This window comes from Bradyrhizobium elkanii USDA 76 (genome assembly GCF_023278185.1).
Lineage (GTDB): Bacteria > Pseudomonadota > Alphaproteobacteria > Rhizobiales > Xanthobacteraceae > Bradyrhizobium > Bradyrhizobium elkanii.
In genome coordinates this window covers 5,631,770-5,687,865 of sequence record NZ_CP066356.1, presented here as the reverse complement: position 1 = coordinate 5,687,865, position 56,096 = coordinate 5,631,770, and the positions used below count along the sequence as shown (strand labels likewise).

General features: G+C 64.2%; 55 protein-coding genes and 2 pseudogenes (1 of these 57 cut by a window edge). 34 read left to right on the top strand and 23 right to left on the bottom strand.

The window, feature by feature from the left end; genetic code table 11:
• Nucleotides 1–38: 38 nt before the first annotated feature.
• The 3 genes from JEY66_RS27705 (at nucleotide 39) to JEY66_RS27695 (ending at nucleotide 2,256) form a co-directional block, all read left to right on the top strand.
• Nucleotides 39–563, top strand: a complete 525-nt coding sequence (locus JEY66_RS27705; RefSeq protein WP_210290927.1) for a hypothetical protein — start codon at nucleotides 39–41, stop codon at nucleotides 561–563.
• Nucleotides 564–751: 188 nt separating this feature from the next.
• Nucleotides 752–934 carry a hypothetical protein gene (locus tag JEY66_RS27700; RefSeq protein ID WP_016840642.1) on the top strand — a complete coding sequence of 61 codons (183 nt, stop codon included), beginning with the start codon at nucleotides 752–754 and terminating at the stop codon, nucleotides 932–934.
• Nucleotides 935–1,212: 278 nt separating this feature from the next.
• Nucleotides 1,213–2,256: a DUF3363 domain-containing protein gene (locus tag JEY66_RS27695; RefSeq protein WP_259171329.1), complete on the top strand. Its 1,044-nt coding sequence runs from the start codon at nucleotides 1,213–1,215 to the stop codon at nucleotides 2,254–2,256.
• Between the two features lie 26 nt (nucleotides 2,257–2,282).
• On the opposite strand, the gene JEY66_RS27690 is transcribed toward JEY66_RS27695, so the two are convergent.
• Nucleotides 2,283–2,873: an RES family NAD+ phosphorylase gene (locus tag JEY66_RS27690; protein ID WP_016840641.1), complete on the bottom strand. Its 591-nt coding sequence runs from the start codon at nucleotides 2,871–2,873 to the stop codon at nucleotides 2,283–2,285.
• Nucleotides 2,870–3,535: a hypothetical protein gene (locus tag JEY66_RS27685; protein ID WP_018271046.1), complete on the bottom strand. Its 666-nt coding sequence runs from the start codon at nucleotides 3,533–3,535 to the stop codon at nucleotides 2,870–2,872. The genes JEY66_RS27690 and JEY66_RS27685 overlap by 4 nt, the downstream gene beginning before the upstream one ends.
• Before the next feature lie 471 nt (nucleotides 3,536–4,006).
• On the opposite strand from JEY66_RS27685, the pseudogene traG reads away from it, so the two are divergent.
• From traG to JEY66_RS27665, 4 genes and pseudogenes are all read left to right on the top strand, one after another.
• Nucleotides 4,007–5,323, top strand: a pseudogene (gene traG / locus JEY66_RS27680) (IncP-type conjugal transfer protein TraG); the annotation flags it as partial.
• 101 nt (nucleotides 5,324–5,424) lie between these two features.
• On the top strand, nucleotides 5,425–5,997 hold the full coding sequence (locus JEY66_RS27675; protein ID WP_016840638.1) for a TraB/TrbI/VirB10 family type IV secretion system protein: 573 nt from the start codon (nucleotides 5,425–5,427) through the stop codon (nucleotides 5,995–5,997).
• A gap of 3 nt (nucleotides 5,998–6,000) precedes the next feature.
• A complete protein-coding gene (locus JEY66_RS27670) occupies nucleotides 6,001–6,228 on the top strand; it encodes a DUF2274 domain-containing protein (protein WP_016840637.1) in 228 nt (75 codons plus the stop codon).
• Between the two features lie 286 nt (nucleotides 6,229–6,514).
• Entirely contained in the window at nucleotides 6,515–6,730 is a 216-nt protein-coding gene (locus JEY66_RS27665) for a hypothetical protein (protein ID WP_016840636.1), read from the top strand.
• A 528-nt stretch (nucleotides 6,731–7,258) separates the two neighbouring features.
• On the opposite strand, the pseudogene JEY66_RS27660 reads toward JEY66_RS27665, so the two are convergent.
• A pseudogene (locus JEY66_RS27660) lies at nucleotides 7,259–7,966 on the bottom strand (site-specific integrase); the annotation flags it as partial.
• Between the two features lie 403 nt (nucleotides 7,967–8,369).
• Between JEY66_RS27660 and dusA the strand changes: the two are divergent.
• Nucleotides 8,370–9,365 carry a tRNA dihydrouridine(20/20a) synthase DusA gene (gene dusA, locus JEY66_RS27655; protein ID WP_080650355.1) on the top strand — a complete coding sequence of 332 codons (996 nt, stop codon included), beginning with the start codon at nucleotides 8,370–8,372 and terminating at the stop codon, nucleotides 9,363–9,365.
• Nucleotides 9,366–9,436: 71 nt separating this feature from the next.
• On the opposite strand, the gene JEY66_RS27650 is transcribed toward dusA, so the two are convergent.
• The 5 genes from JEY66_RS27650 to JEY66_RS27630 all read right to left on the bottom strand — a co-directional run bounded on the left by JEY66_RS27650 (nucleotide 9,437) and on the right by JEY66_RS27630 (nucleotide 13,855).
• On the bottom strand, nucleotides 9,437–10,354 hold the full coding sequence (locus tag JEY66_RS27650; RefSeq protein WP_307724550.1) for a LysR family transcriptional regulator: 918 nt from the start codon (nucleotides 10,352–10,354) through the stop codon (nucleotides 9,437–9,439).
• A gap of 162 nt (nucleotides 10,355–10,516) precedes the next feature.
• A complete protein-coding gene (locus tag JEY66_RS27645; protein WP_018271049.1) occupies nucleotides 10,517–11,695 on the bottom strand; it encodes a muconate/chloromuconate family cycloisomerase in 1,179 nt (392 codons plus the stop codon).
• A 68-nt stretch (nucleotides 11,696–11,763) separates the two neighbouring features.
• Nucleotides 11,764–12,633, bottom strand: a complete 870-nt coding sequence (locus JEY66_RS27640) for an intradiol ring-cleavage dioxygenase (RefSeq protein WP_026192615.1) — start codon at nucleotides 12,631–12,633, stop codon at nucleotides 11,764–11,766.
• Nucleotides 12,634–12,704: 71 nt separating this feature from the next.
• Nucleotides 12,705–13,229 carry a flavin reductase family protein gene (locus tag JEY66_RS27635; protein WP_018271051.1) on the bottom strand — a complete coding sequence of 175 codons (525 nt, stop codon included), beginning with the start codon at nucleotides 13,227–13,229 and terminating at the stop codon, nucleotides 12,705–12,707.
• A complete protein-coding gene (locus JEY66_RS27630; protein WP_125459134.1) occupies nucleotides 13,226–13,855 on the bottom strand; it encodes an FAD synthetase in 630 nt (209 codons plus the stop codon). The genes JEY66_RS27635 and JEY66_RS27630 overlap by 4 nt, the downstream gene beginning before the upstream one ends.
• Before the next feature lie 272 nt (nucleotides 13,856–14,127).
• On the opposite strand from JEY66_RS27630, the gene JEY66_RS27625 reads away from it, so the two are divergent.
• Nucleotides 14,128–15,705, top strand: coding sequence for a 4-hydroxyphenylacetate 3-hydroxylase N-terminal domain-containing protein (locus JEY66_RS27625; RefSeq protein WP_026192616.1), 1,578 nt, complete (start codon nucleotides 14,128–14,130; stop codon nucleotides 15,703–15,705).
• Nucleotides 15,706–15,803: 98 nt separating this feature from the next.
• A complete protein-coding gene (gene catC / locus JEY66_RS27620) occupies nucleotides 15,804–16,094 on the top strand; it encodes a muconolactone Delta-isomerase (RefSeq protein ID WP_026192617.1) in 291 nt (96 codons plus the stop codon).
• A gap of 21 nt (nucleotides 16,095–16,115) precedes the next feature.
• Here catC and JEY66_RS27615 read toward each other — a convergent pair whose 3' ends face one another.
• The 4 genes from JEY66_RS27615 to JEY66_RS27600 all read right to left on the bottom strand — a co-directional run bounded on the left by JEY66_RS27615 (nucleotide 16,116) and on the right by JEY66_RS27600 (nucleotide 20,227).
• Entirely contained in the window at nucleotides 16,116–16,706 is a 591-nt protein-coding gene (locus JEY66_RS27615) for a TIGR02281 family clan AA aspartic protease (RefSeq protein ID WP_018271055.1), read from the bottom strand.
• A gap of 25 nt (nucleotides 16,707–16,731) precedes the next feature.
• Nucleotides 16,732–16,935 (bottom strand): DUF1289 domain-containing protein, encoded by a 204-nt coding sequence (locus JEY66_RS27610; protein WP_026192618.1) that lies wholly within the window; start codon nucleotides 16,933–16,935, stop codon nucleotides 16,732–16,734.
• A gap of 244 nt (nucleotides 16,936–17,179) precedes the next feature.
• The gene (locus tag JEY66_RS27605; RefSeq protein WP_026192619.1) at nucleotides 17,180–18,787 is read right to left on the bottom strand and encodes a sensor histidine kinase; all 1,608 of its coding nucleotides are present in this window, start codon (nucleotides 18,785–18,787) and stop codon (nucleotides 17,180–17,182) included.
• A gap of 567 nt (nucleotides 18,788–19,354) precedes the next feature.
• Nucleotides 19,355–20,227: an NAD(P)-dependent oxidoreductase gene (locus tag JEY66_RS27600; RefSeq protein WP_026192620.1), complete on the bottom strand. Its 873-nt coding sequence runs from the start codon at nucleotides 20,225–20,227 to the stop codon at nucleotides 19,355–19,357.
• 200 nt (nucleotides 20,228–20,427) lie between these two features.
• Between JEY66_RS27600 and JEY66_RS27595 the strand changes: the two genes are divergently transcribed.
• The 7 genes from JEY66_RS27595 (at nucleotide 20,428) to JEY66_RS27565 (ending at nucleotide 27,498) form a co-directional block, all read left to right on the top strand.
• Nucleotides 20,428–20,865, top strand: coding sequence for a VOC family protein (locus tag JEY66_RS27595; RefSeq protein ID WP_016843272.1), 438 nt, complete (start codon nucleotides 20,428–20,430; stop codon nucleotides 20,863–20,865).
• Nucleotides 20,866–20,922: 57 nt separating this feature from the next.
• Nucleotides 20,923–22,053 (top strand): Mrp/NBP35 family ATP-binding protein, encoded by a 1,131-nt coding sequence (locus JEY66_RS27590; RefSeq protein WP_026192621.1) that lies wholly within the window; start codon nucleotides 20,923–20,925, stop codon nucleotides 22,051–22,053.
• A gap of 224 nt (nucleotides 22,054–22,277) precedes the next feature.
• Entirely contained in the window at nucleotides 22,278–22,514 is a 237-nt protein-coding gene (locus JEY66_RS27585) for a hypothetical protein (protein WP_016844383.1), read from the top strand.
• Between the two features lie 308 nt (nucleotides 22,515–22,822).
• Nucleotides 22,823–23,911, top strand: a complete 1,089-nt coding sequence (locus JEY66_RS27580; RefSeq protein WP_026192622.1) for a TRAP transporter substrate-binding protein — start codon at nucleotides 22,823–22,825, stop codon at nucleotides 23,909–23,911.
• Between the two features lie 297 nt (nucleotides 23,912–24,208).
• Entirely contained in the window at nucleotides 24,209–25,297 is a 1,089-nt protein-coding gene (locus tag JEY66_RS27575; protein WP_026192623.1) for a TRAP transporter substrate-binding protein, read from the top strand.
• Nucleotides 25,298–25,489: 192 nt separating this feature from the next.
• Nucleotides 25,490–26,164 (top strand): response regulator transcription factor, encoded by a 675-nt coding sequence (locus JEY66_RS27570; RefSeq protein ID WP_018271059.1) that lies wholly within the window; start codon nucleotides 25,490–25,492, stop codon nucleotides 26,162–26,164.
• Nucleotides 26,165–26,166: 2 nt separating this feature from the next.
• Entirely contained in the window at nucleotides 26,167–27,498 is a 1,332-nt protein-coding gene (locus tag JEY66_RS27565) for a sensor histidine kinase (protein ID WP_016844389.1), read from the top strand.
• A gap of 75 nt (nucleotides 27,499–27,573) precedes the next feature.
• Here the strand turns inward: JEY66_RS27565 and nhaD are convergent, their stop codons facing one another.
• The 6 genes from nhaD to JEY66_RS27535 all read right to left on the bottom strand — a co-directional run bounded on the left by nhaD (nucleotide 27,574) and on the right by JEY66_RS27535 (nucleotide 33,982).
• Nucleotides 27,574–28,851 carry a sodium:proton antiporter NhaD gene (gene nhaD / locus JEY66_RS27560; protein WP_026192624.1) on the bottom strand — a complete coding sequence of 426 codons (1,278 nt, stop codon included), beginning with the start codon at nucleotides 28,849–28,851 and terminating at the stop codon, nucleotides 27,574–27,576.
• Nucleotides 28,852–28,920: 69 nt separating this feature from the next.
• Nucleotides 28,921–30,576, bottom strand: coding sequence for a TRAP transporter large permease (locus tag JEY66_RS27555; protein ID WP_026192625.1), 1,656 nt, complete (start codon nucleotides 30,574–30,576; stop codon nucleotides 28,921–28,923).
• Nucleotides 30,577–30,606: 30 nt separating this feature from the next.
• The gene (locus tag JEY66_RS27550) at nucleotides 30,607–31,188 is read right to left on the bottom strand and encodes a TRAP transporter small permease subunit (protein ID WP_026192626.1); all 582 of its coding nucleotides are present in this window, start codon (nucleotides 31,186–31,188) and stop codon (nucleotides 30,607–30,609) included.
• 176 nt (nucleotides 31,189–31,364) lie between these two features.
• Nucleotides 31,365–32,399: a GTP 3',8-cyclase MoaA gene (gene moaA / locus JEY66_RS27545; protein WP_016844402.1), complete on the bottom strand. Its 1,035-nt coding sequence runs from the start codon at nucleotides 32,397–32,399 to the stop codon at nucleotides 31,365–31,367.
• Nucleotides 32,400–32,654: 255 nt separating this feature from the next.
• Entirely contained in the window at nucleotides 32,655–33,140 is a 486-nt protein-coding gene (locus JEY66_RS27540; RefSeq protein WP_018271062.1) for a PEGA domain-containing protein, read from the bottom strand.
• A 161-nt stretch (nucleotides 33,141–33,301) separates the two neighbouring features.
• Nucleotides 33,302–33,982, bottom strand: coding sequence for an HAD hydrolase-like protein (locus JEY66_RS27535; protein WP_041482638.1), 681 nt, complete (start codon nucleotides 33,980–33,982; stop codon nucleotides 33,302–33,304).
• 76 nt (nucleotides 33,983–34,058) lie between these two features.
• On the opposite strand from JEY66_RS27535, the gene JEY66_RS27530 reads away from it, so the two are divergent.
• From JEY66_RS27530 to JEY66_RS27505, 6 genes are all read left to right on the top strand, one after another.
• Nucleotides 34,059–34,892 carry an SDR family NAD(P)-dependent oxidoreductase gene (locus JEY66_RS27530; RefSeq protein WP_018271064.1) on the top strand — a complete coding sequence of 278 codons (834 nt, stop codon included), beginning with the start codon at nucleotides 34,059–34,061 and terminating at the stop codon, nucleotides 34,890–34,892.
• Between the two features lie 114 nt (nucleotides 34,893–35,006).
• A complete protein-coding gene (gene rpiA, locus JEY66_RS27525) occupies nucleotides 35,007–35,699 on the top strand; it encodes a ribose-5-phosphate isomerase RpiA (protein WP_018271065.1) in 693 nt (230 codons plus the stop codon).
• 23 nt (nucleotides 35,700–35,722) lie between these two features.
• Nucleotides 35,723–36,256 (top strand): DUF2059 domain-containing protein, encoded by a 534-nt coding sequence (locus JEY66_RS27520; protein ID WP_016848262.1) that lies wholly within the window; start codon nucleotides 35,723–35,725, stop codon nucleotides 36,254–36,256.
• A 171-nt stretch (nucleotides 36,257–36,427) separates the two neighbouring features.
• Entirely contained in the window at nucleotides 36,428–37,813 is a 1,386-nt protein-coding gene (gene gor, locus JEY66_RS27515) for a glutathione-disulfide reductase (protein WP_018271067.1), read from the top strand.
• 457 nt (nucleotides 37,814–38,270) lie between these two features.
• Nucleotides 38,271–38,480: a DUF2934 domain-containing protein gene (locus JEY66_RS27510; protein WP_018271068.1), complete on the top strand. Its 210-nt coding sequence runs from the start codon at nucleotides 38,271–38,273 to the stop codon at nucleotides 38,478–38,480.
• A gap of 57 nt (nucleotides 38,481–38,537) precedes the next feature.
• Nucleotides 38,538–38,891 (top strand): cupin domain-containing protein, encoded by a 354-nt coding sequence (locus JEY66_RS27505; RefSeq protein WP_018271069.1) that lies wholly within the window; start codon nucleotides 38,538–38,540, stop codon nucleotides 38,889–38,891.
• Nucleotides 38,892–39,374: 483 nt separating this feature from the next.
• On the opposite strand, the gene JEY66_RS27500 is transcribed toward JEY66_RS27505, so the two are convergent.
• Nucleotides 39,375–40,301, bottom strand: coding sequence for an alpha/beta hydrolase family protein (locus tag JEY66_RS27500; protein ID WP_018271070.1), 927 nt, complete (start codon nucleotides 40,299–40,301; stop codon nucleotides 39,375–39,377).
• Between the two features lie 151 nt (nucleotides 40,302–40,452).
• Here JEY66_RS27500 and JEY66_RS27495 point away from each other — a divergent pair, with 151 nt between their 5' ends.
• The 3 genes from JEY66_RS27495 to JEY66_RS27485 all read left to right on the top strand — a co-directional run bounded on the left by JEY66_RS27495 (nucleotide 40,453) and on the right by JEY66_RS27485 (nucleotide 44,179).
• Nucleotides 40,453–41,841 carry a class II 3-deoxy-7-phosphoheptulonate synthase gene (locus JEY66_RS27495; RefSeq protein ID WP_018271072.1) on the top strand — a complete coding sequence of 463 codons (1,389 nt, stop codon included), beginning with the start codon at nucleotides 40,453–40,455 and terminating at the stop codon, nucleotides 41,839–41,841.
• A gap of 83 nt (nucleotides 41,842–41,924) precedes the next feature.
• Entirely contained in the window at nucleotides 41,925–42,278 is a 354-nt protein-coding gene (locus JEY66_RS27490; protein ID WP_018271073.1) for a diacylglycerol kinase, read from the top strand.
• A 149-nt stretch (nucleotides 42,279–42,427) separates the two neighbouring features.
• Complete coding sequence (locus JEY66_RS27485; RefSeq protein ID WP_018271074.1) at nucleotides 42,428–44,179, top strand: NAD+ synthase; 1,752 nt, start codon at nucleotides 42,428–42,430, stop codon at nucleotides 44,177–44,179.
• 7 nt (nucleotides 44,180–44,186) lie between these two features.
• Here JEY66_RS27485 and JEY66_RS27480 read toward each other — a convergent pair whose 3' ends face one another.
• Nucleotides 44,187–45,356 (bottom strand): DUF2865 domain-containing protein, encoded by a 1,170-nt coding sequence (locus JEY66_RS27480; RefSeq protein ID WP_051110102.1) that lies wholly within the window; start codon nucleotides 45,354–45,356, stop codon nucleotides 44,187–44,189.
• Between the two features lie 143 nt (nucleotides 45,357–45,499).
• Nucleotides 45,500–45,823 (bottom strand): hypothetical protein, encoded by a 324-nt coding sequence (locus JEY66_RS27475; protein ID WP_026192629.1) that lies wholly within the window; start codon nucleotides 45,821–45,823, stop codon nucleotides 45,500–45,502.
• Between the two features lie 458 nt (nucleotides 45,824–46,281).
• Here JEY66_RS27475 and cysS point away from each other — a divergent pair, with 458 nt between their 5' ends.
• From cysS to JEY66_RS27455, 4 genes are all read left to right on the top strand, one after another.
• A complete protein-coding gene (gene cysS / locus JEY66_RS27470; protein ID WP_016846290.1) occupies nucleotides 46,282–47,697 on the top strand; it encodes a cysteine--tRNA ligase in 1,416 nt (471 codons plus the stop codon).
• Nucleotides 47,694–48,200 (top strand): GNAT family N-acetyltransferase, encoded by a 507-nt coding sequence (locus JEY66_RS27465; RefSeq protein ID WP_016846291.1) that lies wholly within the window; start codon nucleotides 47,694–47,696, stop codon nucleotides 48,198–48,200. Before cysS ends, JEY66_RS27465 begins: the two co-directional genes overlap by 4 nt.
• Entirely contained in the window at nucleotides 48,197–49,795 is a 1,599-nt protein-coding gene (cimA, locus tag JEY66_RS27460; RefSeq protein WP_016846292.1) for a citramalate synthase, read from the top strand. Before JEY66_RS27465 ends, cimA begins: the two co-directional genes overlap by 4 nt.
• A 103-nt stretch (nucleotides 49,796–49,898) precedes the next feature.
• Nucleotides 49,899–50,276: a VOC family protein gene (locus JEY66_RS27455; RefSeq protein ID WP_018271076.1), complete on the top strand. Its 378-nt coding sequence runs from the start codon at nucleotides 49,899–49,901 to the stop codon at nucleotides 50,274–50,276.
• A 153-nt stretch (nucleotides 50,277–50,429) separates the two neighbouring features.
• Here the strand turns inward: JEY66_RS27455 and JEY66_RS27450 are convergent, their stop codons facing one another.
• Nucleotides 50,430–51,035 carry an LOG family protein gene (locus JEY66_RS27450; RefSeq protein ID WP_018271077.1) on the bottom strand — a complete coding sequence of 202 codons (606 nt, stop codon included), beginning with the start codon at nucleotides 51,033–51,035 and terminating at the stop codon, nucleotides 50,430–50,432.
• Nucleotides 51,036–51,248: 213 nt separating this feature from the next.
• Between JEY66_RS27450 and JEY66_RS27445 the strand changes: the two genes are divergently transcribed.
• From JEY66_RS27445 to JEY66_RS27430, 4 genes are all read left to right on the top strand, one after another.
• Nucleotides 51,249–53,237, top strand: coding sequence for an ABCB family ABC transporter ATP-binding protein/permease (locus tag JEY66_RS27445; RefSeq protein WP_038379835.1), 1,989 nt, complete (start codon nucleotides 51,249–51,251; stop codon nucleotides 53,235–53,237).
• 53 nt (nucleotides 53,238–53,290) lie between these two features.
• The gene (locus tag JEY66_RS27440; RefSeq protein ID WP_016846296.1) at nucleotides 53,291–53,989 is read left to right on the top strand and encodes a phosphatidylserine decarboxylase; all 699 of its coding nucleotides are present in this window, start codon (nucleotides 53,291–53,293) and stop codon (nucleotides 53,987–53,989) included.
• A 77-nt stretch (nucleotides 53,990–54,066) separates the two neighbouring features.
• Nucleotides 54,067–54,948: a CDP-diacylglycerol--serine O-phosphatidyltransferase gene (gene pssA, locus JEY66_RS27435; RefSeq protein ID WP_041482639.1), complete on the top strand. Its 882-nt coding sequence runs from the start codon at nucleotides 54,067–54,069 to the stop codon at nucleotides 54,946–54,948.
• 267 nt (nucleotides 54,949–55,215) lie between these two features.
• Entirely contained in the window at nucleotides 55,216–55,935 is a 720-nt protein-coding gene (locus JEY66_RS27430) for an RraA family protein (RefSeq protein ID WP_026192631.1), read from the top strand.
• A gap of 62 nt (nucleotides 55,936–55,997) precedes the next feature.
• Here JEY66_RS27430 and JEY66_RS27425 read toward each other — a convergent pair whose 3' ends face one another.
• Nucleotides 55,998–56,096, bottom strand: partial view of a TerC family protein gene (locus tag JEY66_RS27425; RefSeq protein ID WP_018271081.1) — the 3' end only. 534 nt of this gene lie beyond the right edge of the window; the window shows 99 of its 633 coding nt (coding positions 535–633); its start codon lies beyond the right edge, outside the window — the gene reads right to left on this strand; the stop codon is at nucleotides 55,998–56,000.

The window sequence follows — 56,096 nt, the reverse complement described above, 5'->3', positions numbered from 1 at the left end:
CTACCGCGATACACAGGTACGCTGCGTTGCGTTCAAGAATGGCAACGGAAATATTTACGACGTGGCCGAGTTGGTTGGCGGGGACAGCGGAAGTGGCTTCGCCACGCCGCTATGCCTATGGCACCAAAGTCGTCCAGTTTGGCGCCGGCTCGGAGGTGGCAAACGGAGAGGCAAGGAGCAATTCCTTTCAGGTGTCGTCTGGCACCGGGCAGGCCGCAATCAACCTTCCGACCGCGACAGGCTTCAGCAACGAGCTCGATTTCGTGGGCGCGATCAGCAGCGACCAGCTCTGGTTCGAGCGTTCAGGCGACAAGTTGCTCATCGACCTGCTTGGCACCAACACCAGCGCCACGGTCAACGGGTGGTTTTCCGGTGCCGGTTCGCAGCTGCAGGAGATCACCGCCGGCGGCCTGAAGCTCGACAGCCAAGTCTCGCAACTGGTCCAGGCGATGGCAACCTATGCGGCCAATAATCCTGGCTTCGATCCGACCAGCGCAAGCGTCCACACCGTGCCGAATGATGCTAGTCTGCAGAGTACCATGTCGGCGGCGTGGCACGCATAGCACCGTGTGAGCGGTAGTCTCGAAGTATCCGGCAGGTGCGGTAGCCGGTTGTGGCGTCGCGCCCGATAGCCAGGCACGGAAATCCGGAACGTGCCTGCCATCTCTTTTTGCGCAGAACCCCGCACTCTTGCCCTGGCACGCAGACTCACCGTAACTCGGATCGACTGCATCTTGCTGGGGACTTGCTGATGAAACGGTCGAACGGGCTGCCGAACAATGGCTACGCATTGATTGTCGATGGCCAGGTGAAGACGGAGTTCACCACGAGGGAGGGTGCCGTGGCTGGTGCCAGGGATCTGAAGAGGCGCTTTCCGGTCCTGCAGATCCGACTATATGACGCCGAAGCGAAGCGGGCCGAGGAGTTTGCCTAGCAGATTGATCCCGAGCGGATATGAACTCCCGCTCTTGCCTGTGGCGTGCTCGTGCCGCAAGCCGCTCTCGTGAGTCGTGCCGTTTTGCGGCACGGTCCGGCGGCGTCGATTGATTCCACTCCAGCAACGACGGCTCGCGCCGGCATTGAGCTATTTGTGCAGCATCGGCTTCGGACTGATCGGCGCATCCGGACTCCAGAGCCGGTAACTCAGGCTGGCAAAAACGCTGATACCCTTGCTGATCGAAGCGGGATCGAAGCCCGCGATCGGCGTGCCGCCTGGGCGAGCGCGGCGACATCATCAAGACCATGCATCGCGAATTGCGTGCAGCGGGCATCTCGCGGGCGGCAGCCAGCTATGCGATCTTCGATCCGCGGAGCGAGGGCCGGCGCCTGATCGGGCGGGTCGTTGGCGAAGGGTTTGTGGATGAGCTGACGGAGCGCCGCTATGTGGTGATCGATGGGGTCGACGGGCTGGCGCACTATGCCGAGGTCGGTGCTCTCGGCGCCAACGAAGAGCTGCCCGCGCGGAACACGATTCTGGAGCTTAGGCCGCGTTCGGCGCAGCTGCGCCCGGTGGATCGAACGATTGCCGAAGTGGCCGCGGCCAATGACGGCTTTTACAGCGAGCGCCTGCACCGGGAGTTGGATCCGCAAGCATCGGCCGAATATATCGGAACCCATGTCCGGCGACTGGAGGCGATGCGTCGGCAAGGGACGGTCAGTCGCCTTGCCGATGGCGGCTGGAAGGTCGGCCAGGACTATCTCGATCGGGCTTTTCGGTATGAGGAACTCGAGCGCTCGCGCAATCCGTTGCGCGTTGCGGTGTTGTCTTGGCAAAGGCTCGAAGAGCTGCCGCAGGCAGTCGGTGCGACCTGGCTCGACCGGAAGCTCCTCGCAAGGGAATCCGATGGGCTCGCGCCAACCGGTTTCGGCGCGGAGGTCGAGACGGCATTGCGGGCGAGACGGCAGTGGCTGATCGAACAGGGGCTGGCGCGAGAAGAAGGAGGGCGGGCGCGCTATGCGCGGAACACGCTGCATATCCTTGAAGAGCGCGAGCTGGCGAAAACGGCGGCGGACATTTCCGCTCGCACCGGGCTCGAATATCGCAACGTCAGGGCAGGCGACAGCCTCAGTGGCATCTACAAGCGGATGCTGACGCTCAGCAGCGGGCGGTATGCGCTGATCGAGCAGTCGCGCGAATTCGTCCTGGTGCCCTGGCGGCCGGTTCTGGAGCGCGCGCGTGGCCAACTCGTCAGCGGCAGCGTCGGCGGAGAGGGCATTTCCTGGTCGATCGGAATGAGGCGCGGCATCGGACGCTAGTTCAGAGCCTCCCGACTTCGACGGGGCTAGCCGGGTGCAAGCCCGACCCTGTACCGCTGCGCAAGACGCCAGAACCAGTCCTGATCGAGGTTGGCCTGTCGATCGATTTCTCTGACCGAGCTGCGTGCGCGATCGAACAGCGCATAACAAAGACCTTCGTCGTCGTGGCGGGCGTAATAGGCGATGCCGTCGGGATTGAGCGGATGGCTGAAAAGCGCCTTCGACCAGGCCTGCGGCACGTCGTAAGGCAGTCCGCCATGCACCACCTCGGCGGTCGCGCCGAGAATGGCGAGGGAGGGGCCGGCCAGTCTGACCAGCGAAAGATCTGCCGTGATCTTGAGGCGAGCATAGGCCTTGCGACGGAGCAGGCTGGGATCGAGCAGCGTCCGTCCCGGCACGCGGAGGAACGTCTCTGCGAAGGCGCCAAAAGGCTCCCGCGCGGCATAGAGCACGCCATAGCTCCCGTCGGGCGCATTCAGCCGGCCGAGACGCGAAGTGTCGAAGAAGATCGGATCGTACCCGGCGGTGTAGAACCGGTGAATGATCGTACCCGCCCGCAGCCGGACCTGGCGGGGACGGCGGCGATCGAGATCGTCCGGCGGCAGCGGAGCGGTCACGCGCCTTGCTGAGCCATGCGCCGGGCGGCCTCGACCACAAGTTCAACCTTGCCTTCCCTCAGCAGGTCGATCGGCTTGCGGCCACCCAACCGGTCGTCAGGCTGGGCGAGGAAGTTCAAAACCGTCCAGGGGTTGTTGGTCGGCAGCGCCTCCTGGACGGACTTGAGACCTTCGACGACGGCGCCGTCGACGTTGAACTGAAGCGTCGGAAAGCTTCGGTGGTTGCTGGGACCCGGTACCGCAAGGAGGCTGCCTTCCTGCACGCGCTTGTCGACGGCCTGTCGGGAGATTCCCCGCAGGAGCGTTCTGACCTGGTCCAGATCATACGCGCCGCCGGATCGCCGAAGATCCTCCTGCGCAATGCGGACGCCCTCAAGGACGGCGAGCGCGCGGGCATCGGGCGCGAATGCGTCCTTGTTGACGACAGCGGTTTTCTTCGCCGCCTCGGAGAAGAACCGGAAGGCTTGCCCCGTTAGTTGCTTGTTCTGCTCACGCACCTTCTGCAGTGCGGTCACGCTTTTGGAAACGATGGCGACCTGCGCGTCGGCAGGGAGCGCGAGGCTCTTCAGGGCCGCGGGTTTCTGCTTAAGTACCATCATCACACCGTCCTCGTGGACGGACAGATCCTCGGTACCGGAGGGCTTTGACTGTGCCTTGGACATGAGCTGAACTCCGCTTTCAATATCGGTATCGAATGCAACTTTGTCAACTTTGACAAATCACAACAGAGGTATTATGGTAGTATAATTGATTCCATGTAAGGGATCGATGCCGTCGCGCGGCGATAGTGCTTTCGTCCCCGTGCGCCCTTTTTCAGGCTGACGGTCGATGCGACCATCGACGTTGAAGGCACAAGCGGCCTTCGTTCGATTCGTTCATTCGCTGGGTGTGCGCATGCGCGATCACCAATCCTGGGCAAGGTCGAACCAGTGTTCCAGTTTGATCATGCCATTCACCTTCAATTGAGGAGCTTCCTCACCCACGCCGAGACTGCCGCGACAATGATCTTGCTTCGATGAGTTTGATCGAGCCGGATCTCGTTGCCGACGACGATTTTTATTCAGGTTGAATGCGAGCCGTCATCCCGCTTTTCATCTCGCCGCGCTCGTTGCGAGCGTCGAGTGGGGCGGACAATGTTTCCGGCAAAAATCTACGTCGGTCAGATCACGGTTGTCTTCGGCATCGTCATCGCGTCGACATGGGGAGCGACGCAATGGACGGCGGCGGCGCTCGGATTTCAGGGGCGGCTTGGCGCGCCGTGGTTCGCCGTTAGCGGCTATCCGGTCTATCTGCCCTGGCGATTGTTCGAATGGTGGTTCGCCTATGAGCCCTATGCGCCCGAGATATTTGAGGAGGGCGGGGCTATCGCTGCGGCTGGCGGCATTGCGGGCGCGCTGTTTGCAATCGTCAATTCGGTGTGGCGGGCGCGGCAAAACCAGCTGGTCACGACCTACGGCTCCGCGCGTTGGGCCAATGTGAAGGAGATCCGCGCTGCCGGCCTGCTCGCGGGCAGGGGTGTGTTCCTCGGGCGATTTGAAAATTACTACCTGCGTCACGATGGACCCGAGCACGTCATGTGTTTTGCACCGACGCGGTCGGGCAAGGGCGTGGGGCTGGTGCTTCCGACACTGCTGTCCTGGACTTCATCGGCGGTCGTGCATGACATCAAGGGCGAGAACTGGGAGCTGACGTCCGGCTGGCGCTCGACCTTCTCGCATTGTCTGCTGTTCAATCCGACCGATTCAGCAAGCGCGCGCTACAATCCGCTGCTCGAGGTCCGCAAGGGCGCGGCCGAAGTTCGCGATGTTCAGAACATTGCCGACATCCTGGTTGACCCGGAAGGGGCATTGGAGCGTCGAAGCCACTGGGAGAAGACCAGCCACTCGCTGCTCGTCGGCGTCATCCTCCACGTCCTCTATGCAGAGCAACAGAAGACGCTGACACGGGTCACCGAGATCCTGGCTGACCCGGCGCAGTCCTTCGAGAAGACGCTGCGGATCATGCTGGCTACCAACCATCTCGGAACAGAAGCCGAGCCGAAGGTCCATCCCGTCGTCGCCGCGACCGCGCGGGAGTTGCTAAACAAGTCTGAAAATGAACGTTCCGGCGTGCTGTCCACCGCCGTGAGTTTCCTTGGCCTCTATCGCGATCCGGTCGTCAGCCGGAATACCGAGAGCTGCGATTGGCGCATCGCGGACCTCGTCGGTGCGGACAGGCCGGTCACGCTCTACCTGGTCGTCCCGCCGTCAGACATCAGCCGCACCAAGCCGTTGATCCGGCTGATCCTCAACCAGATCGGCCGCCGATTGACCGAGTCCTTGAACGTCAGGGCTGGCGATGCAAAGCATCGCCAGCTGCTCCTGATGCTGGATGAATTTCCTGCGCTCGGCCGGCTTGATTTCTTTGAGAGCGCGCTCGCCTTCATGGCCGGCTACGGCATCCGCGCCTACCCTCGTCGCAGGCGCGAAAGCTCGCCTTTGTGGGAGCGAAAGCGGACACTGAGACTACCAACCCGCACGCGTTGACGCCGCCCCCTTCCAGCTATGCTGTTATGGCAGGGACGATTATTCCGGCGAGCTTGGTTACGGGGCTGAATTCGGATTTGCCCGGTGCCACGATCGCTCAGGTTACAGAGAACATTTTCGATACGGTGTCAGGTGAACATCTGCTTGTCCCGCAGGGAACTCGGCTGCTGGGCAAGTACGACAGCGTGGTAGCTTTTGGCCAGAAGCGTGCGCTTGTCGTCTGGACGCGTCTCATCCTACCGAATGGCAATTCCATCGTGATCGAGAACCTTCCAGCTACTGATGTTGCGGGTTACGCCGGGCTAGAGGATGAGGTGGACTTCCATACCTGGCAGTTGCTCAAGGGTGTGGCCTTGGCGACCCTGATCGGTGTAGGGACCCAGCTGTCAATCGGCAATGACGAAAGCGATCTCGTGAAGGCGCTGCGGGAAAGCACGCAGCTGACAACCAATCGTGCGGGCCAGCGCCTGGTGGAGCGTGAGCTCGACGTGCAACCGACGATCGCCGTGCGGCCGGGATGGCCACTGCGGGTGATCGTTTCGAAGGATCTGGTGCTGAAGCCGTACCAGGACGCTCAAGTCGTAGCGAAGAGCAGGTGAGGGATGAAGCTGGCAAAGCTACCGGAGCGTACGCCGGTCAAGATGACCATCGTGCTCTCCCCGAGCCTCCTGCAGCGGCTGCGCGAATACGCTGTCTTCTACGCAGAAACCTATGGCGACAAGGAAGAGGTGACCGAACTGATACCGTTCATGCTGGAGGCATTTCTCGACAGCGATGCAGATTTTCGTAAGGCGAGAAGGGCGGCGTCTTTGGGTGCCACCGCATCCTAGATGTCTACCTCTCAGCTCGTTGCGGCTTTCGTTCAAAGCAGCTCAGCGCTGGCGGTCTCCTTTGCCGCTTCTCTTGCAGCTTCATTTCGGGACGACGGAAGGGGGGACGGCCATAGTGCCGGTCACCGTCCGGGACTGTGGCATTAGCACACCGCCGGAGTCGGCGATTGGCACCCGAACAGGGCCTTTTCCCCGATGTTCACCAGCAGCTTTCAAAGACGCGGTTGCATTTCTGTGAGCCTCGTTCTGTTCTTGAACAGTATTTTCAAGCATTTTTGGAGACGACATGGTCGAGGTATATTTGAACGTCAGGCGCGATTTGCTCGTCGTGAGAAAGGGATTTCCGGTGCCGGCTATTAGCGCTCAGGGCAAATGGCGCAAGAGTAAGAAGAGGGTCGTTAGGATAAGCGACGAGATCAGGCAGGCGGTCCAAAGCGAAGGCTACTACGTGCGCAAGTTGAGCGATTTCAAGAAGAACTGCACAGCCGATCAACGGGCGTGACGCCCGCTCGCAAAGCCCGGCCGCCCTTAGAGACGGTCGGGCGAGACGCAATAAGAACACGATGAACGCTGCGCATATGCTGCGGTTCGAGGCGAACTTCATTCCAGATGAATACGGGTGGCTTGTCGGGCCCCGGCTCATCGAAATGAGGTGCGGCCCTAGCTCAGGCTGCTGAGGCCGCTGATGAGCCCAAGGCGCGGTACACCCCCTGCGCTCAGCTTCACTAGAGCCGAAAAGCCTAGGGTTGCATAGCGCGCTCTTCGCCAAAAAAGGCCTAGATGGGTGGGCGACCACCACAGCACGACATAGCCCATAGCGGACATACCGACTTTTTGGCCGCTGTCTGCTTTCAGTGGCGGACGCGTCGTGCTCAGGATTAATCAGTATACATTCTAGCGCACGGCGAGCATTGCCATGAATTGCTCCACGGACGGTTGCTCGGCCTTCTTGCACCTTGTGCAGATCCTCGGGTTTCAGGTTTGTATACCGCCGCAGCATTCGCCAATCCTTGTGGCCCGTTACCATCGCAACTTGTTGGATCGAATAGCCTGCTTCGAACAGGCGACTCGTGCCTTCATGTCGCAAATCGTGAAAACATAGATCGTCGAGATCGATGTTCTTGCACGATCTGCGGAACGTAGCTCCGATCGATTTCGAATGATGGGGAAACACCCGCCCAATTCCGCGCGTGACGACCCGTTGCTCCAAAACCAGTTGCCATGCGTCATAGCCCGTCGAATTTAGGAGGGGGACTATTTGATGATTTCCATCTTTCCGCCGGGGGTCCTTGCGATCGCGTATGGTGACCGTTCGTTTCGTCATGTCGACATCAGACCATTCTATTCGGCAAATCTCCGCCTGGCGCATTGCGGTCGCTACCGCGAAGCGAATAATTCTACCGAGCGGGATAAATTGTAGCGGGTTGGATTCAGTGTATTCGATCAGTCGATTGAGTTCGTCTTGAGTGGGGCGACGGTCGCGCTCGTTAGACTTTCCAACGAGATCGAGGTGTTTAAGCGCCGCACGGGCCAACTGAACGTTTTCGACGGATACAGTAATGCCGTGAACTGCGGCGGCGTGCAGGAGCACGGCTCGGATGAACGAAAAATCGATCGCAAGGGTTGCTGGCCCGGCGCCCTGCGCAGCTCGTTTCTTTCCAAAGTCGATCAGCTTCTCGCGAGTAATGTCCTTGATGTTCACTCGCCCGAGAGAAGTCTTGAGTGCTTTCAACACCATGAACTTCGAGCGTCTGACTGGCTTACCGACCTGGGCAAGATCATCGAGATGCAACGCGATCAAATCGAAAAAGATGCGTGGTTGCTCGTGGGACCGGGAGCGTCGAATTGGAGTGCCCCGATCGATTGAACGCTCAACGTCAATGGCCCACTCTTCGGCGTCACGCCGCCGGATGAAGGTGTTCGCGACGTACTCATTTTTCCTTCTGACCTGAACGCGCCAGCTTCCCGATTTCAGCTTTGTAAAGGTCGGCATGGCGTGTGCACTCCACTGCGATTTCGTGTGCGCTACGTGTGCACCGCGAGATCAAATGCGGTACAAGCGTGTGCAATTTTGGCTAGTTTGGAGTGCACACGAGTGCACTTGTTCCCGGTCTAGTCCGTTGAAACAATAGGATAAGTTGTTGAAATATCAAGACTATCGCTTTTCTGTGGCGCCCATGATGGACTGGACCGACCGGCATTGCCGGGTCTTCCATCGGCTGATGTCGCGGCGAGCGCGGCTTTATACGGAGATGCTGACGACCGGCGCCATCATCCATGGCGATCGGGCGCGGCTGCTCGGCTTCGACGTCAGCGAGCATCCGGTGGCGCTGCAGCTCGGCGGCTCCGATCCGCGCGATCTCGCGACCGCCGCGCAGATCGGCGAGGATTTCGGCTACGACGAGATCAACCTCAATGTCGGATGTCCCTCCGATCGGGTGAAGGATGGCCGCTTCGGCGCCTGCCTGATGGCGGAGCCCGCGCTGGTCGCCGAAGGCGTTGCGGCGATGAAGCGTGCGGTGCGGATTCCCGTGACGGTGAAATGCCGGATCGGCATCGACGACCAGGATCCGGAAGTCGCGCTCGACACGCTGGCCCGCAGTGTGATTGCCGCGGGCGCGGATGCGCTGGTCGTGCACGCGCGCAAGGCCTGGCTCAACGGATTGTCGCCGAAGGAGAACCGCGACATCCCGCCGCTCGACTACGATCGGGCCTATCGCCTCAAGGCGGCATTGCCGGACGTGCCCATCATCATCAACGGCGGCATCACCGGTCTTGCCGAGGCGAAACGGCATCTGGCGCATGTCGATGGCGTGATGCTGGGGCGGGCGGCCTATCAGGAGCCATGGCGGCTGCTTACCGTCGATTCCGAGCTGTTCGGCGAGACTCCGCCGCACGCCACGATGAAGGACGTGTTCGCGGCGATGCTGCCCTATATCGAGCGGCAGCTTGCCGAGGGCACCCGGCTGCATTCGATCACGCGGCATTTCGTCGGCGCCTTCCATGGCGTCCCCGGCGCGCGTGCGTTCCGCAGGTATCTCGCGGAGAACGGCGTTCGGCCGGGGGCTGACATCGACGTGCTGCGCGAGGCGATCGCACGCGTTGACGATCGCGCGCCGGCGGCGGTCGCGGCCTGAGCGCGCTCTAGATTCTTTATTTTAACGCGTTTTCTTCACGCGAACCGGTATCCACTTCGCTCGAAAACGCTCTACGGTTTGCGCTGACGCCGCGTGACGTCCTGTGCGACCTTCAGGAAATTGAACAGATGCGGCATCCGGTTGTCGCGCCGATAGTTCAGCGACAGCGCAGTGCCCGGATTGTGTCCCTCATAGGCGCGATAGGCGACGCCGGGCCGCTCCGCCTCCGAGACCGATTTCGGCACCAGCGCGATGCCGACGCCGACCGACACCAGGCTGATCGCGGTCTGGTAGTCCTGGGCCAGCACCTGCGATTTCGGAATGAAACCCTCTTCGAGGCAGATGTTGAGGATGTGGTCGGCGAAGCTCGGGCGCGGCTTGCGCGGGTAGAGGATGAACGTCTCGGCCTTCAGCGCCGCCAGTCGCGGGACCTGCTGCTCGAGCAGGGACGAAGTGTCTGACAGCGCGAGGATCAGCGGCTCGTGCAGCAGCGGCTCCGACTTCAGCTCCTCGTCGTCGAGCGAGGGCCGGGCGATGGCGATATCGATCTCGCGCTGGATCACAGCGCGTTTCTGCTCGGCATTGTTCATCGCCGACAGCGCGAGCTCGACGTCGGGATAGGCCGAACGAAACGCCTGGATCACGCTCGGCAGCACGCCATAGGTCGCCGATCCGACGAAGGCGACGCGCAGGTGACCGGAAAAGCCTTCGCCGATCCGCTTGATCTCGCGGTGCGTCCGGTCGAGCCGCTCCAGCACGTCGCGCGCCCGCTCCAGCAGAACGCTGCCGGCCTGGGTCAGCCGGATCTGGCTGCGGCTCCGGTCGATCAGCATGACGCCGAGATCGCTCTCGAGTTGCGCGATCTGCCGGCTGAGCGGCGGCTGCGCGATCGCAAGCCGCGATGCGGCACGGCCGAAATGCAATTCCTCGGCGACGGCGACGAAATAGACCAGTCGCCTGAGATCCATGACATCGTCACGATCGGTCACGGCTAGCCGAACGCCTGCTCGCGCGCTTCCGGGGAAGCCGTGGAAAAATCCTGCCGGGTTCGATATCGCGTGGTCATCAGCGCATGATCGAGATGGTTCCAGCGCGAAGACTGGGCGTGGGTCCCCGGATTGTCAATTGTCCGCGGGAACGGCGTCATCCGGCTAGTCCTTCCGGGCGAAGGCGCGGATCTTGTCCTCGTCGACCTCTACGCCGAGACCGGGGCCATCAGGGGCGCAGATCTCGAACTCGTCGAATCTGATCGGGTTGACGACCAGATCCTCCACGAGGATTCGCGGACCGAAATGTTCGGTGCCCCATTCGAGCCTGGGCAGGGTGGCGAAGGCGGCGAGATGCGCCGCCGCGCCGATGCTGCTCTCCAACAGGCAGCCGCCATAGAGCTCGAACCCGTGCGCGGCCGCGACCGCAGCGGCGCGCTTCATTTCGAACAGGCCGCCGCTCTTCACGAGCTTCAGCGAGTAGACGCTGCCGCAACCCATCGCGCCTGCGCGCGCGATGTCCTCCTTGGTGAAAGCCGCTTCGTCCACCAGCAACGGAATCGAGGTGCGGGCCGCGACACGCGCCATCGCTTCCAGTTGCAGCGCCGACACCGGTTGTTCGATCAGGGCAACATCCAGCTCCTCGAGCGCGGGCATGAAACGGATGCATTCGGCCTCGGTCCAGCCCTGGTTGACATCGACGATCAGGCGCACGTCGTCGCCGAGGCCGGCGCGCAATGCTTGCAGCCGCTTCAGATCGGCCTGCGGCCGGTTGAAGCCGAACTTGATCTTGAACTGGCGGTGCTCGCGGCGCCGCAGCTTCTCTTTCGCTTCTTCCACCTCCTGGCCGCTGTCGCCTGAGGCCAGCGCCCAGATCACTTCCATGCGCTCGCGCACCGCGCCGCCGAGCAGCGCGCTGGCGGGCAGGCCCAGCGTCTTGCCGGCGGCGTCGAGCAGGGCGGACTCGATCGCGCCCTTGGCGGCGAAATTGCGGGTGGCGGCCTTGCTCATGCGCAAGGCATTGGCTTCGAAGGCGAGGGCAGGCTGTCCGAGCAGCGCCGGCGCCAGATAATTCGTGACCGCGGCCTTGATCGACTCCACGCTCTCCTCGGCCCAGCGCGGCCCGCCGAGCGTCGAGGCTTCGCCGATGCCCGTCACGCCGTTATCGAGCAGGACGCGCACCAGCACGTAACCCTGATGCGTGACTTCGGTGTTCGAGAGCTTGTGCCGGCGGCGGGTCGGCGCCTCCACGATGGTGGCGCGGATGCTGCGGATCGCAGTGTCCTTTGCGTGAGCCTGCACTCGCTCCACGGGCTCGGCGATTTCGATCACGGCACGACTCATATGTCCTCGCGGGTCAGTTCTGAATGAGCCCTGCCAGGCTGGTGGAGCCTGGCAGGACGCAACGGGTATTACTCGGCGGCGACGAGCCGTTCGACGGCTGCCTTCTTGAGCTTGAAGTCGAAGTTGAGAACCAGGTCGGTGTCGGCGCCGGCGGGGGCCTTGGCGAATTTGCCGATCAGGCTCTGCTTCACGGCGAACACCGAGTCGTTGTCGAGATACTTGGTCTCGGAATCGTAGATCTGCGAGATCAGCGATTGATAGCCGTCCTTCGAAAGCATGAAATGGATGTGGCCCGGACGCCAGGGATGGTGGCCCATGTACTTCAGCAGCTCGCCGCCGGCGCCGTCATAGGGGATCGGGTAGGGTTCGGGGCGGAGCGCCACGAAGGCATATTCGCCGTTGGCGTCGGTCGTGAAGCGTCCGCGCAGATTGTAGGCCGGCTGTTCCGGATCCTGCAGGTCGTAGAGGCCGTTCGGCGCGTCTTCCCAGACGTCGATGGTGACGCCCTCGATCGGCCGCCCCGCCGTGTCGCTGATGCGCCCGCTGACCTTGACGGTCTGCGCGTTGTCGAACGTCTTCTTGATGATGGAGGCGCCCTTGGGCAGCACCGGCGGGTTCTCCCGATAGAACGGTCCGAGCACGGTCGACTCGCTCTCGCCGTCGGTGACGCGGTGGTCGAGCATGTCGACCAGCACCTCGACGCCGAGAATGTCGGCGATCAGGATGAACTCGTTGCGCTTCTCGTCCGAGATGTCGCCGGCGCGGCGCAGGAATTCGCACGCGGCGAACCACTCGGCGAAGGTCAGGTCGACCTCCTTGCAGAAGTCGTGCATGTGGCGGATCAGGCTCGTCATGATCTGCCGGTTGCGATCCGGAATGTCCTTCGAGAGCGCGGCGATCACGTGGTCGGTGATGGTGTCCTTGTTGACGTTCAGCATGGTCGTTTCCTCCTTTTCTTGCAGTTTGCTCAAACTTGCATCCCCGTTTTCGGGAATCTCGGTCGCTGGTCTCACCAGACAAATTCGTAAGCGGCATTCTCCAGCGTCGTGGGCGCAGGGTGCGGGTCGGCAAGGCCACCGAAGCGGCCGCGGAAGAACAGCAGCGGCTTCTTGCTGGGCTCCAGCGACATCTCGCGGACGTGGCCGAGAAAGATCGTGTGGTCTCCGGCGACGATCTCATCGGCGAGATCGGTCACGAAATATGCCGCCGCGTCGGCGATCACAGGCAGGTCGTTGCGGCGTTCGAAGACGTCGCAGAGGTCGAGCCTTGGCTTGCCGGCGAAATGCCAGGCGAAATCCTCCATGCCCTCGGCGAGGATACTGACCGCAAAGCGGCCGGTCTGCTGGATGTTGCCGAGCATCTTCGCGCTTTTCGCGATCGAGATCGCGACCAGCGGCGGATCGAGCGAGACCGACATGAAGGCGTTGGCCGTCATGCCGTGATCGCGGCCCTCGCAATGCGTCGTGATGATGGTGACGCCGGTGCCGAACTGGCCACAGGCATTGCGCAACTCTCGCGGATCGATGGCGGTCATCGGCTTGCGACCTCGAGTTGGGCCAAACCGGATCGGTCGGCCGGTGGCGCGGTCACGATATCCCGCCAGTTTTCCAGCGTCGCCGCGGCGGCGGCAAGGCCGGATCGCCGCAAGGTGCGGATCCGGCTGCTGGAGACGATCTCGCCATTGCCACAGCGCACCGGCGGCAGGATGCGCGTGTTGAAGTGCTGCCGCAGCAGCAGGGCGGTGCCGCCCTTGCAAGACCCGAAGCGGAAATCCTCGCCGACGATCACCTCGCGCGGTTGCAGCTTATGCAACTCGGCGAGGAAATCGAGCGCGGTGCGCCGGACGTAGATCTGGTTGAAATCGGCGACGACGACGTGGTCGGGCGCGAATGTTGCGATGCGCTCGAGCTTTTCGCGAAGCGAAATCAGCGGCTCGGCCTGGCCGAAATACACCTTTGGCGGCGGATCGAAGGTGTAGACCAGGGCTGGAATGCCGCGGCGCCGCGCTGCCGCGATGGTCTGCCGCAGCAGTTCCTGATGGCCGCGGTGGACGCCGTCAAATGCGCCGATGGTCACGACGCAGGCGTCGAGGGCCAATTCCCCATCGCGATGAAAAGCGACAGCGCTGCTGTCAAAACCCGTGCCTGAACCCGTGGCCATGGCTCGCTCCGGTTTCGCTCCCTTGCCGTGCTGCGCATGGCTGCGTCAGCTGCGGCGTCGCGTCGGCCGGACGATCCTTGCCGTCCGGTCCGTGCCATCGAGTCATAGCCCGAGCCGGGCCGGTCCGCGCGGTATGGTGTGATACCTTTCGCCCGCTCCGGGTGAGCGCGTAGCGTTTCCTCCGATGTCACGCCGTCCAAGAGCGTGACGAGATGGTCTTAGGGCCGGTGTGGCAACGCCACCGGTCCACGACACCAGCGGAGGAGAAACCCATGACTACTGCGGCAGCCCTGCGGGCCGACATGCCTGCGTCAACCACCAGCGTCTATACCGGTGCGGAATTCCTGGACAGCATCCAGGACGGCCGGGAAATCTACATCTACGGCGAGCGCGTCAAGAACGTCACCCAGCATCCCGCCTTTCGCAATTCGGCGCGGATGGTGGCGCGCTGGTACGACCGCTTCCACGAGAAGAAGGATCAGATCGGCGTCCTGACCGACACCGGCTCTGGACAGCTGACCCATCCGTTCTTCCTCGGCTCGAAAACGGCCGACGACCTCGTCAAGGGCCGCGATGCGATCGCCGAATTGCAGAAGGTTTCTTTCGGCTGGATGGGCCGCTCGCCGGACTACAAGGCGTCGTTCCTCGGCACGCTGGGGGCGAATTCGAGCTTCTATGGCGACTACGCCGGCAATGCGAAAAAGTGGTATGCCCGGACCCAGGAGCGTCTGGACTTCTGGAATCATGCCATCGTCAATCCGCCGATCGATCGCGACCGCGCCATCGAGGAGGTGCGCGACGTCTTCATGCATGTCGAGAAGGAAACCGACGCCGGCCTGATCGTGTCCGGCGCGAAGGTGGTCGCAACCGGCTCGGCGCTGACGCATTACAACTTCATCGCGCATTACGGTATCCCGATCAAGGACAAGTCGTTCGCGCTGATCTTCACGGCGCCGATGGATGCCAAGGGCATCAAGCTGATTGCCCGCTCGTCCTACGAATTCACCGCGGCCGCGACCGGCTCGCCGTTCGACTATCCGCTGTCCAGCCGCTTCGATGAGAACGACTCGATTCTCGTGTTCGACAAGGTGCTGGTGCCCTGGGAGAACGTCTTCATCTATGGCGACGTCGACAAGATCAACCAGTTCTTTCCGGCGTCGGGCTTCATCCCGCGGTTCACGCTGCACGGCGTGACGCGGCTTGCCGTCAAGCTCGACTTCATCGCCGGCCTGTTCTCGATGGCGGTCGAGGCGACCGGGTCGAAGGATTTTCGCGGCGTGCAGACGGCGGTGGGCGAGGTGATTGCCTGGCGCAATCTGTTCCACGGCATTGCCGACGCGATGGTGAAGTCGCCGATCGCCTGGCAGGGGACCGATGGCTACAACCTGCCGAACCTGAACTACGGGCTGGCCTATCGCGTGTTCGCGCCGATGGCCTATCCGCGGATCAAGGAATTGATCGAGCGTCATGTCGCGAGCGGCCTGATCTATCTGCCGTCGAGTTCGGCCGATCTGGAAAGCGAGGCCATCCGGCCCTATCTCGACCGCTTCGTGCGCGGCTCCAACGGTTATGCCGCGATCGACCGGATCAAGCTGCTGAAGCTGCTGTGGGACGCGGTCGGCTCGGAGTTCGGCGGCCGGCATGAGCTCTACGAGCGCAACTATGCGGGCAATTACGAGAACCTGCGCGTCGAGACGCTGATGGCCGCGAGCGCCACCGGCGACCTCGGTGCCATGCAGGATTTCGTCCGCAATTGCATGAGCGACTACGACGTCTCCGGTTGGACGGCGAAGGACCTCGTCAACCCCGACGACATCAACCTCGTCAGCCGCGGTCTGGTGCAAGGCTGACGACAAGGCTGAGCATCTGATAGACCGATCAATGGAGCCGCCGCGATCTTGCGGCGGCTCCACGCCGTTTCACCCCATTGCTGAGAGAGTTCGTCATCATGCTGTTCCACGTCGAAATGGATGTGCGGATTCCGCACGATCTCCCGGTCGAGAAGGTCGACGCGCTGAAGGCGGCGGAACGGGTCCGCGCCATGGAGCTGCAGCGCACGGGGGCCTGGCGCCACCTGTGGCGGGTGGCGGGGCGCTACGCCAATGTCAGCATCTTCGACGTGTCTGGCGCGCAGGAATTGCACGACATCCTGTCCAGCCTGCCGCTGTTTCCGTTCATGGAGATCCAGGTCACGCCGCTGTGCCGGCACCCGTCGTCGATCCACGACGACGACCGATAGCGGTGGGTGGGGGCCGTCGCGCTAATCGACCGCCGTGCGCGGACGCCGATGGCGGCTCGAGGTGTTGATACTGCCGGTGACGTCGGGGTAGCCGGTCAGGCTCAGCGTGTCGGCGCGGACGCCCCAGCTCTCGAGCCGGTCGAGGAAGCTCATGCCGAGCAGGTTGGTCTTCATCTGCCCGCGCTGCACCACCAGCGCCGGCACCGATTTCTCGACCAGCTTGCCGACCGCGAGCCGATCGAGCGTCAGCCGCGCCGCCTTGGTGTGACCGCCGGCGGTCTCGAGGTCGACATTGTATTCGAGCATATCGATCGGCAGCCCGATCGCTTTCGCGGTTTCCCAGGTCAGCACGACCGAGGTCGCGCCGGTGTCGATCACCATCGGGGCGCTGACGCCGTTGATCTTGGCGCGGAACGCGAACTCGCCGCCCTGGCCGCGCGCAATCTGCACCGCAGGGGCGGAGCTGGGGGTGGAGGCTGAGGCGGTGATGCTGCGGCCGAAGATCTGGGTGAGATTTTCCCTGGCGCGGGCGATCTGCTCGGGGTCGCCATAGGCGACGACGGCGCCGGCGGTTGCCATCAGCAGCACGATGACGAGGAGGATACGGGTCACGGCGCAACTCCCGCCGCAACGCCGATCACGCGCGCTTCGGACGCGGCTCCATGCGCTCGAGCCCGGCCTCGGCCATGCGCGCCGGCAGCGTCGCCATCACCGACAGCCGCTCCGTGCGGTCCATCTTGTGCCAGCGCGCGATCTCCGGAAGCGTGCGGCCACAGCCGAAGCAGAGCTTCGTCCTGGGGTCCATCATGCAGACTGCGATACACGGCGTCTCTGAGCTCATTGTTCAAGTGTTGAACGGTTTCGGCGGCCGGTGCAAGCCGGCTGACGTGGGATGCTGCATCACGCCTCGGCTTTTTGTCGCGAGCATGGTCCTGGCGCGAACGCCTTGGGTTTATTGCCAAAGCGTTTTCGAGCGAAGTGGAGACCGGTTCGCGTAAAGAACCAAAGTCTGGAGCCCCGTTCCGAATCCATCGGAACGGAAGGGGCTCTGGCGATAACCGCGTCACGATCTTCCGCGACATGCTCTACAATCCGGTGCCGGCACTCATGATCGATTTGCGGCGCACGCGTTTCCGGTCAGCGCCCATCGCGGGCTCGACGGGCTCCGGCGGCTGCATCGGCGGCGCTTCTTCAGTCATCGGCGCCAGCGCGCTCATCACCCGTTCCGGCGGCAAGGTGACGATCACCTCGGTGCCGATGCGCAGCTTCGATTTCAGTGTGAAGGTGCCGCCATGCATGTCGATCAGGCTTTTCGCGATCGGCAGGCCAAGGCCCGCGCCCTGTTCCGCCGACTTGATCGAGTTGGAGCCCTGGCCGAAGGAGGCCAGCACGACCGGGATCTCGTCCTCGGCGATGCCGCTGCCGGTGTCCTTGACGCTCAGATATTGCCCGCCCGACGCGGTCCAGCCGACCTTCAGCCAGATCTCGCCGCCCTGCGGGGTGAACTTGATCGCGTTGGAGAGCAGGTTGAGCACGACCTGGCGGATGGCGCGCTCGTCGCCCCAGATCCTGGGCATGCCGTGCTCGAACACCTCGTGGATGGTGATGCCGCGGCTGGAGGCGCGCAGCTTCAACAGATGGTGGCAATCGGCGACGACATGCACCAGCGCCACGGCCTCTTCGTTCAGCTCGTAGCGGCCGGCCTCGATCCGCGACAGATCGAGGATCTCGTTGATGAGATTGAGCAGGTGCACGCCGGAATTATGGATGTCGGCGGAATATTCCTTGTAGACCGGCACGGTATGCGCGCCGAAGATCTCGCTCTTCATCACCTCGGAGAAGCCGAGGATGGCGTTGAGCGGCGTGCGCAGCTCGTGGCTCATCTGGGCCAGGAAGCGCGACTTGGCGACGTTGGCGGATTCGGCACGGTGGCGCGCCTCGTCGGAGATCGCCTTGGCCTGCTCCAGTTCGCCGATCAGCGCGTCCTTTTCGGCGCGCGCCTCCAGCGTCGCCAGCGTGGTCGAATGCAGGCGGTGCGCGAGCAGAGCGAAATAACCTTCGGCGGCCAGCGCGAGCAGCGCCAGCACGTAATTGTCGAATGCGCCGTTGAGCACGAGGTCGAGCGCGATCCCGACCGTCACCGGAACTGTCGCCGCAAGGGCTGCGATCGGCAGGCTCGCGGCCAGCATGCTGGAGACCGCGATCACCAGCAGCATCAGGAACATCATCAGCGTGTTGGAGGCGAGATCGCGCCCGGCGGGGTGGATCAGGATTGCGGTCCAGCACAGGCCGTACAGCAGGTCGAGCAGCACGAAGCGCGTCCGCCATTTGCGGGTGACCGCGACCGAGGTGGGTTCGGCGAGGAAGCGGGAACAACTGCGGATGATGGCGAGATGGACGCAGAGGATGCCGACCGTCCAGGCGCCGGCCACGATCGGCTTCATCCAGAGGCCAAACAGCACGCCGGTTGCCACCACGAGCAACATCACGACGTAGGACGCCGACATCCGGGTCTGGGCGTATTGGCGGAGCAGTTCGGCGTCGAACGCCGGGCGGGTTCCACTGGTTGACGTTAACCGATCCCGCGCCTCGCGCACCCGCTGCGCGGCGACGCGCCGGCTGTTCACCGGCACCGTCACCTGAGGTCCTGCCGGAAGCGCTACAACTTCAGGCTTTTCTGCGGGATTACTCATCAACAACACAAATCCTGCCCGCGAACCGCGCGGGCTTTTTGCATTGTCTATCTGTGACGCTAATTCATTAAGCGTTACCTTAAAGAGCTAAAGAAAGGCGTTAACGGGGGGTTAAATTAACTTTTGCGCGGGGCGCTGCGCGGTCGGCCCGAGGAGAGCCACGGCGACGACCGAATCCATTTCCGGCTCCGAGGTAACCAGGAGAGACAAGGTTAAGGGTGGAGACAGATTTCAACGCCAGAGCGCCAGACGACACGCAGCTAATTCTTCAGATATCGAGGGCTCGATCTGATGAACAAACTGAAGAACTGAATCTCTTGAGTGGCGTGCACTGTCGCCGCAATTGAGGGCGTCCACACAATTTCGGAATAATGGAAGTGTGCCCCTGATTTGCCCGACATGTCAAGTTGACAAATCGAATGCCGGCGGCCGGCCAGCTCCTTTGCATGGGGTTGTTTTTGATATTTTGGCAGCGCGACCTTCAAAGGGGGATTCTCCTTTGCGAGGCGACGCTGCATGGCAGGTGACCCGCGGGCGCGGGTCACCATGGCCGTAGGCGAGCAAGCGTTAGCGCTGCAGACGGGCCAGCAGGCTCGACGTATCCCAGCGCTTGCCGCCCATCTTCTCGACCTCGGCATAGAACTGATCGACCAGCGCGGTGGCGGGCAGGGTGGCGCCGTTGCGGCGGGCTTCCGCCAGCGCGATCGAGAGGTCCTTGCGCATCCATTCGACCGCGAAGCCGAAATCGTACTTGCCCTCGTTCATGGTCTTGTAGCGGTTTTCCATCTGCCAGGACTGCGCCGCGCCCTTGGAGATGGTCTCGATCACGGCGGCGACGTCGAGGCCGCTCTTCTTGGCGAAGTGAATGCCTTCGGAGAGGCCCTGCACGAGACCGGCGATGCAGATCTGGTTGACCATCTTGGTGAGCTGGCCGGCGCCTGCCGGTCCGAGCAATTTGCACATCCGCGCATAGGCGCCGGTGATGATCGGCTCGGCGCCGGCATAGGCGTCTTCGCTGCCGCCGCACATCACCGTCAGCACGCCGTTCTCGGCGCCGGCCTGGCCGCCCGACACCGGCCCGTCGACGAACTTGAAGCCGGCCTTGGTCGCGGCAGCATCGAGCTCGCGGGCGACCTCGGCGGAGGCGGTGGTGTGGTCGACGAAGGTCGCGCCCTTCCTGACCCCGGCGAAGGCGCCGTCGGGGCCGATCGTGACCGAACGCAGGTCGTTGTCATTGCCGACGCAGCACATCACGAAGTCCTGGCCCTCGGCGGCGGCCTTCGGGGTCGGCGCCGTCTTGCCGCCGAACTTGTCGGCCCATTCCTTCGCCTTCGCCGCGGTCCGGTTGTAAACGGTGACCTCATGGCCGCCTTTTTTCACGAGGTGCCCCGCCATCGGGAAACCCATCACGCCGAGACCGAGAAAAGCGACTTTAGCCATATCTGTTACCTTGTGATTTGCCGTGGTGACCGCCCTTCGCCTGCCGGCAAATTCGCGGCGGGCAGGGCATTCCGTCCATGGAAGGAGCCGCACCATACCCCCTGTGCAGCGGAGGGCAACGGCCTTGGTGGGATGGCAGAAGGCGGTTTTGTGCTAGGATCTGCCCACCAACGAACTTCACAAAAAAGGGAGTGTCTCACATGGGCATGAGCGTCGGTGTGCTCGATCATTTCAATATCCGGACCCGGAATCTCTCCGCCACGGTGCGGTTCTATGAGGACATTCTGGGCCTGGAAAAGGGCGCGCGGCCGAACTTCGCGTTCCCCGGTGCGTGGATGTACAGCGAGGGCAAGGCGGTCGTGCATCTGGTCGATATTTCGGCGACCGACGAGGCACAAAAGCCTGACTCAGGCGTCGTCCATCACGTCGCCTTTGCCAGCCAGGGCTTCGATGGGATGAGGCAGCGGCTTCAGTCCAAGGGCATGGAATTCGACTCGCGCCAGGTTCCCGGCGGCGATCTCTGGCAGATCTTCGTCAACGACCCCAACGGGGTCATGATCGAGCTGAACTACGAGGCCGCCAAGGAAGGCGGCTCGGCTGCGCCGGCCGAGCGGCGGGACGACGTCGGAGCGAGGTAGCCTTTTGCGCTGCAACGCTCTATGGGTCGGTCTCTTGAACTTTCCAGGAGATGCGCGGTGAGCGTGACGCAGCAACAGGTTCTCGATTGCCTCGCCAGGGTGATGTCGCCACGCGGCACGGCCTTGACCAACGCCAATGTGCTGTCGGCGATCACGGTCACCGACGGCAAGGTGTTCTTCTCGATCAACGTCGATGCCGCGGAGGCCCGCGCGTGGGAGAGCGTGCGTGCGCAGGCCGAGAACGCCGTGCGCGCCATTCCCGGCGTCAGCGTCGCGATGATCGCACTGACCGCCGAGCGCAAGGCGGGCGGTGCGGCGCCGGCGCCACGGCCGGCCGGCGGCGTCCCGCCGGCGTCCGCCCATCGCCATGCGCATCCGCCCGGCGGGCAATCGCCGATGGCCCGGCAGGCCGAAATCCCCGGCATCTCCGCCGTCATCGCCGTTGCGTCCGGCAAGGGCGGCGTCGGCAAGTCGACCACGGCGCTCAACCTCGCGCTCGGCCTGCGCGACCTCGGCCTGCGCGTCGGGCTGCTCGACGCCGACATCTACGGCCCGTCGGTGCCGCGGCTGACCGGCATCCGCGAGAAGCCGCAGCTCAATGACGACAAGAAGATGGTCCCGCTGCAGCGCTTCGGCCTGTCGATCATGTCGATCGGCTTCCTGGTCGAGGAGGACACCGCGATGATCTGGCGCGGGCCGATGGTGATGTCGGCGATCACCCAGATGCTGCGCGACGTCGCCTGGGGCACGCTCGACGTGCTCGTGGTCGACATGCCGCCCGGCACCGGCGATGCCCAGCTCACGCTGGCGCAGAACGTCCCGCTCAAGGGCGCCGTCATCATCTCGACCCCGCAGGACCTCTCGCTGATCGACGCCCGGCGCGGGCTTGCGATGTTCAAGAAGGTCAATGTGCCGGTGCTCGGCATCGTCGAGAACATGAGCTATTTCCAGTGCCCGCATTGCGGCACCCGCTCGGATATCTTCGGCCATGGCGGCGCCCGCCACGAGGCCGAGAAGCTGGGGGTGCCGTTCCTCGGCGAAATCCCCCTGCACATCGCGATCCGCACCGCCTCCGATTCCGGCAACCCGGTGGTCGAGAGCGAACCGGACGGCCCGCACGCGGCGATCTACCGCGCGATCGGCGGCAAGGTCCGCGAGCAGCTGCAAGGCGTCATCGCGGCAGCCTGAGCCTGCGCTGCTGTCTCGCTGGCTCGATTGGCCTCGAAGCGTCGGGAAGCCCGGCGAGCCTTCTTCACAGGCCAGTGGCCTTTGGTGCCTTTGGACGATTGCTGAATCGGTTCCGGCCTGTATGTTTATGCAGGAGTGGCCGAATCGTACCACCCTTCGATCAGTGGAAGGCGGCCACGGGTGAAGCCAAAACTGCGGGAAGGGGCCGTGAGGCGACCATCGACATGGCAGCATCACGCGAAGCAAACAAGCAGCACCGCAAACATCTGACGCGGGAGAAGCGCGCAGAGGCCTCCCGGTTGGCATTCAACATGGCCAAGAAGTCCGACTCGATCGGCGAGGCTGCCGAGGTGATCGCCAAGACGTACGGCGTCAGCAAGACAACCGCGCAAAGCTGGATCCGGCGCGGGCGGTATTTGGCTGATCAAGCCAAGAAGGCGCGGGACACGACGCGGCGCTGATTGTTCCTGTAACCCGGTGGTCGAGAGCGGACCGGACGGCCTGCACGCGGCGATTTACCGCGCGGTTGGCGGCAGGCTCCGCGGCCACCTGCCAGGCGTCATCGTCGCTGCCTGAAGGTGCATTTTCCGGCTGATTTCCAGGCTCATCAGACTTTCGTTTAATTGGCGCGGTCATGCCATTGTCGCGTTTCCGTGACGCCGCCTTCCGTGTTAAAGGGCCGACCCAGAGCGCCTCGGCAGGCCTTCACGCGCCTGCCGGAGAACTGCTTGCGGTCACTGGGAAACGCCCCTGAAGGAGAAGTCTTACGATGAAGCGTCGTGATTTTTTGAAAGTTTCTGCGGCCGGTGCTGCCGCGACGGCGGTTGCTGCGCCGGCGATCGCGCAGTCCTCGCCTGAAATCAAGTGGCGCCTGACCTCGAGCTTCCCGAAGTCGCTGGACACCATCTATGGCGGCGCCGAGCAGGTGTCGAAGTACGTCGCCGAAATGACCGACAACAAGTTCCAGATCCAGGTGTTCGCGGCTGGCGAACTCGCGCCTGGCTTGCAGGCCTTGGACGCGACGTCGAACGGTACTGTCGAGATGTGCCACACGGTCTCGTACTACTATGTCGGCAAGGATCCGACCTTCGCGATCTATGCGTCGGTGCCGTTCGGGCTCAACGCCCGCATGCAGAACTCCTGGTGGTACCAGGGCGGCGGCCAGGAACTCGGCAACGAGTTCTTCAAGAAGTTCGGCGTGATCGGTTTCCCGACCGGCAACACCGGCACCCAGATGGGCGGCTGGTTCCGCAAGGAGATCAAGACCGTCGCCGACATGTCGGGCCTGAAGATGCGCATCGGCGGCATTGCCGGCCAGGTGCTGCAGAAGGTCGGCGTGGTGCCGCAGCAGCTCGCCGGCGGCGACATCTATCCGGCGCTCGAGAAGGGCACTATTGATGCCGCCGAGTGGGTCGGCCCGTATGACGACGAGAAGCTCGGCTTCGCCAAGGTCGCGAAGTACTATTACTATCCGGGCTTCTGGGAAGGCGGCCCCACGGTCCACGCTTTCGCCAATCTCGAGAAGTGGAATGCGCTCCCCAAAGGCTACCAGGCCATCCTGACCAATGCATGTGCCAACGCCAATAGCTGGATGCAGGCGCGCTACGACATGCAGAACCCGACGGCTCTGAAGCGGCTGGTTGCGGGCGGCACGCAGCTGCGTCCGTTCACCAACGAAGTGCTCGAGGCCTGCCTCAAGGCGACCAACGAGCTGTGGGGCGAAATCTCGGCCAAGAATGCCGATTTCAAGAAATCCGTCGAGGCCATGCAGGCCTATCGCTCCGACCAATATCTGTGGTGGCAGGTTGCCGAATATACCTTCGACAGCTTTATGATCCGCTCGCGCACCCGCGGCTGATCAAGACATGACGTCTTCAGGCGAGCGTTCGCGTGAAGAGAACGCTTGATCATGAGCATCGAGGGCTTCGGTTTTGAGACCGAAGCCCTCCGAAAGCTTCGACTTAAGTCGCCCGGTCTTCGCCAGAAGGCCGGGCTTTTTGCGTCTGGTGTTCGGGAAGCGGATGTTCCATGCTCGCACCAAGCCTCGCAACGAAGGCAAGATCCACGACCGGGTCGTGGCAAGAAGGTGGAGCATAAAGACGATCACAACGTCGCCGCTCGGGTGAACACAACCACAAGAGGGTAGGAATCAAAAATGAAGCGAAGAGATTTTATCAAAGTCACGGGTTTGGGGGTCGCCGGCGCGGCGACGATTGCGGCGCCGGCGATCGCGCAGTCGATGCCGGAGCTCAAATGGCGAATGCCCACGAGTTGGCCGAAATCGCTCGATACGCTGTACGGCGGCGCTGAGGTGATGGCCAAGATGGTCGGCGAGGCCACCGACAACAAATTCCAGATCCAGACCTTCGCCGCGGGCGAGATCGTCCCCGGACTACAAGTGCTTGATGCCGTACAGAACGGCACCGTCGAGATCGGACACACGGCATCGTACTACTACTTCGGCAAGGACCCGACATTCACCTTCGGCTCGGCGGTGCCGTTCGGCCCGAACATGCGCATCAACCAAGCCTGGTACATGCTTGGCGGCGGCAGAGACATGCTCAATACATTCTACAAAAAGTACAATGTGGTTTCTCTGCTTGCAGGCAACACCGGGTGTCAGATGGGCGGCTGGTTCCGCAAGGAGATCGCCAGCGTCGACGACCTGAAGGGTCTCAAATTCCGCATTGGCGGCTTTGCCGGGCGCGTGATGCAGAAACTGGGCGCGGTGCCGCAGCAGATCGCCGGCGGCGACATCTATCCGGCGCTCGAGAAGGGCACCATCGATGCGGCGGAATGGGTCGGACCCTACGACGATGAACGGCTGGGATTCGTCAAGGTCGCTCCGCACTATTACTATCCGGGTTGGTGGGAGGGCGGTCCCATGCTGCTGTCGTTCGTCAATCTCGACAAATGGAATGCGCTGCCGAAGTATTATCAGTCCGTTCTCGAACAGGCCGGTCACTACGCCAACAACTGGATGATGGCGAAGTACGACCAGACGAATCCGCCGGCTCTCAAGCGGCTGCTTGCAGCAGGTGCCAAGCTGCATGCCTTCCCGGCTCCAGTGATGGAGGCGTCGTTCAAGGCGGCAAAGGAACTGCACAACGAGGTCTCCGCGACCAACGCGGACTTCAAGAAGGTCTACGAGTCGCTCAACAGCTTCGCCAGCAACGGCTATCAGTGGTTCCAGGTCGCGGAAGTCGGCTACGACAATTTCATGGCACGCCACGCGCAGATCTGAGCGCCGCAGCCCGCTCTCGAGATGCAAAGCTCCGGGACCGAATCCCGGGGCTTTTGCATATCGTGATCACGTTTTCGTAGCGATCTGTGTATCGTTTGCACGGCGCATCGGCCGCACGATTGCGCCTCGCGCCTGGTACGTCGCGACGGGTGTGCAAACGGAAGACCATTGAACAAAGACAGGATTGCTGCGATGCGCCTTCTGATCGTCGAGGACAATGTCGAGCTCTCGCGGCTGCTCGCCAGCGGGCTGATGGCGGCAGGATATGAGTCCGATGTCGTCCACAGTGTTGCCGAGGCGCGCGATGCGCTGCGCAGCGTCAGCTATGCCGCCATGATCCTCGATCTCGGTCTGCCCGACGGCGATGGCCTGTCGGTGTTGTCGGAGCTTCGCCGCAAGACCGATCCGCTGCCGGTTCTGGTGCTGACCGCGCGGGGCGGCGTGCAGGATCGGGTCAGCGGCCTGCGCAGCGGCGCGGACGACTATCTGGCTAAGCCGTTCGCGCTGGAAGAACTGGTGGCGCGGCTCGAAGCCATCCTGCGCCGGCCCGGCCAGCTGCTCGGCTCCTCGCTGAAGCTCGCCAATCTGGTCTACGATACCGAGAGCAAGCAGGTGTTCGTCGACGGCGCTCCGCACGTGTTCTCCGCGCGCGAAACGTCGGTGCTGGAGATCCTGCTGCGGCGGCAGGGGCGGGTGGTGCCGAAGAAGAATGTCGAAGACCACATCTTCGGCCTGTCCGGCGAGGTCGCCTCGAACGCGGTCGAGGTCTACGTGTCGCGGCTGCGCAAGCTGCTCGCCGAGCACCGCGCCAAGGTCATCATCCACACCATTCGGGGCGTCGGTTATCTGATGGCGGAGGAGAAGTAGGCGTGTTCCGCTTCAAGTCGCTGACGTCGCGGATCGTGTTCCTGCACATCGTGGCGGTCGCGGTCGCGGCGATCTTCCTGCCGCTGCTGCTGCTGTGGCTGTTGAATTCGGAGATCAATCAGCTGCATCGCGAAGCGATGCGCGACCAGGCCGCCGATCTCGGCCAGAACCTCTCGGTCGATGCCGCGGGCAAGGTGCAGCTCAACCTGCCGGACAGCCTGAGGGGACTCTATTCCGACGCCTATGGCCGCTACCGCTACGACATCTACGATGCCGACGATCATCTGCTGTTCTCGTCGCATCGCGAGGCGCCGCGACTGCCGGCCTTGGCCAACCGGATCTCCGGTGCCAGCGTCACCAGGCTGCTCGGCGGCCAGACGCTGCGCATCCTGGTCGCCGAGGACCTGTCGCATCGCGACGTCATCATCGACGACATCGTCTCCAATTTCTTCCGGCGGGTCGGCTGGATTACCATCCCGATCCTTCTGATCCTGCTTGCCACCGACATCCTGATCTTCCGCCGCGCGGTGATTCCGCTGTTGCGGGCCTCGGAGGAGGCGAGGAGCATCGGGCCGGCAAGGACCGATATCCGCCTTCCGACGGAGGGGATTCCGAGCGAGATCCTGCCGCTGGTGACGGCCGTCAACCAGGCGTTCGATCGCCTTGAGGAAGGCTTTCACGTACAGCGCCAGTTCACGGCCGATGCCGCGCATCAGCTGCGCACGCCGCTTGCGATCCTCAGGACCCGGATCGAGACGCTCGATGCGGCCAAGGGGACCAGGGAGCTGCATGCCGACATCGAAAGCATGAGCCGCATCGTCAGCCAGCTGCTCGAGATCGCCGAGCTCGACACGCTGGTGCTGGATCCCGGCGAGACCGCGGATTTGCGCGCGGTGTGCGCCGAGGTGGTCGGCTCGATCGCGCCCTACGCGCTGGCCCAGCAGAAGGATATCGCGCTGCGCGGCACCGACCGTCCGGTGTATGTCAGGGGCAATGCCGAGATGCTGCAGCGGGCGATCTTCAATCTGGCGGAGAACGCCATCAAGTACACCGCCGAGAGGACCTCGGTCGATGTCGAGGTGCACGACAACGGTTCGGTGCAGGTGCGCGACTGCGGGCCGGGGATTGCGCCCGCCGAGCAGGGCCTGATCTTCCAGCGCTTCTGGCGCAGCGATCGCCAGCGCACCGATGGCGCGGGGCTCGGGCTTTCGATCGTGCGCGGCGTCGTCGAGGATCACGATGCGACGGTGAGGGTGGAGAACCTGCCGTCCGGCGGCGCCCAGTTCACGCTGAGCTTCCGCCTCGCGAGGCAAGAGCCGGCGGCGTCCGCGTGACGAGCAGGGCCGCGCAGCCTTGCGTGCCGTTACCGCTTCGGAGTTCCCCGGTTTTTGCCGAGAAACTCGACCCAATCAGTGAAGCAGCCAATATTGAACAATGTAGGCGGCGACGCCGCCGAAATATCCCAAAAGCGCGAGCCCGCTGACGCGGCGGACGTACCAGAAGAACTCGATCTTCTCGAGGCCCATCGCGGCGACGCCGGAGGCCGAACCGATGATCAGAATCGAGCCGCCGGTGCCGGCGCAGTAGGCAACGAACTCCCACAGGAAGCTGTCGGGAGGATACTGGTTCAGGCTGTACATGCCCATCGAAGCGGCCACCAGCGGAACGTTGTCGATGACTGCACTGAGTAGGCCGAGCAGCACCACGATCACGTCGAGACGGCCGAAGGTGGCGTCCAGCCATTTAGCCAGCATTTCCAGAACATGCGTGTGCTCGAGCGCGGCCACCGCCAGCAAAATCCCGATAAAGAAGACGATCGAGCTCATGTCGATCCTGGTCAGGGCGTGAACCAGCGTCAGGCGCTTCTTTTCGTCCTCTTCCTTGCGGCGATGGATCAGTTCACCGACCGTCCAGAGCACGCCGAGACCAAACAGGATTCCCATGAAGGGGGGCAGATGGGTGACCGCCTTGAACGCCGGGACGGCGATCAGGATGCCGAGGCCGAGAAAGAAGGTCACATTGCGCTCGAACACGCTGGTTGAGACGGCCCGGGTTTGTCTCTGCGGTGCCTCCACGATTTTCCCTCGTAGCCACGCGCTGACGACAAGCAGCGGCACAACAAGGTTGATAAGGGAGGCGAGGAACACACCCTTTACGATCGCAATCGGGGTGATCTGACCACCAATCCACAGCATCGTGGTCGTGACGTCGCCGATTGCCGACCAGGCTCCGCCCGCATTGGCGGCGATGACGATCATTGCAGCGAAGAACAGGCGGTCGCCCTGGCGATCGAGCAGCTTCCGCATCAGCGAGATCATGACGATCGTGGTCGTCAGATTATCCAGCACGGAGCTGAGAAAGAATGTCACGAAACCGACCAGCCACATCAGGGTGGCCTGCTTCCTCGTGTTGATCAGCGACGTGATGACCTCGAACCCATTATGGGCATCGATGACCTCGACGATCGTCATGGCGCCAATCAGGAAGAAGACGATCTGCGCGGTGGAGGAGACCGACTCGCTGAGCTGCCTATCGATCAAGGCAGTGTCGCCGCTCCAGACCGCATAAGCAGTCCACATCAGCCCTGCGCCGAGCAGTGCCGACGCCGACTTGTTGATCCCGATCGGATGTTCGAGGGCAATCGCGGCGTAGGCGATCACGAAAATTGCGACGATTGCAGCGACCAGCATCGAGCTCCCCTGGACTTGCGGTTGGCCCGGCCGGTTTCTCGTCAAGAACCGGCCGGGCTCGACCGCTCAGTTCTTCGGCTGTCCAAAGTCCAGCGGCGGCAGGTCGATCTGCGGCACCTCGATCTTGACCGAGTTCGGATCAATGGTGGATGCGGCGCCCTTGTAGTGCATGACCATCGCGGGGAACAGGATGACAAGCAGGACCATGATGACCTGGATCACGACAAACGGCACTGCGCCCCAATAGATCTGGCCGGTCGTGACCGGCTCCATGCGCTTGCCGGTCACGCGATCGAGGTAGGAATCCTTTGGCGCCACCGAGCGAAGATAGAATAGCGCGAAACCGAACGGCGGGTGCATGAAGGAGGTCTGCATGTTGACGCCGAGGATGACGCCGAACCATATCAGATCGATGCCGAGCTTTTCCGCAGCCGGCCCGAGCAGCGGGATCACGATGAAGGCCAGCTCGAAGAAATCGAGGAAGAAGGCCAGCACGAACACGAAGACGTTGACGAAGATCAGGAAGCCGACTTGTCCGCCGGGCAGCGAGGTCAGGAGATGCTCGACCCAGACATGGCCGTTCACGCCATAGAAGGTCAGCGAGAAGACGCGTGCGCCGACCAGGATGAAGACGACGAAAGCCGAAAGTTTCGCGGTCGATTCCACGGCCTGGCGGACCAAATCCCAGCTCAGCCGGCGCTTGAATGCACCGAGGATCAGCGCACCTGCTGCACCCATCGCGCCGCCCTCGGTCGGGGTGGCGATGCCGATGAAGATCGTGCCGAGCACGAGGAAGATCAGGAACAGCGGGGGCACCATCACGAAGGTGGTCTGCTGCGCCATCGCGGACAGGAAGCGGAAGCCGGTGAGTCTGTCGATGATCCAGTTCACGACCGCGACGAAGAACGCAAACAGGATGCCGAAGAACATGCTGAGTACGACGAAATCGGCGCCGTGCGTGTCGGAATTGCGCATCATGAACCAGCCGAACGCGCAGCTTGCAAGGAACAGGGCGCCCAGCGACCAAAGTCCGCGGCCGCCGCTCTTCTCGCGAAAGCCGATCGCATCAGCCGGCAGCCCCGGGGCCGCCTTCGGAAAGATCAGAGTGACCAGAAAGGCATAGCCGGCATAGAGCCCGGCCAGCACCAGTCCGGGAATGAACGCTCCCTCATACATGTCGCCGACCGACTTGCCGAGCTGGTCGGCCATCACGATCAGCACCAGCGATGGCGGAATGATCTGCGCCAGCGTGCCTGACGCCGCAATGATACCGGTGGCCATACGGCGGTCGTAGCCGTAGCGCAGCATGATCGGGAGCGAGATCAGGCCCATCGAGATCACGGAAGCCGCAACCACGCCGGTGGTCGCCGCCAGCAGCGCGCCAACGAAAACGACCGCATAGGCGAGGCCGCCGCGGATGGTTCCGAACAATTGCCCGATCGTGTCGAGCAAATCCTCCGCCATGCCGGATCGCTCCAGCACGAGGCCCATGAATGTAAAGAACGGAATCGCAAGCAGCGTATCGTTGTTCATCACGCCGTAGACGCGTTCCGGCAGCGCTTGCAGGAAGTCCGGCCGGAATTCCCCGAGCTGAATGCCGACGATGGCATAGATCAGGCCGACGGCGCCGAGCGAAAACGCCGCGGGATAGCCAAGCAGCAGCATGACCACCAGCGACGCGAACATGATTGGCGCCATATTCTCAATAAGAAACGCAGTCATCCAGTCTCCCCCTGCGATCGCGACCGACGATCAGTGCTTTTCGATCGCCTCGACGAGGTGCTCGACCTCGGCTTCGATGGCCGTCACCTGGGACGCGTGCGGATCGGATATGAGTCCGCGCATGACCGCGATGCGCTTGATCAATTCGGAAATGCCTTGAACGAAAAGAAATGAGAAGGCGATGATGATCAGCGATTTCGCGGGCCATTGCGGCAGTCCGCCGGCATTGCCCGACTGCTCGTTGATTTGATAGGAGCGCCAGAAGAAGGGCCCGCCCGTGATGATCATGACGACGCACAGCGGGAGCAGAAAGAATGCATGTCCGATCACATCGATCACGTCACGCACGCGCTTTGGCAGCAGGTTGTTCACGATGTCGATCCGGATGTGCTCATTGTCGAGCAGGGTCCACGGCGAGCACAGCAGAAAGACGATGCTGAAAAGCACCCACTGCAGCTCGAGCCAGGAATTTGAAGATACGTCGAAGGTCTTGCGGACGATCGCGTTGATGGCCGAGATGATCACGGCGAGCAGGATCAGCCACGCCAGACGCTTGCCTGTCCAGCGCGTGAACGCGTCAATTCCACGGCTCAATTTCAAGAGCGATTGCAACGTCAGTCCTCCCCACGTGGGCCCCAGCAGTCTTGACGGCGCCCGGGAGGCGCAGCGGCTTATCCAGCCGAGCTAGCATGAAGCTGACGCACCAAACCAGCGGGAAATCCCGCCGTCAATTGGAAGTTTGTTGATATTGAAGGGGATTTCGCCGCACCTGCGGCTCGGGCGGCGGCTTAGCCGCCGGTCACGCTCATGTGGCGGCTGACGCTCGGACGGTTGTGGCGGCGGTCGATGATGAAATCGTGCCCCTTCGGCTTCAGTCCGATGGCCCGGTCGATGGCCGCCGCCAGCAAGTCGTTGTCGGCGGAGGCGCGCAGCGGCCGGCGCAGGTCGGAGGCGTCCTCGTGGCCGAGGCAGGTGTGCAGCGTCCCTGTGCAGGTGATCCGCACCCGGTTGCAGGATTCGCAGAAATTATGGGTCATCGGCGTGATGAAGCCGAGCTTGCCGCCGGTCTCGGCGACCCGGACGTAGCGGGCGGGGCCGCCGGTGTCGTCGGAAAGATCGGTCAGCGTGTAGTGCTTCTCGAGCCGTGCGCGCATCAAGGACAGCGGCACGTACTGATCGATCCGGCCTTCGCCGATATCGCCCATCGGCATCACCTCGATCAAGGTGAGGCCCATGCCCTTGCCGTGCGCCCATTCCATCAGCGCGGGAATCTCGTCCTCGTTCATGTTCTTCAGCGCGACCGCGTTGATCTTGACCGCGAGTCCCGCCGACCGCGCCGCCTCGATGCCCGACAACACCTTGTCGATGTCGCCCCAGCGGGTGATGGCCCGGAATTTTACGGGGTCGAGCGTGTCGAGCGAGACGTTGACGCGGCGCACGCCGCAATCGGCCAGCTCCTGAGCGAAGCGCGCCAGCTGCGAGCCGTTGGTGGTCAGCGTCAATTCGTCGAGTGCGCCCGTGGTCAGATGGCGCGACAGCGAGCGGACCAGGCCCATCACGTTGCGGCGGACCAGCGGCTCGCCGCCGGTGAGGCGGATCTTGCGCACGCCCTTGGCGACGAAGGCCGAGCAGAGCCGGTCGAGCTCTTCCAGCGTCAGGAGATCGGCCTTCGGCAGGAAGGTCATGTCTTCCGACATGCAATAGAAGCAGCGCAGGTCGCAGCGGTCGGTGACGGAGACGCGCAAATAACGGATGGTCCGGCCGAACGGATCGGTCATCGGACGAAACAGCGTGTCGGAATGCGCTTGCGTGGATCCGTTCATTCAGTTCGGGCCTTGCAATCTGTTCCCTGCCTGCCGCGCCGTGATCGGCTCCGGCATCCGCAATCTATGCATGTTGGCGCGTTGTCACAATGCGTCCCAAGGGATGATCGTATGGATGATCCGCAACATGCAAAGCGATAGGCGAGGCATATCGCGCGATGCATGATCGCAATCGCGGATGTGTCTCGGCCAAATACAAAAACCCGGCTTTGGACCGGACTTTTGTGCGGTGCAAATCCGGTGCAGCCGCCCGCGCTAGCGCGACGGAGCGGCGGCCGGCGCCGGCGCAGCCGCGCTCGGGGCGGGGAACGCGGAGTCCGGAGCGGCGGCAGGCGCCGCAGCGGCAGCCGGCTTCGGCTTCTTCTTCCGCACCGGCTTCTTCGCCGCACGCGGCGGCGGGCCGGCCGGCTGCAACTCGGCGAACACCGGACTCGGATCCAGCGTGGTGGTGGCCGGCGTGGTGAAGTCGCCGGGAACGCGGGTCACGGTGACCGGCACGGTCGCCGGCTGGAACTTCGGCATGTTGAAGGTGACGGAGAAGTTGGTCTCCGGCGCCGGGATCGACACGGTGCAGGGCGTCTTGCAGCCCGGTCCGAGCGAGGTCACGGCGTCGGCGCCCGGCGGGTTCGAATCCAGCTGCACCGGCATCGGCGGCGGCGCCGACTTGAACGAATCCAATGAGAAGGAGGAGCAGCCGGCCAGGCTCAGCCCGGCGGCCGCAATTACGATGATACGACGCATGATCCACACTCTACTGCGGCAATCAGCCACAATCCCCGGAGCGGACCATAGGTGCGTCGGAACAGAGGCGCAACAGTGGGGGGCCTGCTCGTTAAAGGATGGTTAATGGCGGAATCGCATGGCTAAGTATTGCCAAGCGATATCAGTGTGTTGCGGAAAGTCTATGCCGCGCTCAGGCTGCCGACGGCGTCCGGCAGATCGCGCATATGGCTGATCAGCCGGTCCGGCTTCAGCTCAGTCATCGGGACGTCGGTATAGCCAAAATCGACGCCGATCACCGGGACCTGGGCGCGCCGTGCCACCCCGACATCGGGGCCTGCATCGCCGACCATGATGGCGCCGGGCAGCCGGCCGCCGGCGCGGACCACCGTCTCGCGCAGGAACGTCGGATCGGGCTTAGCGATGCCGAAGGTGTCGGCGCCGCAGATCGCGGCAAAGCGCGGGGTCAGTCCGAGCCGGTCGAGCAGCAGCTTCGACAGCCACTCCAGCTTGTTGGTGCACACCGCAAGAAGATGGCCTTTGGCCGCCAGCCGATCGAGCGCGGCTTCGAGCCCGTCGAACGGGCGCGAGCCGTCGGCGATGTGCTCGGCATAATAGTCGACGAAATCCTTGGTCAAGCGGTCGAGGTCGCCGAAGCTGACCGCGCGGCCCTCCACCTCGAGCCCGCGTTCGAGCAGCTTGCGCGCGCCGGCGCCGATCATGTTGCGGGCGGCGGCGAGCGGCACCGGCCGCAGGCCCTCCCGGTCGAGCACGTAGTTCAGCGCGCTGATCAGATCTGGCGCGGTGTCGACCAGCGTGCCGTCGAGATCGAACACAACGATGGGGGGAGAGGACGCGGACATGATGCTTTTGGCTATCGGGCCGGGCGCTGCGATGCAAGAGTAGATGTGGGCACGTCATGAAACAAGGGAGGCTGAGATGCGGGAACTTGCTGGAAAAGCCGCTTTTGTCACCGGCGCGGCCAGCGGAATCGGACTTGCGATGGCAACCGCCTTCGCCCGCGAGGGCATGAAGGTGATGCTCGCCGACATCGAAACCGGTCCGCTGGACAAGGCCGTCGATGCGCTGCGCGCCGGCGGCGCGGATGTCCATGGCGTGGTCTGCGACGTTGCCGATCCCTTGAGCGTCGATCGCGCGGCAGAGGCATCGTTCCGCGCCTTCGGCAGGGTTCATGTCCTCTGCAACAATGCCGGCGTCGCAGCCGGCGGCGGCATTGACCCGATCTCGATCGACGACTGGCGCTGGGTGATCGACGTCAATCTGATGGGCGTCGTGCACGGCATCAGGAGCTTCCTGCCGCACATCCGCCAGCACGGCGAGGGCGGTCATATCGTCAACACGGCATCGATGGCCGGGATAAGAAGCGGGCTTGGCTTGAGCCCGTATTCGGCGACCAAGTTCGCCGTCGTCAGCCTGTCCGAAGGGCTCGCCATGCAGCTGAGGCCGCTCGGGATCGGCGTCAGCGTGCTCTGTCCGAGCTTTGTGCGGACCCGGATCGGCGAGAGCGGGCGCAACCGCGGCGAGCAGTACGGCCCGGCCCGTCAGCTCGATCCGGCAAGCCCGATGGCCGCTGTCGTCGCCGAGATCGCGCGCCGCCTGGAGGCCGGTCTCGATCCGGCGTCGGTTGCGGGGCAGGTGCTGGCCGCGATCCGCGACGACCAGTTGTACATTTTCACCCACCCCGGGATGCGGGCTGAGGTCGAGGAGCGCTTTTCGGCGATTTTGGCCGCGATGGACGCCGTTTCGGCCTAAAGACTGGTCCGCTTGCCGCTATTCCTGCCTGCAAAACGACGCTAGATATGCGCCCGCCGGGCCACCCGATGGCGGCCCGTAACGGACCAACCGAGGGGTTGTCGGCACGTGGACATGGACGCACTGAAACGCCAGGCGGCGGCGCGCGCGCTCGAAGAGGTGCGCGACGGCATGAAGCTCGGGCTCGGCACCGGATCGACCGCCAAGCACTTCGTCGAGCTGCTCGGCGAGAAGGTCCGTGCGGGCATGAAGGTGATCGGCGTGCCGACCTCGGAAGCGACCCGCGCGGATGCGATCCGCTGCGGCGTTCCGCTGACCACGCTGGACGAGATCGACCATCTCGACCTCACCATCGACGGCGCCGACGAGATCGACCCGGCGCTCAACCTGATCAAGGGCGGCGGCGGTGCGCTGCTGCGCGAGAAAATCGTCGCGGCCGCCAGTGATCGCATGATCGTGATCGCCGACGACAGCAAATGGGTCGACGTGCTCGGCCGCTTCCCGCTGCCGGTCGAGGTGATCCCGTTCGGGCTGGCTGCAACGCAGGCCGCGATGGCGCGGGCATTCGCTAAGGCCGGCGTGTCCGGCGAAATGCTGATCCGGAAGGGCAAGGACGGTCACGTTTTTGTCACCGATGGCGGCCACTGGATCGTCGATGCCCATCTCGGCCGGATCGGCGATCCGCCGCGTCTTGCCGGTCTGCTCAGCGTGATTCCAGGCGTGGTCGAACACGGCCTGTTCATTGGGCTTGGCAGCGTCGCCGTGCTGGCCGGCGCGCAGGGAATTCGGGTTGTTGAACGGCCATGAGGCCGCAAGCAAGGAGACTTGGAATGAAGCGTTTTTCGGGACTTTTGTCGGCTGCGGCCCTGGCGGCTGGACTGGCGCTCGCACCGGCGATGGCGCAGCAGCCGCAGTTGCCCGCCATGCCCAAGGACGTCAAGCAGTCGACCCCCGCGGCGATCGGATACGCCAAGGAAATCCTGACGATGAAGAACGTCGCGGTGATGTATGCAGGCGCCGTTCCGGGAATCATCGAGAAGACCAAGACCGGTCTGCTGCAGCAGTACCTGAACTACCAGAAGGATCTCAACGAGGTTGCGCTGGTCGTCGCCAAGAATCTGGCTGGCAGCGAGAAGGAAATCGGCGAGGGCATGGCGCAGCTCTACGCCGCCGAGTTCACCGAGCAGGAGCTCAAGGATCTCGTGATCTTCTACAAGACGCCGCTCGGTCAGAAGCTTTTGACCTCCGAGCCCAAGGCAATCAACGATTCGCTGCAATATATGCAGCAGTGGGCGCAGCAGTTTGGCGTGATCGTCAACGCCCAGTTCAAGGCCGAGATGAAGAAGCGCGGCAAGGATATCTGAGCGCGCGGCGCTATTGGACCCTCATGGTGAGGAGCGCGGAGCGCGTCTCGAACCATGAGGCCCCTCTGTGGCCTCCATCCTTCGAGACGCCCGCTTCGCGGGCTCCTCAGGATCAGGGGAACCAGTTGCAAGAGCCGATTTCCGGCGTGGTTGCCAAGGTTGGGTGCAAGAATGGCCGAGTTTGACGTCGACCTGTTTGTCATCGGTGGTGGTTCGGGCGGCGTTCGTGCCGCCCGCATCGCCGCCGGCTACGGCGCGAAGGTCATGGTCGCCGAAGAGTACCGGATGGGCGGCACCTGCGTGATCCGCGGCTGCGTGCCGAAGAAACTGTTCGTGATCGGCAGCCACGTCCACGACGAGATCGAGGACGCGGTCGGCTTCGGCTGGAGCATCGGGCAGGTCTCGTTCGACTGGACGACGCTGGTCGCCAACAAGGACAAGGAGATCGCCCGGCTCGAGGGCGCCTACACCAGCAATGTCGAGAAGTCGGGCGCACGGATCGTGAAGACCCGCGCGGTGCTGGAGGATACCCACACCATCAGACTCGCCACCGGCGAGAAGGTGACGGCGAAGTACATCCTGATCGCCACCGGCGGCGCGCCCAATCACGGGCCGATCGTGCCCGGCATCGAGCACGTGATCTCCTCCAACGAGGCGTTTCACCTCAAGGAGCTGCCGAAGCGGATCGTGATCCAGGGCGGCGGCTACATCGCGCTGGAGTTCGCCGGCATCTTCGCCGGCTTCGGCTCCGACGTCACGGTGATCTATCGCGGCGACAACATCCTGCGCGGCTTCGACGAGGACGTGCGCAAGCATGTCCGCGCCGAGATGGAGAAGCGCGGCATCACCATCATCACCGGCCGCACGGTGGCGAAGATCGACAAGCACGGCCGTGACTTCACCACCCATTTGTCTGATGGTTCGAGCATCGCCTCCGACCAGGTGATGTTCGCGATCGGCCGGCATCCCAATGTCCGGGGTCTCGGACTGGAGACCGCGGGCGTCGCCATCAATCCCGCCAATGGCGGCATCCAGGTCGACGGCTGGTCGAAGACCTCGGTCGACAACATCTACGCGGTCGGCGACGTCACCCACCGCACCAATCTGACCCCGGTTGCCATCCGTGAGGGCCATGCCTTCGCCGACACCGTGTTCGGCAAGCGCCCGGTCCAGGTCGACCACGCCACAATCCCGACCGCGGTGTTCTCGCAGCCGGAGGTCGGCACCGTTGGTCTGACGGAGGAAGAGGCGCGGGCGCAGTTCAGCCACGTCGACATCTACAAGACCGATTTCCGCCCGATCAAGGCGACGATGTCCGGCCGCGACACCCGCGTGCTGATGAAGCTCGTGGTCGACGGCGCGAGCGACCGCGTGCTCGGCTGCCATATCGTCGGTGATGGCGCCGCCGAAATCACCCAGGCCGTCGCGATCGCCGTCAAGATGAAGGCGACCAAGGCCGATTTCGACGCCACCATCGCGCTGCATCCGACCGCCTCCGAAGAGCTGGTGACGATGCGGACGCCGACCGCGCGCCACGTGCGCCAGGCGGCGGAGTAGCGGTAACCCGCGGGCCGGCGCTGCCGTCCAGGTGCTCTCTGGCGATCGCGAGCGGGGAACGAGCTCTGCCTGACAGCCCAACGCCGCCCGCTTAAAATACATGCGGACGGCGCTGTCTCTAGCCCCAGGAAGGTCGTGACAAAATCCTGATGAGTTTTTGTCTGCGGAAGCGGGCAAAAGGTTTCATACCTCAGAAGGGGTAGCGCGCCTCCGCAAGACCGGCGCCGACGGCCGCGCTTCGTGCGCCCGCGAATTAGGGCACCCTTGTTGACATGCATATCCATCGGCGGCTTTTCCCGGGGCCGCTTCGCGCGCTCAAATCGAACGCGGTTTCGCGCAGCGGCGCTTGTGCAGACGCGCCCTCGGCGCGCGGCCGTCTCGCGCACCCTGGAACCTTGCGCTATACTGTCCGTTCCACTCTCAAACAGTTTGATGTCTCAAATTGAGGGAGCCGCGCATGAGAGGCCCAACCGAGCAGGAGATCCGGACCCGCGCCTACGAATTGTGGAAGGACGCCGGCGAGCCGCCGGGCAAGATGGATCAGCTCTGGTATCAGGCCGAAAAGGAACTGCTGGCGCGGCGAGCCACCAACGGAGAAGCGCCTTGCGATATCAAGGGGCACAATGAGCCGAGTGCTTATCCGGAGAGATTAAGGGGCGTGCATTGAGTGCGTCGCACGGCTGAGCTAACGAGTCCGGCAGGCTGGCCCGGACCCGGAGGCATCATGAGCGGCGCGATCGATCTTTCGCAGAAACTGTCGACATTCTCCGATCACTGGTCGCCGCGCACCGTCGCGCAATTCAATGCCTGCGACGTCATGGTGGTGAAGGTGCAGGGCGAGTTCGTCTGGCACAAGCACGACGACACCGACGACTTCTTCCTCGTCCTGAAAGGCATCCTCGACATCGAGCTGCGCGATCGCACCGTCACGCTAACTCCCGGGCAGATGTACATCGTGCCAAAAGGCGTCGAGCACCGGCCGGTCGCAAAGGAAGAGGTGCATCTGCTGCTGATCGAGCCGACCGGGACGCCGAACACAGGTGATGCGGCGACGGCGGCGCCGCGCAAGGTGGTGTGAGACTGGCAGGAGGGGTGGAGCGAAGCGATACCCATCATTTTGACCGCGGATCCAAGTTGAAGAGCAAGGCTCGGGCGATTCATGTCGCGACAATGCGAAAGTATGTCTCACCGGCGGCGCAATACGTCCGGTGTCGCCCCGGCGAAAGCCGGACCCATAACCACGAATGATCATTTGTTGCGCGATGGTGGAACGACGAGTCCCGATAACAACGAGCGCCGCGGAGCATGGGTCCCGGCCTTCGCCGGGACGACACCGATGTGGCCAGCAAGTGCGAACCGGGCGATGACAGCGGGATGAGCTACGCAGCGGTGCATCGCATCGCGCGAAAGCCATCCTCATCGTCGTCCTGGCGAAGGCCAGGACCTATTACCCCAGGTGATCATTGCGGCACGGCGTTGGGGCCGCGATCCCATTCACAATCCAAATGCGGTGGTTGTGGGGCCTGGCTTTCGCCAGGACGACGGCGGAGAGAGCCCGCGCTTATCCCTCCGCCTCGAGCCACTCCGCGGCGCCACGCCACAGCGCATCGCGGTGTTCGCTGCGGAAGAAGCCGAAATGGCCGATCGCTTTCGCGCCGGCATCGGCGGGACGGATCAAGATGATCTCGGGCGTGATCGACGTGAAGGCGGAGCACAGCAACTCGACCGCCGGCCGCGTCGCCCAGATGTCGTCGGTCATGACAAGCGCGCGGAGCCTGCCCTTGAACTTCGGAAAATTTTCGCGCGCCGTCAGCGTGGCATCATCGAGCAGATAGCGCTCCCGCATCAGCCAGCTCCGCCATTGCTCGAACGCGCCCCTCGGCAGGTCCATGCCGAGGCCGGCCCAGGCGGGCAGATAGCCGAGCGTGCGCGCCAGCGGCAGGCCGACGCCGTTCATGAAGGCGACGACGCGGTAGCGCTCGGGCGAGGCCATCAGCTTCCAATAGGCCGCCTGCGAGGCGATCAGGAGCGCGCGCGGGATCTCGGCATTGTTGGCCAGCAGCCCGAGGGCCTGGCCGCCGAAGGAGTGTCCGACATAGGCGAAGGGGAGGTTGCGGTAGCGCTCGCGCATCCAGTTCACCGCCGCGGTGGCGTCGAGCGCGGCCCAGTCCGCCATCGTGGCCTTGAAGCCGGCCAGCGATTTCGGCTTGTTAAGGCCGGTCGCCGCCATCGGCCGGCTGTCGCCGGTGCCGCGGTAGTCGTAGGTCAGCACCGCCGCGCCGCGGCGGGCGAGGTAGCCGGCAAAGCCGCGATAGACCTTGCGGGGCACGGCGGTTGCCGAATTGATCAGGACGGCGTGGCGCCGCGTGCCGCGCGGCAGGAACAGCGTCGCGGCGAGCGGATAGCCGTCCGCGGCCGGCACGACGATGTCGTCGCTAAAAACGTCGTCCAGCGCGGCGGAGGCCACGGCGATTTCCACGGCATTCATGCTATGCTCTACCAAATGCGAATTCGGATTTCCCTGCAAGGGCTTGACCAGATTGCAGGAATCCTTCTAGCGGGAAAGCGGGGCCCTGTGTATAAGCCGGGCTTTCCTCATGCCGTGATTAAGTTGCGGTTTTTGCTCAGGAGTTGACCTCATGTCCGAGCGGTGGACACCCGATAGCTGGCGCGCCAAGAAGGTGCTGCAGGTGCCCGATTATCCCGATGCCAAGGCATTGGCCGATGTCGAGGCCCAGCTGGCGACCTTTCCGCCGCTGGTGTTCGCGGGCGAGGCGCGCAGCCTGAAGAAGGCGCTGGGGCGGGTCGCCGCCGGCGAGGCCTTCCTGCTGCAGGGCGGCGACTGCGCCGAGAGCTTTGCCGAACACGGCGCCAACAACATCCGCGACTTCTTCCGCGTCTTCCTGCAGATGGCGGTCGTGCTGACCTATGCCGGCGCGCTGCCGGTGGTGAAGGTCGGCCGCATCGCCGGCCAGTTCGCAAAGCCGCGCTCGTCGCCGACCGAGAAGCAGGGCGACGTCGAGCTGCCGAGCTATCGCGGCGACATCGTCAACGACATCGCCTTCACGCCGGAAGCGCGCATTCCCGATCCGCAGCGCCAGCTGATGGCTTATCGCCAATCCGCCGCGACGCTGAACCTGCTGCGCGCGTTCGCGACCGGCGGCTTCGCCAATCTCGGCAGCGTGCATCAGTGGATGCTCGGCTTCCTGAAAGATTCGCCGCAGTCCCGCCGCTACAAGGAGCTGGCCGACCGCATCTCGGATGCGCTGAACTTCATGCGCGCCTGCGGCCTCGACCTCGAGAGCCATCCCGAGCTGCGCGCCACCGATTTCTACACCAGCCACGAAGCGCTGCTGCTCGGCTACGAGCAGGCGATGACGCGGGTCGATTCCACCACCGGCGACTGGTACGCGACCTCCGGCCACATGATCTGGATCGGCGATCGCACCCGCCAGCTCGATCACGGCCATGTCGAATATTTCCGCGGCATCAAGAATCCGATCGGCCTGAAATGCGGCCCGTCGCTGAAGCCCGACGAGCTGCTGAAGCTGATCGATATCCTCAATCCCGAAGATGAGCCGGGGCGCCTGACCCTGATCAACCGGTTCGGCGCCGACAAGGTCGGCGACCATCTGCCGGGCCTGATCCGCGCCGTGCAGCGGGAAGGGCGCAAGGTGGTGTGGTCGTGCGATCCGATGCACGGCAACACCATCACCTCGACCTCGGGCTACAAGACGCGGCCGTTCGACCGCGTGCTGTCGGAGGTGAGGTCGTTCTTCCAGATCCACGCTGCCGAAGGCACCCATGCCGGCGGCGTGCATCTGGAGATGACCGGACAGGACGTCACCGAATGCATCGGCGGCGCGCGCGCCATCACCGATGAGGACCTCAACGACCGCTACCACACGGTCTGCGATCCCCGCCTCAATGCCGAGCAGTCGATCGACATGGCCTTCCTGATCGCCGAGCTCTTGAAGCAGGAGCGCGCCGGCAAGGTCAAGCCGATGCCGGCCGCCGCGGGGTTGTGATTTGGGGCAGGTGACTTGGGGCAGGTGACTTGGGGCAGGTGACTTGGGGCTGGTGACTTGGGACGTGACTTGGGGGCAGTGACTTGCTGAGGTTCTGGCGAGCCACCATCAACTCGCGCAACGGGCTGGCATTCGCCATTCGCTCGGAGCAGGCGATTCGCGAGGAGGTGGTGGCGTTGGCGCTGTCGCTGCCGCTGGCCTGGCTGGTCGGCGCCACCGTGATGCGCCGGGTCGAGCTGGTCGCAACCGTGGTGCTGGTGCTCGTCATCGAGCTGCTCAACACCGCGATCGAGAAGCTCGCCGATCGCCTGACCATGGATCACGATCCGCAGATCGGGCGGGTCAAGGACATGGGCTCGGCCGCGGTCGGCGTCGCGCTCGTCATGGCCGGGGTGTTCTGGCTGTTCGCCCTCGCCGAACGCATGGGCGCGTTCTGATTCCCGAGCATGATCCGGAAAAGTGGGAACCGGTTTTCCGATCAGATCATGCTCAAAAGCAGCTCCCGCCGGTCATGGTGCGATTTCTGCAATCGCACCATGACCGGAAGGTGATTGAAGTTTGCTGTTGTGCAGGACAACTTAAGCGTATGAGCGAACAACAGATCAAGATCACCCTGGCGCAACTCAATCCGACGGTCGGCGACGTCACCGGCAACGCCGCGAAGGCGCGCGCCGCGCGCGAGGCGGCCAAGGCCGACGGCGCCGACCTCGTGGTGCTGTCGGAGCTGTTCATCGCCGGCTACCCGCCGGAGGATCTGGTGCTCAAGCCGGCGTTCCAGTCGGCCTGCCGCGCCGCGATCGAGGAACTGGCGCGCGAGACCAGGGATGGCGGCCCGGCGATGCTGATCGGCACGCCCTGGGTCGAGGACGACAAGCTCTACAATGCCTGCGCGCTGCTCGACGGCGGCCGCATCGCCGCGCTGCGCTTCAAGGCCAATCTGCCGAATTACGGCGTGTTCGACGAGAAGCGGCTGTTCGCGCGCGGCCCGGCGCCGGGTCCGGTGACGGTGCGCGGCGTGCGCATCGGCGTGCCGATCTGCGAGGACATCTGGCTCGAGGAGTCCGAAGAGTACGAGAACGTCGTCGAATGTCTCGCCGAGACCGGCGCCGAGATTCTGGTGGTGCCGAACGGCTCGCCCTATGCCCGCGACAAGGCCGACCTCAGGCTGTCGATCGTGGTGGCGCGCGTCACCGAGAGCGGACTGCCGCTGGTCTATCTCAACGAGGTCGGCGGCCAGGACGAGCTGATCTTCGACGGCGCCTCGTTCGCGCTGAATGCCGATCTCTCCGTCGCGGCGCAGCTTCCGGCGTTCGCGGAGAACATCACGACGCTGACCTGGCGCAAGACCGCCGACGGCTGGCGCTGCAACGGGCCGATCACGGCGCAGCTCGAGGGCGACAAGGCCGATTACGCGGCCTGCGTGCTCGGACTGCGCGACTATGTCCGCAAGAACGGTTTTCCCGGCGTGCTGCTCGGCGTCTCCGGCGGCATCGACTCGGCGCTGTGCGCGGCGATCGCGGTCGATGCGCTCGGCGCCGACAAGGTGCGCGGCGTGATGCTGCCGTTCCGCTACACCGCGCAGGTGTCGCTCGACGATGCCGCCAAGCTCGCCGCGGCGCTCGGCATCCGCTACGAGATCCTGCCGATCGCCGATGCCGTGAACGGCTTCGAGACGATTCTGGCGCCGGTGTTCAAGGGGCTGGAGCGCGACATCACCGAGGAGAATTTGCAGGCGCGCGCCCGCGGCACGCTGTTGATGGCGATCTCCAACAAGACCGGCGCCATGGTGGTGACCACCGGCAACAAGTCGGAGATGTCGGTCGGCTACGCCACGCTGTATGGCGACATGAACGGCGGCTTCAATCCGATCAAGGACATCTACAAGACCGAGGTGTTCCGCCTGTCGAGCCTGCGCAACGGCTGGAAGCCGGACGGCGCGCTCGGCCCGTCAGGCGAGGTGATCCCGGTCAACATCATCATCCGGCCGCCGACCGCGGAGTTGCGCGAGAACCAGACCGACCAGGATTCGCTGCCGCCCTACGACGTGCTGGACGCGATCCTCGAACGGCTGGTCGAGCGCGAGGAGCCGCTGGCGGCCATCATCGAAGCCGGCTTCGACCGCGATGTGGTGGCCCGGGTCGATCGCCTGCTCAACGTCGCCGAATACAAGCGGCGGCAGGCGGCGCCAGGGGTGAAGGTGACGCGGAAGAATTTCGGCCGCGACCGCCGCTATCCCATCACCAACCGCTTCCGCGATTTCGGCAAGGCGTTGCCGGCGCCCGACGAGACGCTGGTGGCGCGCACCTCGCGCGCGTCAGCGGAAGCGTTCGAGGGCTGAACTCTTCCTACCGCTTCGGGATGAAGGTCGGGCCGACGGTGCGGATCTGGCCGTCGCTCGCCGGCGCGGCCGCCGGTGCCGTGGCGTCAGCGGCTGCGGGCTGCTGTTGAGCTGCAGCGGCGGGCGCGCCCTTCTTGCCGGCCGCGGCCTTGGTCTGGGCGCGCTGCTGCATCTTCCGCGCGCTCTCCTCGGTGACGATGATGTCGCCCTGCTGCTCGGCGGACGCCTTGTCGTCGACCGCCTTCAGCGCCTCGGCCCAGCTCTGGCCGGCCGGCTTGCAGGAGCAGGACGGATTGAACTCGGTGCGGTACTTGAAGGCGTTCGGCAGCGACGAGTAGGATACACCGCTGATCGAGACCGCCTGGTTGATGTCCTCGCCGGGATTTCGGTAGGTGAACAGGCTGGCATCCGCGGCAGGGCACTGCGCCTTGCAGATTTGCTCGTCGGCCGCGAAGCGCGCCTGCACCGTTGCGAACGAGATCGGGAAATAGGCGCCGTCGCAGGTGCGGACGCAGACGGTGCGGAAGGTGCCGGACTGGGCGCCATACTGCGCATCGGGCGGGGGCAGCGGATTGTTGGGATTGCCGCCGCCACCGCCGCCGAACAGGTTCTCGAGGAAGTTGCCGGGGCCACGCGCGGCCGCGGCATATTGCGGGCCGCAATTGTTCTGCGCCAGCGCGGTCAGGACCGAGCGGCGCTGGTTCTCGCGGTCGGCGCCGCCGAGCCCGCCGGAGCGCAGCCGCTCGAGATTGGCGGTGATCTGGTCGAGATTGGCGCGCATCTGCTGGATCTGGGTGTTGACCGGACCGCACTGCGCCGAATTGTTATTGAAGAGCGAGAAGAACCCGGAGCTGTCGCAGCCCATGCGCCGGGCCTGCGCCGTCACCCGATCGAGCTCGCCCTGCTGGCGGGTTGCCGCGTCCTGATAGCGGCGGATCTGCTCATCCTTGGCCGGGTCGCCGGAGCCGCCGCCGCGGTCGATCGCCGCCAGCTGGCCTTCGAGCCGGCCGCACATCGGATTGGCCTGCGGGTTGGGCTGCGGCGCGCCTTGCGGAGCCGGACCGGGCGGGCCGGGCGGCACTTGCGCCAGGGCATGCGTGGCGGGCAGGGCGATGCCGGCCAGCACGGCGCACGTCAGAAACCAGCGGGAGAAGCGAGAACGGGAGCTATTGGGCATATCCGGCCATTAAAACGACGCCGCGCGGCGATCAACGCCAAAGCGCGCGGGCAAGGCCGCTGCAATAGCCGTTTCTCGGGGCAGCGTCACGTCGTTTCCGGGGCGCCGGTGTGGCAATAGCCCCGTCTGGCCAGCGGCTTGGCTCAGCGCTGGCAGGTGATGGCAACGAATTCGCCGCAGCTGTTGCCGCTGCATTTTTCGTTGGCGGCGTGCGGGACCGCGCCGGTGATCTCGTCGGGATCGACGCGGCGGTAATTGGTGGCCTGCGCAAAATCGCGTGACCGGCAATAGGCGCGGGCGGCGGAGGCACCGCAGCGGTCGCCGCGGGCCAGGCACTGGTCGATGCCGTAGCCGTCGGCCTGGTTGGCGACGATGAAGACGCGGCTGTCGGCCAACGCGGCCGAGGAGGCAAGGAAGGACGGAGCAAGGAAGAGCGTGCAGGCAATCAATGCTGAAACGGGCCGCATGGTGCACCAGTGAAAATGGCGGGGAATCCGCATGCGTCCGGATACGCCCAAATCCTTAATAATGATTAACCATGAGGGCGTTGACGTGATTTCGGTGCGGGGCGGGGTGGCAAACCGCCCGAAAACAGCCCCTTGACGCGATAATGGGGCCGTGAGACATGGTGGAACCATGAACGGCCACCTCGCCATCTGCAGCATTTGCCGCGAGATTATGAGCTAGCGATTCGCTGGCTGAGGCCGTCTTTTCTCAACACATGAGAGCATTGGACCGCCCGGCCAGCACCGGACCGGCTCTCGCATTCGCACGTTCTTGCGGCGAACGGGGTTGCGAATGCGAGAGCCGGTCCGGTGCCAACAAAGGTAAAGTTTAATGCCGCCTGTGATTTGAAGTTCCTGAACGATCTCGCTGCCATTACAGCAGGAACTTCAAATCACAGGCGGCGCTGGGAACGGTTTCCATGGATTTGCGCCTCTACGATACGCTGACCCGGGAGAAGCGGCCGTTCGTGCCGCTCGATGCCACCAACGTCCGCATGTATGCCTGCGGACCGACGGTCTATGACTTCGCCCATATCGGCAACGGCCGTGCGGCTATTGTCTTCGACGTGCTGTTTCGCCTGCTGCGCCATCGCTATGGCGCCGGCCACGTGACCTATGTCCGCAACATCACCGACGTCGACGACAAGATCAACGTCCGCGCCGCGCGGGATTATCCCGGCGTGCCGCTGAACGAGGCGATCCGCAAGGTCACCGAGCTGACCTATCAGCAATATCAGGACGACGTCACCGCGCTCGGCTGCTTGCCGCCGACCGTGCAGCCGCGCGCCACCGAGCATATTCCGGAGATGCGCGCGATCATCGAGAAGCTGGTCGCCGGCGGCTTTGCCTATGTCGCCGAGGATCACGTGCTGTTCTCGCCGCAGGCGATGAACGCGGCCAACTCGATGCTGCCGCGCTACGGCGCGTTGTCGAAGCGTTCGCTCGACGAGATGATCGCGGGCGCCCGCGTCGATGTTGCGCCCTACAAGCGCGACAACACCGACTTCGTGCTTTGGAAGCCGTCGAAGCCGGGCGAGCCCTCCTGGCCGTCGCCGGCCGGCATCAAGGTCGAGGGCCGTCCCGGCTGGCACATCGAGTGCTCGGCCATGGCCTGGAAGCATCTCGGCGAGAAGTTCGACATCCATGGCGGCGGCATCGACCTGGTGTTCCCGCACCATGAGAACGAGCTCGCCCAGACCTGCTGCGCGTTCCACTCCGACCGCATGGCCAATGTCTGGATGCACAACGGATTCCTGCAGATCGAGAGCGAGAAAATGTCGAAGTCGCTCGGCAACTTCTTCACGATCCGCGATCTCTTGGCCGATTGGCCGGGCGAGGTGCTGCGGCTTGCCATGCTGAAGACGCATTATCGTTCGCCGCTCGACTGGACCGCGAAGGCCACCGAGGAGGCCGCGAAGACGCTCGACGACTGGTACGCGGTCGCGGCCGACGCCGAGCCCGGCGCGCCGTCGCCGGCGATGGTCGAGGCGCTTTACGACGACCTCAACACGGCGCAGGCGATGGCGGTGCTGCACGGCCTGCGCGGTGCTGCGTCGAGCAGCGAACAGAGCCGCAAGGAGTTTGCCGGCTCGCTCCGGCTGCTCGGCTTCCTGTCGGAGAGCGCGGCCGCGTGGGAAGCCCGCAAGCAGCAGGCGAGCGGCGTCGATGCCGCTGCCGTCGAGGCGCTGATCGCCGAGCGCACCGCGGCGCGAGCGCGCAAGGATTTCAAGGAGTCCGATCGGATCCGTGATCAGCTCGCCGCGATGGGCGTGGCGATCAAGGACGGAAAGGATGCCGAAGGAAAGCCGATCACCACCTGGGAGGTCGCGCGATGAGCCGTTCCGCACCCGCACTGCGCCCGTATCTGCCTGACGACGCGCCGCTGCTGGCGGCGATCTTCGCGGCCTCGATCATGGACCTGACCGGCGACGACTACAGCGAGGCGCAGCAGGAAGCCTGGGCGATGGCCGCCGACGATGAGGCGGCCTTCGGCAAGAAGCTCGCCGGCGAGCTCACGCTGATCGCGACCTTGCAGGGCGCGCCGGTCGGTTTCGCCTCGCTGAAGGGCGCCGATCTCATCGACATGCTCTATGTGCATCCGAGCGCGGTCGGGCAGGGCGTCGGCAGCGCGCTGTGCGATGCGCTGGAGAAGATCGCGAGCGCCCGCGGCACCAAGACCCTGAAGGTCGATGCCAGCGACACCGCGCTGGAATTCTTCCGCAAGCGCGGCTACGTCGCCCAGCAGCGCAACTCGGTCACCATCAATGACGAGTGGCTCGCCAACACCACGATGCAGAAGCAGCTCGATGGTGTCGCGACCCCGGGAGGCCACGCGTGAGCCGCGAGCGCCTCTATCTGTTCGACACCACGCTGCGCGACGGCGCGCAGACCAACGGCGTCGACTTCACGCTGCAGGACAAGCAGGTGATATCAGGCATGCTCGACGCGCTCGGCATCGACTATGTCGAGGGCGGCTATCCCGGCGCCAATCCGACCGATAGCGAGTTTTTCAGCAGGAAGCCCGACTTCGAGCACGCGCGCTTCACCGCCTTCGGCATGACGCGGCGGCCGGGCCGCTCGGCCTCGAACGATCCCGGGCTTGCCGGCATCCTCGAGGCCAAGGCGGACGCGATCTGCTTCGTCGCAAAATCCTCCGCCTACCAGGTCCGTGTCGCGCTCGAGACCACGAACGAGGAGAACCTCGCCTCGATCCGCGACAGCGTCGCGGCCGCGAAGGCGCTCGGCCGCGAGGTGATGGTCGACTGCGAGCATTTCTTCGACGGCTACAAGGAGAACCGCGACTACGCGCTTGCCTGCGCCAAGGCGGCCTATCAGTCCGGCGCCCGCTGGGTGGTGCTGTGCGACACCAATGGCGGCACCATGCCGCATGAGATCGAGACCATCGTCGGCGACGTCGTCAAGCACGTGCCCGGCGCCTATCTCGGCATCCACGCCCATAACGACACCGAGCAGGCGGTCGCCAATTCGCTCGCCGCGGTGCGGGCCGGCGCGCGCCAGATCCAGGGCACGCTCAACGGCCTTGGCGAGCGCTGCGGCAACGCCAATCTCTGCTCGCTGATCCCGACCCTGAAGCTGAAGCAGGAGTTTTCCGACAAGTTCGAGATCGGCGTCACCACGGAGAAGCTGGCGACGCTGATGAAGGTGTCGCGCACGCTCGACGACATGCTGAACCGCGCGCCCAACCGCCATGCGGCCTATGTCGGCGAAAGCGCGTTCGTCACCAAGACGGGCATCCATGCGTCCGCTGTCATGAAGGATCCGCAGACCTATGAGCACGTGCTGCCGGAACTGGTCGGCAATCACCGCAAGGTGCTGGTATCCGATCAGGCCGGCCGCTCCAACGTGATGGCCGAGCTCGACCGTGCCGGCATCGCCTATGACAAGAGCGATCCGCGGCTGACGCGCCTGGTCGAGGAATTGAAGGAGCGCGAGGCCGCGGGCTTCGCCTATGAATCCGCCAACGCATCGTTCGATCTGCTGGCGCGCCGCACCCTCGGCAAGGTGCCGGAATATTTCAAGGTCGAGCAGTTCGACGTCAATGTCGAGCAGCGCTACAACGCCAACGGCCAGCGCGTCACGGTGGCGCTCGCGGTGGTGAAGGTCGACGTCGACGGCGAGCGGCTGATCTCGGCCGCCGAAGGCAACGGCCCGGTCAACGCGCTCGACGTCGCGCTGCGCAAGGATCTCGGCAAGTACCAGAAATATATCGATGGCCTGAAGCTGATCGACTATCGCGTGCGTATCCTCAATGGCGGCACCGAGGCGGTCACGCGCGTCTTGATCGAGAGCGAGGACGAGACCGGCGAGAGCTGGACCACGGTCGGCGTCTCGCCCAACATCATCGACGCCTCGTTCCAGGCGCTGATGGATTCGGTGTTTTACAAACTGGTGAAGTCGGGCGCGCAGGCGTGAGACCGTAGCCCGGATGAGCGAAGCGATATCCGGGGGGCGTCTCGATCGGTTTTCCCCGGATGTCGCTTCGCTCATCCGGGCTACGAGTCCGGGAGGAGGGCCCATGATCGACCACGTTTCCGTCGGTGTTCGCGATCTCGAACGCGCCGCGCGGTTCTATGAGCCGACGCTGGCCGCGCTCGGCCTGAGCCGCCTCGTCACGCGGCCGGCGACGATCGGCTTCGGCAAGGCTTATCCCGAATTCTGGATCAATCTGCGCGCCACGATGGCGCCGGTCGCACATGAGAGCGGCACCCATATCTGCCTGCGCGCGAAGACCACCGCCGAGGTCGATGCCTTCCACACTGCGGCGCTGGCGTCAGGCGGCCTCTCCGATGGCCCTCCGGGCCTGCGCCCGCACGACCGCGTGCGCTATTATGCGGCCTTCGTCCTCGATCTCGACGGCAACCGCATCGAGGCCGTGACGTTTCCGAGCGAGTGAGGCTGGACGAGCGCTCAACGTAATCCGTCATCCTGAGGTGCGAGCTCTTGCGAGCCTCGAAGGATGCACGGCCACCAGCCGGGCCGTGCATGCTTCGAGACGCGCGTTCCGCGCTCCTCAGCATGACGGGGATAGTTTAGCGCACCCGAACGATCAGAGCCGCCGCGCCACTTCGGGCGCGAGATCCTTCGCGGCCTCGGGCGTGCGTGCCACCGCCGAACGTAGCCGCGGCAGGATCTCGTCGACGCGGTCGGCCATCAAGACGTTGATCGGCAGCGTCGGGCGGATGAACTCGGTCATGCGCATGTGGTTCAGCAGCGAGAGCAGGGGTTCCCAGAAGCCATCGACGTTGGCGAGCAGAATCGGCTTATGGTGACGGCCGAGCTGCTGCCAGGTCAGTTGCTCGACCAGCTCCTCCAGCGTGCCGATGCCGCCGGGCAGCGCGACGAATGCATCCGAGCGCTCGAACATCAGGCGCTTGCGCTCATGCATGTCGGGCGTGACAATCATCTCCTGGACCGAGGTCAGCGCGTTCTCGCGCGCGCGCAGGAATTCGGGAATGATGCCGGTGACGGAGCCGCCGTGGTCGAGCGTCGATTTCGCGACCGCGCCCATCAGGCCGATCGAGCCGCCGCCATAGACCAGGCGCACGTTGTTTTCGGCAAAGCTCTTGCCGAGCGCGACGGCAGCTTCAACGAAACGGGGATTGTTACCGGGGCCGGAGCCGCAATAAACACAGACAGTCTTGATTTGGTTCATACGATCCTTGTGGCACTGCAGCGTAAACAGGGTCAAGAGTCGGATATGGGGATTGAGAGGCGAAAAATCCCGTAAATTCCCGCGAATCGCGAACAATTTTCATCATATGCCTGTACGCCGCGTTCAAACGATCTATATGACGGGCACAATGGCAAACCGTGGAAAAGATATGGCAGCGGACCGCCGCGCCGTGACCGCGCGGGCGGGCGCCTGATGGTGCCGCCGCAACAGAATGTGACCGGCGCCGCACAGCCCACGGCGACGCCGCCGGCCGCCGAGAAGGGGACGCTGCTCGGCACCCTCGTTCATCTCTGGCCCTATATCTGGCCCGGCGATCGCGCCGATTTGAAGATGCGTGTGATCTGGTCGGTGGTGCTGCTGCTGTTCGCCAAGCTCGCCACGCTGTCGGTGCCGTTCACCTTCAAATGGGCGATCGATGCGCTGAACGGCACGGGCTCGGCGCCGGTTGCGGCCTCGAACTGGGTGGTCTGGCTGATCGCCTCGCCGGTGCTGATGACGATCAGCTACGGCGCGGTGCGCATCATCATGGCGGTGCTGACGCAGTGGCGCGACGGCATCTTCGCGCGCGTCGCGATGCATGCGGTGCGGCGGCTCGCCTACATCACCTTCGTGCACATGCACGAGCTGTCGCTGCGCTTCCATCTCGAGCGCAAGACCGGCGGCCTGACCCGCGTCCTCGAGCGCGGCCGCTCCGGCATCGAGACCATCGTGCGGATGGTGATCCTGCAGCTGATCCCGACCATCGTCGAGGTCGCGCTGCTGGCGGCGGTGCTGCTCTGGCAGTTCGACTGGCGCTACGTGCTCGCGGTGCTGCTCACGGTCGTCGTGTTCATGTACTTCACCTACATCGCGACCGAGTGGCGGATCGAGATCCGCCGCAGGATGAACGATTCCGACACCGAGGCGAACACCAAGGCGATCGACTCGCTGCTCAACTACGAGACGGTGAAGTATTTCGGCGCCGAGGAACGCGAGGCGCGGCGCTACGACCGCTCGATGGAGCGCTACGAACAGGCCAGCGTGAAGACCTACACCTCGCTCGCCGTGCTCAACACCGGGCAGGCGATCATCTTCACCGCGGGGCTGACCGCGACCATGCTGATGTGCGCGTTCGGCATCCGCAACGGCACGCACACCGTCGGCGATTTCGTGCTGATCAACTCGATGATGATCCAGCTCTACCAGCCGCTGAACTTCATGGGCATGGTCTATCGCGAGATCAAGCAGGCGATCATCGACATCGAGAAGATGTTCGACGTGCTGGCGCGCGATCCCGAGGTGAAGGACGTGCCGGGGGCCAAGCCGCTCGCGGTATCCGCCGGCAGCGTGCGGTTCGAGGATGTCCGCTTCGCCTACGAGGCGGACCGGCCGATCCTGAAGGGCCTGAGCTTCGAGGTGCCGGCCGGCAAGACGGTGGCGATCGTCGGTCCCTCCGGCGCCGGCAAGTCGACGATCTCGCGGCTGTTGTTCCGCCTCTACGACGTCTCGAGCGGCCGCATCCTGATCGACGGCCAGGACATCAAGACCGTCACGCAGGCCTCGCTGCGCTCGGCGATCGGCATGGTGCCGCAGGACACCGTGCTGTTCAACGACACCATCCGCTACAACATCCGCTATGGCCGCTGGGACGCCGGCGACGACGAGGTCGAGGAGGCGGCGCGCCTCGCGCAGATCGACGGCTTCATCCGGATGTCGCCGCAGGGCTATGAGACGCAGGTCGGCGAGCGCGGCCTGAAACTCTCCGGCGGCGAGAAGCAGCGCGTTGCGATCGCGCGCACGGTGCTGAAGGGGCCGCCGATCCTGGTGCTGGACGAGGCGACCTCCGCGCTCGACAGCCACACCGAGCACGAAATCCAGGGCGCGCTGGAGCGGGTCTCGCGCAACCGCACCTCGCTGGTGATCGCGCACCGGCTGTCGACCATCGTCGGCGCCGACGAGATCATCGTGCTGGACCAGGGCCGGATCGCCGAGCGCGGCACCCACGCGCGGCTTTTGGCCGCCGACGGCCTCTATGCCAGCATGTGGAACCGGCAGCGCGAGGCCGAGGAGGCCCGCGAACGGCTCGCCCAGGTCGATGACGAGGGCACCGCGCCGAATCGGCTGCCGCCGGCGGTCACTGAATCGTCGGAGGATTCCACCCCTGACGCGGGTGAGAAACCCTTGCCGACCGCCGCGGAATAGTCGATTTAGGGCCTCTCCCGCCAAATGGGGCGGGGAAACGCAAGCGAGCTCTGATGTCGATCGCCAATTCCATCCGCGCGCAGATCCCGCCGATCCACCCCGAGGGCTATCCCTTCATTGGCGGCTTCGCTCTGGCGAGCCTGATCCTGTTCTGGATCTGGACTCCGCTGGGCTGGATCGGGACGCTGCTGACGGTCTGGTGCGCGCTGTTCTTCCGCGATCCGGTCCGGGTAACGCCGCTGCGCGACGGCATCGTGGTATCGCCGGCCGACGGCCGCGTCTCGATGGTGGTGCAGGCGCTGCCGCCGGCCGAGCTCGGGCTCGGCGACAAGCCGCTGCCGCGGGTCTCGGTGTTCATGAGCGTGTTCAACTGCCATGTGAACCGCAGCCCGGTGGTCGGCCGCATCGACCGCATCGCCTACCGGCCCGGCGCCTTCATCAATGCCGAGCTCGACAAGGCGAGCGAGGACAATGAGCGCAATTCGCTCGTCATCTCGACCTCGAACGGGCGCATCGGCGTGGTCCAGATCGCGGGCCTCGTGGCGCGGCGCATCGTCTGCTTCGTCAAGGAAGGCCAGTCGATCGGCGCCGGCGAGCGCTTCGGCCTGATCCGCTTCGGCTCGCGGCTCGACGTCTATCTGCCCGAGGGCACCAAGGCGCTGGTCTCGGAGGGGCAGACCGCGGTCGCCGGCGAGACGATTCTGGCGGATTTCCGCAACGCCGATCCGGGCCGGACTTATCGCGCCGATTAACTCTGTTTCGCCAGCCCCATCAGCCGGTTCTGGCCACAATGGCGGAGCCGGGCGGCGCTTGCTATATTCTTCGGGCCATGACGCCATTCGATCCGAATTCCACCGAGTATCGCCGCCGCCGGTTCCGCCCGATCCCGGTGCGGATGCTGGTGCCGAACATGATCACGCTGCTGGCGATTTGCGCCGGCCTCACCGCGATCCGGCTGTCGACCGAAAGGCGGATGGAGCTGGCGGTCGCCGCCATCGTGTTCGCCGCGATCCTCGACGGCATCGACGGCCGCGTCGCCCGCATGATCAAGGGCCAGTCGAAATTCGGCGCGGAGCTCGACAGCCTCGCCGACTTCGTCAATTTCGGCGTCGCGCCGGGCCTGATCCTGTATTTCTGGCAGCTGCATGAGCTGAACAACGGCGGCTGGATCGCCGCGATGGTGTTCGCGATTTCGGGCGGCCTGCGGCTTGCGCGCTTCAATGCCTCGATCGACGATCCGAACAAGCCGGCCTTCGCCGCCAACTATTTCACCGGCGTGCCGGCGCCGGCCGGTGCGATCACCGTGCTGCTGCCGATCTATCTCGCCTTCCTCGGCGTGCCGATGCCGCCGGCGACGCTGACGGCGTTCTACACGCTCCTGATCGCCTTCCTGATGGTGTCGCGGCTGCCGGTGTTCTCCGGCAAGACCGTGAAGATGCGCGTGCCGCCGGAAATGGTGCTGCCGGTGTTCGTTGCTGTGGTGTTCTTTGTCGCGCTGCTGATCGGCTATCCCTGGCACATCCTGTCGGCGGGCTCGGTTGCCTATCTGATCAGTCTGCCCTGGGGCTGGAAGTCCTATCGCGACCAGGAGCGCCAGCTTGCCGCGCAGACGCAAGCTGCGGGCGCGCAGGTGGTGGCGTCACCTGCGGCTCCCTATGCGGCGCCGGTCGCGGAGAGTGACCGCGACGATCGTCCGACGCATCTGCATTGATGCCTCTCTATGATCCGTCATCCTGAGGAGCGCGGAGCGCGTCTCGAAGGATGCACGGCCACCAGCGGGGCCGTCGCCTCTTCGAGACGGCCGCTGCGCGGCCTCCTCCAGCGACAACGGCTTCGCCGTTGCGCGGGGGTGAACGGTGATGTGGTTGCTTCATTCCAGCAAATATCAGCCATGAGCGTGCCTCGGTTGGGTTCGCCTGCGATCTCGGCTATAGGCTGAGACGGCCCAGCGAACGCCAAAAATCAGGAGAGAAACGCCGTGACGACATCCGCTTCCGCCCCGCTTCCTGCTTCCGTCCTTGAAGCGTTGGCGCGCTACGACACGCCGACGATCTGCAACGCGATGGAGATCGTCGCGCCGGAGCGCCGTCTGATCGGCTACACCGTGAAGCCGCTGGTCTGCCCGTTCCCGACGCTGCCGCCGATGGTCGGCTACGCCCGCACCACGACGATCCGCTCGGTGCTGAAATCCGGCCTCTCGGCCGAGGAGCAGTCGAAGCGCCGCATCGACTATTACGAATATGTCGGCACCGGCTTCGGCCCGCGCATCTCCGTCATCCAGGACATCGACGGTCCCGACGTCGGCTACGGCGCATTCTGGGGCGAGGTGCAGAGCAACGTGCACAAGGCGCTCGGCTGCCTTGGCGTCATTACCGACGGCTCGATCCGCGACATTCCGCAATGGGCGCCGGGCTTCCAGGCGCTGGCCGGCTCGATCGGTCCGTCGCACGCCTGGGTGCATGCGGAGAGCTTCGGTGGCGAGGTCCGCGTCGCCGGCATGACGGTGCGATCCGACGATCTGATCCACGCCGACAGTCACGGCGCGATCGTGATCCCCTACGAGGTCGCGGCGAAGCTGCCCGAGGCCGCCGAACTCTGCGGCCGCCGCGAGACCCCGATCCTGGACATTGCGCGCAGCAAGGATTTTTCGCTTGAGAAGCTGAAGGATGCGCTGAAGCGTTCGGCGGAAATCCACTGACGCAGCGCGCGTATTCTCAACATGAGAAGCGGCGGGCTGAAGGGCCCGCCGTTTTGCTTTCGTCAGGCCGGCGCAACCTTCGCGATCTCGTTCGCACCGCGAACCGTCATATCGATGGCGACATAGAGGATCACGGCGAGGCCGACATAGGCGATCCAGCG

Bases quoted from the DNA above. Each gene is read 5' to 3' on its own strand.
- JEY66_RS27705 (WP_210290927.1), top strand. From the start codon at position 39: ATGGCAACGGAAATATTTACGACGTGGCCGAGTTGGTTGGCGGGGACA.
- JEY66_RS27700 (WP_016840642.1), top strand. From the start codon at position 752: ATGAAACGGTCGAACGGGCTGCCGAACAATGGCTACGCATTGATTGTC.
- JEY66_RS27685 (WP_018271046.1), bottom strand. From the start codon at position 3,535: ATGTCCAAGGCACAGTCAAAGCCCTCCGGTACCGAGGATCTGTCCGTC.
- JEY66_RS27675 (WP_016840638.1), top strand. From the start codon at position 5,425: ATGGCAGGGACGATTATTCCGGCGAGCTTGGTTACGGGGCTGAATTCG.
- JEY66_RS27670 (WP_016840637.1), top strand. From the start codon at position 6,001: ATGAAGCTGGCAAAGCTACCGGAGCGTACGCCGGTCAAGATGACCATC.
- JEY66_RS27665 (WP_016840636.1), top strand. From the start codon at position 6,515: ATGGTCGAGGTATATTTGAACGTCAGGCGCGATTTGCTCGTCGTGAGA.
- JEY66_RS27645 (WP_018271049.1), bottom strand. From the start codon at position 11,695: ATGAGTCGTGCCGTGATCGAAATCGCCGAGCCCGTGGAGCGAGTGCAG.
- JEY66_RS27640 (WP_026192615.1), bottom strand. From the start codon at position 12,633: ATGCTGAACGTCAACAAGGACACCATCACCGACCACGTGATCGCCGCG.
- JEY66_RS27635 (WP_018271051.1), bottom strand. From the start codon at position 13,229: ATGACCGCCATCGATCCGCGAGAGTTGCGCAATGCCTGTGGCCAGTTC.
- JEY66_RS27630 (WP_125459134.1), bottom strand. From the start codon at position 13,855: ATGGCCACGGGTTCAGGCACGGGTTTTGACAGCAGCGCTGTCGCTTTT.
- JEY66_RS27625 (WP_026192616.1), top strand. From the start codon at position 14,128: ATGACTACTGCGGCAGCCCTGCGGGCCGACATGCCTGCGTCAACCACC.
- catC (WP_026192617.1), top strand. From the start codon at position 15,804: ATGCTGTTCCACGTCGAAATGGATGTGCGGATTCCGCACGATCTCCCG.
- JEY66_RS27610 (WP_026192618.1), bottom strand. From the start codon at position 16,935: ATGAGCTCAGAGACGCCGTGTATCGCAGTCTGCATGATGGACCCCAGG.
- JEY66_RS27605 (WP_026192619.1), bottom strand. From the start codon at position 18,787: ATGAGTAATCCCGCAGAAAAGCCTGAAGTTGTAGCGCTTCCGGCAGGA.
- JEY66_RS27600 (WP_026192620.1), bottom strand. From the start codon at position 20,227: ATGGCTAAAGTCGCTTTTCTCGGTCTCGGCGTGATGGGTTTCCCGATG.
- JEY66_RS27595 (WP_016843272.1), top strand. From the start codon at position 20,428: ATGGGCATGAGCGTCGGTGTGCTCGATCATTTCAATATCCGGACCCGG.
- JEY66_RS27585 (WP_016844383.1), top strand. From the start codon at position 22,278: ATGGCAGCATCACGCGAAGCAAACAAGCAGCACCGCAAACATCTGACG.
- JEY66_RS27580 (WP_026192622.1), top strand. From the start codon at position 22,823: ATGAAGCGTCGTGATTTTTTGAAAGTTTCTGCGGCCGGTGCTGCCGCG.
- JEY66_RS27575 (WP_026192623.1), top strand. From the start codon at position 24,209: ATGAAGCGAAGAGATTTTATCAAAGTCACGGGTTTGGGGGTCGCCGGC.
- JEY66_RS27570 (WP_018271059.1), top strand. From the start codon at position 25,490: ATGCGCCTTCTGATCGTCGAGGACAATGTCGAGCTCTCGCGGCTGCTC.
- JEY66_RS27555 (WP_026192625.1), bottom strand. From the start codon at position 30,576: ATGACTGCGTTTCTTATTGAGAATATGGCGCCAATCATGTTCGCGTCG.
- moaA (WP_016844402.1), bottom strand. From the start codon at position 32,399: ATGAACGGATCCACGCAAGCGCATTCCGACACGCTGTTTCGTCCGATG.
- JEY66_RS27540 (WP_018271062.1), bottom strand. From the start codon at position 33,140: ATGCGTCGTATCATCGTAATTGCGGCCGCCGGGCTGAGCCTGGCCGGC.
- JEY66_RS27535 (WP_041482638.1), bottom strand. From the start codon at position 33,982: ATGTCCGCGTCCTCTCCCCCCATCGTTGTGTTCGATCTCGACGGCACG.
- JEY66_RS27530 (WP_018271064.1), top strand. From the start codon at position 34,059: ATGCGGGAACTTGCTGGAAAAGCCGCTTTTGTCACCGGCGCGGCCAGC.
- rpiA (WP_018271065.1), top strand. From the start codon at position 35,007: ATGGACGCACTGAAACGCCAGGCGGCGGCGCGCGCGCTCGAAGAGGTG.
- JEY66_RS27520 (WP_016848262.1), top strand. From the start codon at position 35,723: ATGAAGCGTTTTTCGGGACTTTTGTCGGCTGCGGCCCTGGCGGCTGGA.
- gor (WP_018271067.1), top strand. From the start codon at position 36,428: ATGGCCGAGTTTGACGTCGACCTGTTTGTCATCGGTGGTGGTTCGGGC.
- JEY66_RS27510 (WP_018271068.1), top strand. From the start codon at position 38,271: ATGAGAGGCCCAACCGAGCAGGAGATCCGGACCCGCGCCTACGAATTG.
- JEY66_RS27505 (WP_018271069.1), top strand. From the start codon at position 38,538: ATGAGCGGCGCGATCGATCTTTCGCAGAAACTGTCGACATTCTCCGAT.
- JEY66_RS27500 (WP_018271070.1), bottom strand. From the start codon at position 40,301: ATGAATGCCGTGGAAATCGCCGTGGCCTCCGCCGCGCTGGACGACGTT.
- JEY66_RS27495 (WP_018271072.1), top strand. From the start codon at position 40,453: ATGTCCGAGCGGTGGACACCCGATAGCTGGCGCGCCAAGAAGGTGCTG.
- JEY66_RS27485 (WP_018271074.1), top strand. From the start codon at position 42,428: ATGAGCGAACAACAGATCAAGATCACCCTGGCGCAACTCAATCCGACG.
- JEY66_RS27480 (WP_051110102.1), bottom strand. From the start codon at position 45,356: ATGCCCAATAGCTCCCGTTCTCGCTTCTCCCGCTGGTTTCTGACGTGC.
- JEY66_RS27475 (WP_026192629.1), bottom strand. From the start codon at position 45,823: ATGCGGCCCGTTTCAGCATTGATTGCCTGCACGCTCTTCCTTGCTCCG.
- cysS (WP_016846290.1), top strand. From the start codon at position 46,282: ATGGATTTGCGCCTCTACGATACGCTGACCCGGGAGAAGCGGCCGTTC.
- JEY66_RS27465 (WP_016846291.1), top strand. From the start codon at position 47,694: ATGAGCCGTTCCGCACCCGCACTGCGCCCGTATCTGCCTGACGACGCG.
- JEY66_RS27455 (WP_018271076.1), top strand. From the start codon at position 49,899: ATGATCGACCACGTTTCCGTCGGTGTTCGCGATCTCGAACGCGCCGCG.
- JEY66_RS27450 (WP_018271077.1), bottom strand. From the start codon at position 51,035: ATGAACCAAATCAAGACTGTCTGTGTTTATTGCGGCTCCGGCCCCGGT.
- JEY66_RS27445 (WP_038379835.1), top strand. From the start codon at position 51,249: ATGGTGCCGCCGCAACAGAATGTGACCGGCGCCGCACAGCCCACGGCG.
- JEY66_RS27440 (WP_016846296.1), top strand. From the start codon at position 53,291: ATGTCGATCGCCAATTCCATCCGCGCGCAGATCCCGCCGATCCACCCC.
- pssA (WP_041482639.1), top strand. From the start codon at position 54,067: ATGACGCCATTCGATCCGAATTCCACCGAGTATCGCCGCCGCCGGTTC.